This window comes from Magnetospirillum sp. SS-4, assembly GCF_902729425.1.
In the GTDB taxonomy this organism is placed as follows: domain Bacteria; phylum Pseudomonadota; class Alphaproteobacteria; order Rhodospirillales; family Magnetospirillaceae; genus Phaeospirillum.
Map to the genome: position 1 here is coordinate 112,618 of NZ_CACVCH010000125.1, position 56,118 is coordinate 168,735.

General features: G+C 65.3%; 51 protein-coding genes, 2 tRNA genes and 2 pseudogenes (2 of these 55 cut by a window edge). 24 read left to right on the plus strand and 31 right to left on the minus strand.

Translation table 11 applies throughout. The features are described 5' to 3' along the window. A protein-coding gene (locus tag MTBSS4_RS18400; RefSeq protein WP_173984827.1) for a VacJ family lipoprotein crosses the window boundary here: on the plus strand, positions 1–148 show its final stretch. Its footprint begins 734 nt before the window's first position; 148 of the gene's 882 nt are visible here — the last part of the coding sequence; its start codon lies off the left edge, out of view; it ends in the stop codon at positions 146–148. On the opposite strand, the gene MTBSS4_RS18405 is transcribed toward MTBSS4_RS18400, so the two are convergent. The 4 genes from MTBSS4_RS18405 to gltX form a co-directional block, all read right to left on the minus strand. Beyond that, positions 149–394, minus strand: coding sequence for a hypothetical protein (locus tag MTBSS4_RS18405; protein ID WP_173984828.1), 246 nt, complete (start codon positions 392–394; stop codon positions 149–151). It lies immediately after the preceding gene. 138 nt (positions 395–532) lie between these two features. Then, positions 533–667 carry a hypothetical protein gene (locus MTBSS4_RS22670; protein WP_256367423.1) on the minus strand — a complete coding sequence of 45 codons (135 nt, stop codon included), beginning with the start codon at positions 665–667 and terminating at the stop codon, positions 533–535. A 37-nt stretch (positions 668–704) separates the two neighbouring features. Next, the gene (gene gltA / locus MTBSS4_RS18410; protein ID WP_173984829.1) at positions 705–2,021 is read right to left on the minus strand and encodes a citrate synthase; all 1,317 of its coding nucleotides are present in this window, start codon (positions 2,019–2,021) and stop codon (positions 705–707) included. Between the two features lie 50 nt (positions 2,022–2,071). Then, positions 2,072–3,505 carry a glutamate--tRNA ligase gene (gltX, locus tag MTBSS4_RS18415; protein ID WP_173984830.1) on the minus strand — a complete coding sequence of 478 codons (1,434 nt, stop codon included), beginning with the start codon at positions 3,503–3,505 and terminating at the stop codon, positions 2,072–2,074. Between the two features lie 90 nt (positions 3,506–3,595). Here gltX and MTBSS4_RS18420 point away from each other — a divergent pair, with 90 nt between their 5' ends. The 3 genes from MTBSS4_RS18420 to MTBSS4_RS18430 all read left to right on the plus strand — a co-directional run bounded on the left by MTBSS4_RS18420 (position 3,596) and on the right by MTBSS4_RS18430 (position 11,200). Next, positions 3,596–5,800, plus strand: a complete 2,205-nt coding sequence (locus tag MTBSS4_RS18420) for a ComEC/Rec2 family competence protein (protein WP_254432652.1) — start codon at positions 3,596–3,598, stop codon at positions 5,798–5,800. A gap of 87 nt (positions 5,801–5,887) precedes the next feature. Further along, positions 5,888–8,989 (plus strand): PAS domain S-box protein, encoded by a 3,102-nt coding sequence (locus tag MTBSS4_RS18425; RefSeq protein WP_173984831.1) that lies wholly within the window; start codon positions 5,888–5,890, stop codon positions 8,987–8,989. 102 nt (positions 8,990–9,091) lie between these two features. Next, positions 9,092–11,200 (plus strand): ATP-binding protein, encoded by a 2,109-nt coding sequence (locus MTBSS4_RS18430; RefSeq protein ID WP_173984832.1) that lies wholly within the window; start codon positions 9,092–9,094, stop codon positions 11,198–11,200. A gap of 10 nt (positions 11,201–11,210) precedes the next feature. On the opposite strand, the gene MTBSS4_RS18435 is transcribed toward MTBSS4_RS18430, so the two are convergent. The 3 genes from MTBSS4_RS18435 to MTBSS4_RS18445 form a co-directional block, all read right to left on the minus strand. Beyond that, positions 11,211–11,426, minus strand: a complete 216-nt coding sequence (locus MTBSS4_RS18435) for an alkylphosphonate utilization protein (protein ID WP_173984833.1) — start codon at positions 11,424–11,426, stop codon at positions 11,211–11,213. Between the two features lie 3 nt (positions 11,427–11,429). Continuing rightward, positions 11,430–12,743: an adenylosuccinate lyase gene (purB, locus tag MTBSS4_RS18440; protein ID WP_173984834.1), complete on the minus strand. Its 1,314-nt coding sequence runs from the start codon at positions 12,741–12,743 to the stop codon at positions 11,430–11,432. Positions 12,744–12,943: 200 nt separating this feature from the next. Next, positions 12,944–13,020: transfer RNA gene (locus MTBSS4_RS18445), tRNA-Pro, on the minus strand. A gap of 161 nt (positions 13,021–13,181) precedes the next feature. Here MTBSS4_RS18445 and MTBSS4_RS18450 point away from each other — a divergent pair. Continuing rightward, entirely contained in the window at positions 13,182–13,637 is a 456-nt protein-coding gene (locus tag MTBSS4_RS18450) for a hypothetical protein (RefSeq protein WP_173984835.1), read from the plus strand. A gap of 17 nt (positions 13,638–13,654) precedes the next feature. On the opposite strand, the gene MTBSS4_RS18455 is transcribed toward MTBSS4_RS18450, so the two are convergent. Beyond that, the gene (locus MTBSS4_RS18455) at positions 13,655–15,502 is read right to left on the minus strand and encodes a phosphoenolpyruvate carboxykinase (GTP) (RefSeq protein WP_173984836.1); all 1,848 of its coding nucleotides are present in this window, start codon (positions 15,500–15,502) and stop codon (positions 13,655–13,657) included. A 127-nt stretch (positions 15,503–15,629) separates the two neighbouring features. Next, positions 15,630–16,343 (minus strand): HugZ family protein, encoded by a 714-nt coding sequence (locus MTBSS4_RS18460; RefSeq protein WP_173984837.1) that lies wholly within the window; start codon positions 16,341–16,343, stop codon positions 15,630–15,632. A 63-nt stretch (positions 16,344–16,406) separates the two neighbouring features. Between MTBSS4_RS18460 and MTBSS4_RS18465 the strand changes: the two genes are divergently transcribed. Both MTBSS4_RS18465 and MTBSS4_RS18470 read left to right on the plus strand, forming a co-directional pair. Further along, positions 16,407–16,994, plus strand: coding sequence for a copper chaperone PCu(A)C (locus tag MTBSS4_RS18465; protein WP_173984838.1), 588 nt, complete (start codon positions 16,407–16,409; stop codon positions 16,992–16,994). 131 nt (positions 16,995–17,125) lie between these two features. Continuing rightward, entirely contained in the window at positions 17,126–18,880 is a 1,755-nt protein-coding gene (locus tag MTBSS4_RS18470; RefSeq protein ID WP_254432653.1) for an AMP-binding protein, read from the plus strand. A gap of 24 nt (positions 18,881–18,904) precedes the next feature. Here the strand turns inward: MTBSS4_RS18470 and MTBSS4_RS18475 are convergent, their stop codons facing one another. Then, positions 18,905–19,390, minus strand: a complete 486-nt coding sequence (locus MTBSS4_RS18475; RefSeq protein ID WP_173984839.1) for a MarR family winged helix-turn-helix transcriptional regulator — start codon at positions 19,388–19,390, stop codon at positions 18,905–18,907. A 76-nt stretch (positions 19,391–19,466) separates the two neighbouring features. Between MTBSS4_RS18475 and MTBSS4_RS18480 the strand changes: the two genes are divergently transcribed. The 8 genes from MTBSS4_RS18480 to MTBSS4_RS18515 all read left to right on the plus strand — a co-directional run bounded on the left by MTBSS4_RS18480 (position 19,467) and on the right by MTBSS4_RS18515 (position 26,934). Next, positions 19,467–20,477, plus strand: a complete 1,011-nt coding sequence (locus tag MTBSS4_RS18480; RefSeq protein WP_173984840.1) for an endonuclease/exonuclease/phosphatase family protein — start codon at positions 19,467–19,469, stop codon at positions 20,475–20,477. After that, positions 20,474–20,818 (plus strand): DUF1491 family protein, encoded by a 345-nt coding sequence (locus MTBSS4_RS18485; protein WP_173984841.1) that lies wholly within the window; start codon positions 20,474–20,476, stop codon positions 20,816–20,818. The genes MTBSS4_RS18480 and MTBSS4_RS18485 overlap by 4 nt, the downstream gene beginning before the upstream one ends. A gap of 69 nt (positions 20,819–20,887) precedes the next feature. Then, on the plus strand, positions 20,888–21,262 hold the full coding sequence (locus MTBSS4_RS18490) for a RidA family protein (RefSeq protein WP_173984842.1): 375 nt from the start codon (positions 20,888–20,890) through the stop codon (positions 21,260–21,262). Positions 21,263–21,509: 247 nt separating this feature from the next. After that, the gene (locus MTBSS4_RS18495) at positions 21,510–22,997 is read left to right on the plus strand and encodes an ATP-binding protein (protein WP_173984843.1); all 1,488 of its coding nucleotides are present in this window, start codon (positions 21,510–21,512) and stop codon (positions 22,995–22,997) included. Between the two features lie 85 nt (positions 22,998–23,082). Beyond that, positions 23,083–24,483 (plus strand): pitrilysin family protein, encoded by a 1,401-nt coding sequence (locus MTBSS4_RS18500; protein ID WP_254432654.1) that lies wholly within the window; start codon positions 23,083–23,085, stop codon positions 24,481–24,483. Then, positions 24,483–25,820 carry a pitrilysin family protein gene (locus tag MTBSS4_RS18505; protein WP_173984844.1) on the plus strand — a complete coding sequence of 446 codons (1,338 nt, stop codon included), beginning with the start codon at positions 24,483–24,485 and terminating at the stop codon, positions 25,818–25,820. Before MTBSS4_RS18500 ends, MTBSS4_RS18505 begins: the two co-directional genes overlap by 1 nt. 133 nt (positions 25,821–25,953) lie before the next feature. After that, the gene (locus MTBSS4_RS18510; protein WP_173984845.1) at positions 25,954–26,340 is read left to right on the plus strand and encodes a phasin family protein; all 387 of its coding nucleotides are present in this window, start codon (positions 25,954–25,956) and stop codon (positions 26,338–26,340) included. Positions 26,341–26,448: 108 nt separating this feature from the next. Beyond that, positions 26,449–26,934 (plus strand): YajQ family cyclic di-GMP-binding protein, encoded by a 486-nt coding sequence (locus MTBSS4_RS18515; protein ID WP_173984846.1) that lies wholly within the window; start codon positions 26,449–26,451, stop codon positions 26,932–26,934. Between the two features lie 10 nt (positions 26,935–26,944). Here MTBSS4_RS18515 and MTBSS4_RS18520 read toward each other — a convergent pair whose 3' ends face one another. After that, complete coding sequence (locus MTBSS4_RS18520) at positions 26,945–27,976, minus strand: metal-dependent hydrolase (RefSeq protein ID WP_173984847.1); 1,032 nt, start codon at positions 27,974–27,976, stop codon at positions 26,945–26,947. A 222-nt stretch (positions 27,977–28,198) separates the two neighbouring features. Here MTBSS4_RS18520 and MTBSS4_RS18525 point away from each other — a divergent pair, with 222 nt between their 5' ends. Continuing rightward, entirely contained in the window at positions 28,199–28,411 is a 213-nt protein-coding gene (locus MTBSS4_RS18525; protein WP_173984848.1) for a hypothetical protein, read from the plus strand. Positions 28,412–28,414: 3 nt separating this feature from the next. Here MTBSS4_RS18525 and lipB read toward each other — a convergent pair whose 3' ends face one another. Further along, complete coding sequence (lipB, locus tag MTBSS4_RS18530; RefSeq protein WP_173984849.1) at positions 28,415–29,065, minus strand: lipoyl(octanoyl) transferase LipB; 651 nt, start codon at positions 29,063–29,065, stop codon at positions 28,415–28,417. A gap of 79 nt (positions 29,066–29,144) precedes the next feature. Between lipB and MTBSS4_RS18535 the strand changes: the two genes are divergently transcribed. Next, positions 29,145–29,231: transfer RNA gene (locus tag MTBSS4_RS18535), tRNA-Leu, on the plus strand. A 232-nt stretch (positions 29,232–29,463) separates the two neighbouring features. Then, positions 29,464–31,734 (plus strand): NADP-dependent malic enzyme, encoded by a 2,271-nt coding sequence (locus MTBSS4_RS18540; protein ID WP_173984889.1) that lies wholly within the window; start codon positions 29,464–29,466, stop codon positions 31,732–31,734. Between the two features lie 6 nt (positions 31,735–31,740). Here MTBSS4_RS18540 and MTBSS4_RS18545 read toward each other — a convergent pair whose 3' ends face one another. The 8 genes and pseudogenes from MTBSS4_RS18545 to MTBSS4_RS18580 form a co-directional block, all read right to left on the minus strand. Further along, complete coding sequence (locus MTBSS4_RS18545) at positions 31,741–32,334, minus strand: DUF2064 domain-containing protein (RefSeq protein WP_173984850.1); 594 nt, start codon at positions 32,332–32,334, stop codon at positions 31,741–31,743. Positions 32,335–32,338: 4 nt separating this feature from the next. Then, positions 32,339–33,004 (minus strand): TIGR04283 family arsenosugar biosynthesis glycosyltransferase, encoded by a 666-nt coding sequence (locus MTBSS4_RS18550; protein ID WP_173984851.1) that lies wholly within the window; start codon positions 33,002–33,004, stop codon positions 32,339–32,341. Further along, positions 33,001–33,684 carry a TVP38/TMEM64 family protein gene (locus tag MTBSS4_RS18555; protein WP_173984852.1) on the minus strand — a complete coding sequence of 228 codons (684 nt, stop codon included), beginning with the start codon at positions 33,682–33,684 and terminating at the stop codon, positions 33,001–33,003. The genes MTBSS4_RS18550 and MTBSS4_RS18555 overlap by 4 nt, the downstream gene beginning before the upstream one ends. Then, entirely contained in the window at positions 33,681–35,096 is a 1,416-nt protein-coding gene (locus MTBSS4_RS18560; protein ID WP_173984853.1) for an NAD(P)/FAD-dependent oxidoreductase, read from the minus strand. The genes MTBSS4_RS18555 and MTBSS4_RS18560 overlap by 4 nt, the downstream gene beginning before the upstream one ends. A 561-nt stretch (positions 35,097–35,657) precedes the next feature. Then, positions 35,658–36,551: a LysR family transcriptional regulator gene (locus MTBSS4_RS18565; protein ID WP_173984854.1), complete on the minus strand. Its 894-nt coding sequence runs from the start codon at positions 36,549–36,551 to the stop codon at positions 35,658–35,660. Positions 36,552–36,628: 77 nt separating this feature from the next. Next, complete coding sequence (gene trxB / locus MTBSS4_RS18570; protein WP_173984855.1) at positions 36,629–37,579, minus strand: thioredoxin-disulfide reductase; 951 nt, start codon at positions 37,577–37,579, stop codon at positions 36,629–36,631. A gap of 96 nt (positions 37,580–37,675) precedes the next feature. Continuing rightward, entirely contained in the window at positions 37,676–38,296 is a 621-nt protein-coding gene (locus tag MTBSS4_RS18575) for a peroxiredoxin (protein ID WP_173984856.1), read from the minus strand. Between the two features lie 565 nt (positions 38,297–38,861). After that, positions 38,862–39,065: pseudogene (locus tag MTBSS4_RS18580) on the minus strand (hypothetical protein); the annotation flags it as partial. Positions 39,066–39,655: 590 nt separating this feature from the next. Between MTBSS4_RS18580 and MTBSS4_RS22840 the strand changes: the two are divergent. From MTBSS4_RS22840 to MTBSS4_RS18590, 3 genes and pseudogenes are all read left to right on the plus strand, one after another. Beyond that, positions 39,656–39,844: pseudogene (locus MTBSS4_RS22840) on the plus strand (helix-turn-helix domain-containing protein); the annotation flags it as partial. 66 nt (positions 39,845–39,910) lie between these two features. Beyond that, on the plus strand, positions 39,911–40,216 hold the full coding sequence (locus MTBSS4_RS22545) for a hypothetical protein (RefSeq protein ID WP_254432655.1): 306 nt from the start codon (positions 39,911–39,913) through the stop codon (positions 40,214–40,216). A 144-nt stretch (positions 40,217–40,360) separates the two neighbouring features. Continuing rightward, a complete protein-coding gene (locus MTBSS4_RS18590; protein ID WP_173984859.1) occupies positions 40,361–41,086 on the plus strand; it encodes a hypothetical protein in 726 nt (241 codons plus the stop codon). Here the strand turns inward: MTBSS4_RS18590 and MTBSS4_RS18595 are convergent, their stop codons facing one another. From MTBSS4_RS18595 to MTBSS4_RS18615, 5 genes are read right to left on the minus strand one after another with little or no spacing between them, the layout of a single operon-like run. After that, positions 41,087–44,053 carry a type I restriction endonuclease subunit R gene (locus MTBSS4_RS18595; protein WP_173984860.1) on the minus strand — a complete coding sequence of 989 codons (2,967 nt, stop codon included), beginning with the start codon at positions 44,051–44,053 and terminating at the stop codon, positions 41,087–41,089. 11 nt (positions 44,054–44,064) lie between these two features. After that, positions 44,065–45,165 carry a restriction endonuclease subunit S gene (locus tag MTBSS4_RS18600; RefSeq protein ID WP_173984861.1) on the minus strand — a complete coding sequence of 367 codons (1,101 nt, stop codon included), beginning with the start codon at positions 45,163–45,165 and terminating at the stop codon, positions 44,065–44,067. After that, complete coding sequence (locus MTBSS4_RS18605; protein ID WP_173984862.1) at positions 45,158–46,456, minus strand: class I SAM-dependent DNA methyltransferase; 1,299 nt, start codon at positions 46,454–46,456, stop codon at positions 45,158–45,160. Before MTBSS4_RS18605 ends, MTBSS4_RS18600 begins: the two co-directional genes overlap by 8 nt. 42 nt (positions 46,457–46,498) lie before the next feature. Continuing rightward, entirely contained in the window at positions 46,499–48,286 is a 1,788-nt protein-coding gene (locus MTBSS4_RS18610) for an N-6 DNA methylase (RefSeq protein WP_173984863.1), read from the minus strand. 13 nt (positions 48,287–48,299) lie between these two features. Further along, positions 48,300–48,548, minus strand: coding sequence for a DUF4258 domain-containing protein (locus MTBSS4_RS18615; protein ID WP_173984864.1), 249 nt, complete (start codon positions 48,546–48,548; stop codon positions 48,300–48,302). A 185-nt stretch (positions 48,549–48,733) separates the two neighbouring features. On the opposite strand from MTBSS4_RS18615, the gene MTBSS4_RS18620 reads away from it, so the two are divergent. Both MTBSS4_RS18620 and MTBSS4_RS18625 read left to right on the plus strand, forming a co-directional pair. Further along, positions 48,734–49,078, plus strand: coding sequence for a helix-turn-helix domain-containing protein (locus MTBSS4_RS18620; protein ID WP_173984865.1), 345 nt, complete (start codon positions 48,734–48,736; stop codon positions 49,076–49,078). Continuing rightward, on the plus strand, positions 49,068–50,318 hold the full coding sequence (locus tag MTBSS4_RS18625; RefSeq protein ID WP_173984866.1) for a type II toxin-antitoxin system HipA family toxin: 1,251 nt from the start codon (positions 49,068–49,070) through the stop codon (positions 50,316–50,318). Before MTBSS4_RS18620 ends, MTBSS4_RS18625 begins: the two co-directional genes overlap by 11 nt. Before the next feature lie 63 nt (positions 50,319–50,381). Here the strand turns inward: MTBSS4_RS18625 and MTBSS4_RS18630 are convergent, their stop codons facing one another. The 3 genes from MTBSS4_RS18630 to MTBSS4_RS18640 are packed head-to-tail and all read right to left on the minus strand — an operon-like array spanning position 50,382 to position 52,329. Next, positions 50,382–51,071 (minus strand): hypothetical protein, encoded by a 690-nt coding sequence (locus MTBSS4_RS18630; RefSeq protein WP_173984867.1) that lies wholly within the window; start codon positions 51,069–51,071, stop codon positions 50,382–50,384. A gap of 9 nt (positions 51,072–51,080) precedes the next feature. Beyond that, a complete protein-coding gene (locus MTBSS4_RS18635) occupies positions 51,081–51,449 on the minus strand; it encodes a hypothetical protein (protein WP_173984868.1) in 369 nt (122 codons plus the stop codon). A gap of 31 nt (positions 51,450–51,480) precedes the next feature. Continuing rightward, positions 51,481–52,329, minus strand: coding sequence for a hypothetical protein (locus tag MTBSS4_RS18640; protein WP_173984869.1), 849 nt, complete (start codon positions 52,327–52,329; stop codon positions 51,481–51,483). 90 nt (positions 52,330–52,419) lie between these two features. Between MTBSS4_RS18640 and MTBSS4_RS18645 the strand changes: the two genes are divergently transcribed. After that, complete coding sequence (locus MTBSS4_RS18645; RefSeq protein ID WP_173984870.1) at positions 52,420–52,665, plus strand: helix-turn-helix domain-containing protein; 246 nt, start codon at positions 52,420–52,422, stop codon at positions 52,663–52,665. A 138-nt stretch (positions 52,666–52,803) separates the two neighbouring features. Here the strand turns inward: MTBSS4_RS18645 and MTBSS4_RS18650 are convergent, their stop codons facing one another. The 3 genes in view from MTBSS4_RS18650 to MTBSS4_RS18660 are tightly spaced (at most 8 nt apart) and all read right to left on the minus strand, a layout consistent with a single transcriptional unit that may run on beyond the window. Beyond that, positions 52,804–53,817 carry a hypothetical protein gene (locus tag MTBSS4_RS18650; RefSeq protein ID WP_173984871.1) on the minus strand — a complete coding sequence of 338 codons (1,014 nt, stop codon included), beginning with the start codon at positions 53,815–53,817 and terminating at the stop codon, positions 52,804–52,806. An 8-nt stretch (positions 53,818–53,825) separates the two neighbouring features. Continuing rightward, positions 53,826–55,565 (minus strand): hypothetical protein, encoded by a 1,740-nt coding sequence (locus MTBSS4_RS18655; RefSeq protein WP_173984872.1) that lies wholly within the window; start codon positions 55,563–55,565, stop codon positions 53,826–53,828. After that, positions 55,566–56,118 carry the 3' portion of an SH3 domain-containing protein gene (locus MTBSS4_RS18660; protein WP_173984873.1) on the minus strand. It continues 308 nt past the right edge of the window, so only the last 553 of its 861 coding nucleotides appear in the window; its start codon lies off the right edge, out of view; its stop codon occupies positions 55,566–55,568.

Below are 56,118 nucleotides of genomic sequence, written 5' to 3' on the forward strand. Positions count from 1 at the left end.
GCAGGCCCACGCGGCCGTCCCGGCGGCCGAGGGGGCGAAGCCGGGACCGGCCGCCGCGACGCCGGAACCGTCGGCCGCCGCCGACGGCGCCGGGACCGACCCCAATGTCCGCCCCAGCGCCGTCGAGTTCGTTCAGCCGAAACCCTGACTACTTCTTGGGGGGCGGCGCGTTCTCGTTGCGCTTGAGCACGCCGGCCTCCACCAGTTTATTGACCAGGTCGCCCATGGTGTTGAGCGAGTGGAGAAAGCCATCCACCGGCATGGCGATGCGCTGGCGAACCTCCATCTTGCCCTGGCCCGATTCGGCGGGTTCCAGCGACACCAGCTCGATGCGGACGACGCCGCTGACGAAATCGACCCGTCCCACGCCATCGGCGAAAATTTCGGCAACCATGACTGTTTCCCATCCTGACTCGAACGCCGATACCGTTATCGGCCCGGACGGCGATGGTGCGGCATGGCGCGGCGGCGGTCAATCGGCCAACAACCCTATTTTCACGGGCGGCATCCACGCCCCGCGCCCGTCGCCGGATCAGGAGGTCTGCACGCCCAGAACCATGGCGGCCAGGGTCAGCAGGACGATAGCCGCGGCAACGATCAGTCGCCGGCGGCCATCGGGATGACGGTTGTCGTTGGCGGGAGCCGGAATCCGACGGGACGACGCCATGGGGCGCCGTCCCTGCGAATTCCCGGACGGCCCCGTGCTAGGCACGCTGGTGCAGCGGGACGTATTCCCGCTTGGGTGCCCCCACGTACAGCTGGCGCGGCCGGCCGATCTTCTGGTCGGGATCGGTCAGCATCTCGTTCCACTGGGCGATCCAGCCGACGGTGCGGGCCAGCGCGAACAGGCTGGTGAACATCGAGGTGGGGATGCCCATGGCGCGGAAGATGATGCCCGAATAGAAGTCGACATTCGGGAACAGCTTGCGCTCGACGAAATAGGGATCGGACAGGGCGATGCGCTCCAGTTCGATGGCCAGCTTCAGCAGCGGCTCGTCATGGACGCCCAGTTCGTTCAGCACGTCGTGGCAGGTCTTCTGCATGATCTTGGCGCGCGGGTCGTAGTTCTTGTAGACCCGGTGGCCGAAGCCCATCAGGCGGAACGGATCGTCCTTGTCCTTGGCCTTGGCGATGAATTCGGGAATGCGGTCCACCGAGCCGATCTCGTGCAGCATGCTGAGAACCGCCTCGTTGGCGCCGCCATGGGCGGGTCCCCACAGCGAGGCGATGCCGGCGGCGATGCAGGCGAACGGATTGGCGCCGGACGAGCCGGCCAGACGCACCGTCGAGGTCGAGGCGTTCTGCTCGTGATCGGCATGCAGGATCAAGATGCGGTCCATGGCGCGGGACAGGACCGGGCTGACCTTGTATTCCTCGCACGGGGTGGCGAACATCATGTGCAGGAAGTTCTCGGCATAGCCCATGTTGTTCTTCGGATAGATGAAGGGCTGGCCCATGGCGTACTTGTAGGTCCAGGCCACCACCGTCGGCATCTTGGCGATCAGCCGGTAGCTGGCGATCATGCGGTGATGCGGGTCGTTGATGTCGATGGAATCGTGGTAGAACGCCGCCATGGCGCCGACCACGCCGCACAGCACCGCCATCGGGTGCGAGTCGCGGCGGAAGCCCCGGAAGAAGAAGTTGATCTGTTCGTGCACCATGGAATGGCGGGTGACGTCATTGACGAATTTCGCCTTCTGGGCCGGATTCGGCAACTCGCCCTTCAGGATGGCGTAGGCCACTTCGAGATAATCGCCGTGCTCGGCCAGCTGGTCGATGGGATAGCCGCGATGCAGCAGCACGCCGGCGTCGCCGTCGATATAGGTGATCGCCGACTTGCACGAACCGGTCGACATGTAGCCGGGGTCGTAGGTGAAGATATCCTGCGCGCTGTAGAGCGAGCGGATGTCCATTACCTTGGGGCCGACCGAGCCGGCCAGCAGCGGCAGCTCGATGGTCTTGCCGGTGCTGTTGTTGGTCAGGGTGACGGTTTCTTTCGCGGCGCTGTTGTCTTTCGTCATGTGTGCGATTCCCGTTTTCCTACGATGTTGACCTGCGTTGCCGGCCGCCGTCAGGCGGCCGTCGATTCCGAGGGCGGGGCCTGCCCGGTGACGTCACCGATGCGGCCCAGGGATTCCTCCCGCCCCAGCACTTCCATCACCTCGAAGATCGGAGGCGATACCGATGATCCGGCCAGCGCCGCCCGCAGGGGCTGGGCGATCTTGCCGAGCTTCTGTCCACGCGCCTCGGCGAAGGCGCGGGCGGCGTCCTCCAGCGACTGGCGCGACCACTCGCCCAACGCCCCGGCAAGGGCGGCGTATTCGGCCAGGTCGGCGCGGGCGGCCGGATCGGCCATCGCCTTGGCCGCCTTGTCGTCCAGCGCCAGCGGCCGGGCCGTCACGTAGAACAGGGCGGAATCCGCCAGTTCCACCATGGTCTTGGCCCGGTCCTTCAGGCCGGCCATGCCGGCCCGGACGCGGTCGCCTTCAACCGGAGCCAGGGCGCGGCCCAGCCGGCTCTCCAGCATGGGAACCAGCAGGGCGGCGAGACGGGCGTCGTCGGCCTGGCGCAGGTAATGGCCATTCAGCTGGGTCAGCTTGACGAAGTCGAAGCGCGACGCCGACCGCCCCACCGAATCCAGGTTGAACCACGCGATGGCCTGCTCGGTGGAGATGATCTCGTCGTCGCCGTGGCTCCAGCCCAGGCGCAGCAGGTAGTTGCGCATCGCCTCGGGCAGGAAGCCCATGTCGCGGTAGGCGTCGACGCCCAGGGCGCCGTGGCGCTTGGACAGCTTGGCGCCGTCGGGGCCGTGGATCAGCGGGATATGAGCGAAGGTCGGGACATCCCAGCCGCAGGCCTTGTACAGCTGGTACTGGCGAAAGGCGTTGGTCAGGTGGTCGTCGCCACGGATGACGTGGGTGATGCCCATGTCGTGGTCGTCCACCACCACCGACAGCATGTAGGTGGGCGTGCCGTCGGCGCGCAGCAGCACCATGTCGTCCAACTGGTCGTTGGCGACGCGGACGTCGCCCTGGACCAGATCGGCGATAATGGTCTCGCCCTGGCCGGGCGCCTTCAGCCGCACCACGCCCGGCACGCCGGCCGGGGCCTCGGACGGGTCGCGGTCGCGCCAGATGCCGGGATAGCGCATGGGCAGGCCCTTGGCCCGCTGGTCCTCGCGGATGGCGGCCAGTTCGTCCTGGCTGCAATAGCACAGATAGGCCTTGCCCTCGGCCAGCAGTTTGCGGGCCACCTCGGCATGGCGGCCGGCGCGGGCGAACTGCATCACCGCCTCGCCGTCCCAGTCGAGGCCCAGCCAGCGGATGCCGTCGAAGATGGCCTCGACCGCCTCGGGAGTCGAGCGCGCCCGGTCGGTGTCCTCGATCCTGAGCAGGAACTTGCCGCCGTGATGGCGGGCGAACAGCCAGTTGAACAGGGCCGTGCGCCCCCCTCCGATATGAAGGAAGCCGGTGGGCGAGGGCGCGAATCGGGTAACGACGGTCATGATCGGGGCAAGGGCTTCCAGGGAAGGTCGGGACAGAGCTGCCCTGTGTAGCATATCTTTGGTGCCGTGACAGCCCGGTGTTGAGGGTGGATGGCGAATTACCCGCCCGATAGGATGGGATTTACCCTGGCCCTTGGGGGGTGGGCGGGCGGTCTGCGCCTTGCGCTTGGCCAGGCCCTGGTCGCCGAGCGTGGACGCTGGCCGCTGTGGCTGCCGGTTTTCCTGGGCCTGGGGATCGGGCTCTACTTCGCCCAGCCCGCCGAACCGCCGGCATGGGCCGGGCCGCTGGCGGCGCTGGCGGCGGCGACGGGGGTGGCGGCCACCCGGCGGTGGCCGCCGCTGTTCCTGGGCGCGATGGCGGCCCTGACCGTGGCCGCCGGCTTCGCCGTCATCCAGATTCGCGCGGCCCAGGTGGCGGCGCCGGTGGTGGAACGCCACACCGGCGCGCTGATGCTGGAAGGCCGCGTCGCCGAGGTGGAGACGCTGCCCGAGGGCGGCGCCCGCCTCACCCTGGAGCATCTGGCCATCGACCGCGACGACGTGGCGGTGCCGCTGAAGGCGCGGATCCGGCTGAAGCCGTCCCTGGCCGGAAACGACGTCACCGCCGGCGATCGCATCCGCCTGCGGGCCATGTTGATGCCGCCGCCGCAGCCGGCCATGCCGGGCAGCTTCGATTTCGCCCGTTTTTCCTGGTTCCGGCAATTGGGGGCGGTGGGAACCGCCCTGGGGCCGCCCGAGATCCTGGCCCGTGCCGAGCCGGGCGGCTGGACCACCGCCGTCAACGCCCTGCGCCACTCCATCGCCGCCCGTATCCTGGCGGTGCTGCCCGGCGACGCCGGCGCCGTCGCGGTGGCGCTGAGCGTCGGCGACCAGATGCCGATTTCGGCACCGATGATCCAGGCCTACCGGGATTCCGGACTGGTCCACATCCTGTCCATTTCCGGCCTGCACATCACCATGGCGGCCGGACTGGTGTTCGTCGGGCTGCGGGCCGTACTGGCGCTGGCGCCGCCCCTGGCGCTGCGCTACCCCATCAAGAAATGGGCGGCGGCGCTGGCCATCGCCTTCGCCTGGTTCTACACCCTGCTGGCCGGCGCGCCGGTGCCGGCCCAGCGCGCCTTCCTCATGACCGCCCTGGCGCTGGCGGCGGTGCTGCTGGACCGGGTGGCGCTGTCGATGCGGCTGGTGGCCTGGGCGGCGGTGGCGGTTCTGCTGTGGGCGCCGGAGGAAATGATCGGCCCCAGCTTCCAGATGTCGTTCGCCGCCGTCGCCGCCCTGATCGCCGCCTACGAGGGACTGACGCCGCGCGTCGCCGCCTGGCGCGCCGCCCATCCCGGCCCGGTTCCCGCCATCGGGCTGTACCTGTCCGGCGTGGCGCTCACCACCCTGATCGCCGGCTCGGCCACCGCCGTCTACGGTGTCTTCCATTTCAACCGCTTCGCCCTGTGGTCGGTGGCGGCCAACATGCTGGCGGTGCCGCTGACCGGGTTCTGGGTGATGCCGTGGGCGCTGGTCATGTTCCTGCTGCTGCCGCTGGGGCTGGAGAACCTTGCCCTGGTTCCCATGGGCTGGGGCGTGGACGCCATGAACCGCATCGCCCTGGGGGTGGCGGCGCTGCCCCATTCCGCCGTCACCGTCCCGGTGCTGCCGTTGTGGGGAATGCTGGTCTTCACCCTGGGCGGGCTCTGGCTGTGCCTGTGGCGGCGACGCTGGCGCTGGTGGGGCGTCCTGCCCATGGCGGCAGGCCTGGCCTCAATGGCGCTGGCCCATCCGCCCGACCTGCTGGTGGACGGGCGCGGCGACGGCATGGCGTTGCGCACCGCCGAGGGGCAGTTGCTGCTCAACGGCCGCGGCGGCCGCATCCTCAAGGAGACCTGGAGCCGCCGCGCCGGCCCCGAGGCGCCCGAGCGCTGGCCGAAGAAAAGCTCGTCGCGCGACGGCGGCCTGCGTTGCGACGAGCGCGGCTGCCTGTGGCGGACCAAAGGCCGGGTGGTGGCGCTGGTCCGGGGCGAGACCGCCCCGGAAACCGCCTGCGCCGGAGCCGACGTGGTGATCAGCAGCGTGCCGCTGCGCGGCGCCTGTCGCGGCGCCAGGGTGGTGGTGGATCGCTTCGACCTGTGGCGGCGAGGCGCCCATGCCCTGTGGCTGGCCCCCGACGGCGGCGTCAGGATCGAGACCGTGGCCGGCTGGCAGGGCGACCGCCCCTGGGCATGGCGCCCCCGCCCGCGCGGAAAGACCGGGCCGAAACCGTCCGGATCGCCCCCGCGCCGGACCGAGGAGGCCGATGACGACTGAAATGGAATAAGACTTAACCCCCACGACGAAAGCGACTACTCTTTTGTATGGGGGGAACGGGCTTGTCGTGAATGCGCGCGTGTGGTGATGGCCGATTCATTCGATCCGCAGCGGCCGGACATTGCCGGTATCGAGCGGTTTTTCCAACTGAGTTCCGACCTGCTGTGCGTCGCCGACCCCGAGGGCCGGTTCCTGAGACTGTCCGAGTCCTGGAGCCGGCTGCTGGGGTATGAAACCGGCGAACTGATGTCCAGGCCGTTCATGGACTTCATCCACTCCGACGACCACGCGGCGACGGCGGCGGTGCTGGGTGGGTTGAGGAACGGCCGGCCGGTCGTCGATTTCGTCAACCGCTACCGGACCAGGGGCGGCGATTACCGTCACCTGTGCTGGCGCTCGACCCCGGCCGACGAGGACGGATTGATCTTCGCCGTCGCCCGCGACGTCACCGACGACATGCTCCAGCGCCAACGGATGGAGCGGCAGGAGCGGCAACTGGCCGAGGCCATGCGGCTGGGGCGGCTGGGGTTCTGGGATCTGGAGATCGCCTCCGGCTCGCTGTTCTGGTCGAGCCAGATATTCGCCCTCTTCGGGCTTGACCCGGCCGGCCTCTCGCCCAGCTACGACGCCTTCCTGGACATGATCCACCCCGACGACCGCGAGGCGGTCAACCGGGCCTACCGGGTTTCCGTGGCCGAACGCACCCCCTATTCCATCCGCCACCGGCTGCGGTGGAAGGACGGAACGGTCCGCTGGGTCGAGGAACGCGGCGAAACGATCTATGCCGGGGACGGCACGCCGTTGCGTTCCATCGGAACCGTCCAGGACGTCACCGAGGAAACCCTGTCCAGGCAGCATCTGGCCGCCGAGCAGACCCGGCTGCGGGCGATCATGGACACCATTCCCGATCTGGTGTTCATCAAGGATTCCCAGTTCCGCTACATCGGCTGCAACCGGCCGTTCGAGGAATTCGCCGGACGGAGCGAGGCCGAGATGCTGAACCGCGACGACTTCGATCTGTTCGCGCCCGAGACCGCCCGGTTCTTCCGCGACCACGACATCGCCATGTTCAGGACCGGGGCGGCGCACCGCAACGAGGAATGGGTGACCTATCCCGACGGGCGGCGCTTCCTGCTCGACACCATGAAGGTGCCGTTCCACGACCAGTCCGGGCATGTGGTGGGGCTGGTCGGCATCAGCCGCGACATCACCGAGCAGGCCCGGCTGCGGGGCGAGGTCGATTTCCTGGGGACCCTGGTCAACCGCAGCGCCGACCCCATCTATTGCATCGCGCCCGACCGGGGATTCGCGCTGGTCTACGTCAACGACGCCGCCTGCGCCCTGGCGGGAACCGGCCGGAACGACCTCATCGGCGCCGCCATGTCCCGCTTCGATCCCATGATGACGGATGAATGGCTGTCCGCCCTTTGGCGCCGCATCCGGGGCACCACGACGCCCGAGGTCATCGCCGCCAGCTTCCACCGCGCCGACGGCACCGTCGTGCCGGTGGAGATTTCCACCAGCCACATCCGCCACGACGACGAGGACTACATCGCCGGCTGGATTCAGGACATCTCGGCGCGGCGGGCGGCGGAACGGGCGCTGCGGGAGCGCGAGGCGCTCTACCGCGCCTCCATCGAGGCCTCCGCCGACGGGTTCTGGCAGGTGGATCAGACCGGCCGCATCCTGAACGCCAACAGCACCTACGCCGCCATGTCGGGCTATTCGCTCGACGAGTTGCGCGGCATGGCCATTCCCGATCTGGAGGCCATGGAAAGCGAGGCCGACACGACGGCCCGGATGGAACGTATCCGCGCCGCCGGCTCGGTCACCTTTGAAAGCCGCCATCGCCGCAAGGACGGATCGATCTGGGACGTGGAGGTCACCTGCCTCTATTCCGACGTGGAGGGAGGGCGATACTTCGCCTTCCTGCGCGACCTCCGCCGCCGGCACCGCGCCGATTCCCTGCTGAAGGCCAGGCTGCACCTGTCCGAGGTGGGACGGTCGGGCGACATCGGCGTCCTGATGACCGAGGTCCTCGACACCGCCGAGCGCCTGACCGCCAGCACCATCGGCTTCCTTCATCTGGTCAGTCCGGACCAGGCCAGCCTCACCCTCCAGGCGTGGTCCAGCAACACCCTGGCCCACATGTGCAAGGCCGAGGGCCAGGGGCTGCATTATCCGGTCGATGAAGCCGGCACATGGGCCGATTGCCTGCGCCAGGGGCGGGCGGTGATCTGCAACGACTACCCAGCCCTGCCCGGCAAGCGGGGATTGCCCGAGGGGCACGCCCCCATCACCCGCATGCTGAGCGTGCCGGTCCCGGGCGAGCATGGCTTCGCCGCCATCATCGGCGTCGGCAACAAGGCGGCGGACTACGACCAGGACGATCTGGACATCGTCGCCGAGCTGGCATCCATCGCCATGGACATCTTCAACTGGGTCAAGGCCGAACAGGCCCAGAAGGCTCAGGAACGGCAGATGCAGCGCACCATCGCCGACCTGACCGACAGCAACGCCGAACTGGAACGCTTCGCCCAGATCGCCGCCCACGACCTGCAAGAGCCGACCCGGCGTCAGGTTCTGTTCGCCCAGTTGCTGCGGCGGAAGCTGGAAAACCGGATCGACGAGGAGACCGGCTCCTATCTCGGCTTCATCGTCGACGACGCATTGAGGATGCGCGCCATGGTCCAGGACCTGGCCGCCTACAGCGAGACCGGCCGTTCGGCCCGGCCGCGCGAACGGGTCGATCTCGACCGGGTGATGCAAGACGTCGCCAACGCCCTCGGCCAGGAAATCGCCGCCAGCGGCGCCCGCTTGTCGGGAACGTCCCTGGGCGAGGTCTCGGGATACCGTTCCCGCTTGCAGCTCCTGCTGGTCAATCTGGTCTCCAATTCGCTCCGCTTCCGCCATCCCGAACGGCCACCTTGCATCAAGGTGACCGCCCGGCCCGAGGGGGGCTGGCTGGAACTGGCGGTGGCCGACAACGGCATCGGTATTCCCGAACAGTACCGCGCCGACCTGTTCTCGGTATTCCGGCGGCTGGTTCCGCAGCAGCAGCAGGCGGGGACCGGCATGGGGCTGGCGCAATGCCGCCGCATCGTCGAGGACCTGGGAGGGCGGATATGGATCGAGGGCAACGGCGACGGCGGAACCACCGTCAAGCTGACCCTGCCCCGGGCCGATTGAAGCCGACGGTAGAGATCGGTTCAACCGCCGTGATTGCCAACCGCCCCATTATGGTTTTGACTGACCGGCCTGTTCGCCACAACCACGGGATTCCAACGCATCTTGGGACAGGCCGCGCCGACATCCCGACCTGACGCCACCCGGGCCGGCTATCGCCGGACCCGAAGGGTGGTGGTCTGGCTGGTGGCCGCCGCCATCGCCATCACCTGGGGGGCGACCGGGCTTTGGCTGTGGTCGGACCACGACGCCACCCTGAACGCCGGCAAGGACAGCCTGTGGCGGCGCAGCGTGGTGACGGCCGAACAGACCGAACGGCTGTTCTCGGTGGTGGACATGACCTTCGCCGGCATCGCCGGCTTCCTGGCCGCCAATTCCGAGGCGGACCCGCTGGCCGATTCCACGGTGGACAGGCTGGTGACGGAATGCGTCAAGCTGCTGGATTCCACCTTGAACATCCGCATGATCGATTCCGCCGGCATCATGTACATGCTGCCGGAATCCGACGGCAAGGCGGCGGCGGTGGTGGCGGACCGCGACTATTTCCGCGATGCCCAGGCGGGGCGGATGATCGTGTCGCAACCGGTGTTCAGCCGCATCACCGGCGAATGGGTGATCCCGGCGTCCCGGCGGCTGGACCGGCCGGCTGGCCGCATCGTCATCGTCCATGCCGCCATCCATACCAGCCGTCTCGACCGTCTCTACGAAGCCATCCGCACCGGGCCGGACAGTTCCGTCGCCCTTTACCGGAACGACGGAACGCTGCTGGCCCGCTCGCCGGCCGGAGACGGCCTGATCGGCCGCAAGTTCAGCAACCTGGTCTTTCAGCGCCTGGGGATCACCAATTCGCCCCGGGATGTCGACATCGTCGAGAAATCGCCCATCGACGGCCGGGCGCGGCTGGTGGTGGCGCGCCCCATCAAGCACTACGACCTGACCCTGGTCCTGACCTCGCCCGTGGACGAGGTCCTGGCGCCCTGGCATCAGCGCCTGACCCTGGCGGGGCTGGGGGCGGTGGCGGTGTCGCTGATGATCCTGGGCGGCGGCGCCATGCTGTGGAACCTGCTGGGCCGCCTGGAGGCGGTGGCCCAGACCAAGGAATCCCGCATCAGGGAACTGTCCGACTTCAACACCAGCGTCGTCGCCCATTCGCCACTGGCCATCGCGCTTTATGGCGAGGACGGCCGCTGCGTCCTCGCCAACCAGGCCACCGCCGACCTGACCGGCGGCACCGTCGGACAGCTTCTGACCCAGAATTTCCGAGATCTCGCCTCGTGGCGAAGTTCCGGCATGCTGGACGTCGCCCGCGACGTGCTGGCCCGAGGCGGCCATCGCCGCCTGGCCACCCGCATGCTGACCACCTTCGGCCGGCGGCTGGACATCGAGGCCGATTTCGTGGCTATCTCGGTGGATGGCCGCCCCCATCTTCTGCTGGTCACCCATGACGTCACCCACCGGGTGGCGACCGAACGCGAGGCGAGGCTGGCCCGGGACGAGGCGGAACGGGCCAACAAGGCCAAAAGCGCGTTCCTCGCCAATTTCAGTCATGAATTGCGCACGCCGCTCAACGCCGTGCTGGGGTTCTCGGATGCGTTGCTGTCGGGGGCCTTCGGCGAGACCTATCCGCCGCGCTGCGTCGAGTACCTGAGGCACATCAACGAATCCGGCCAGCACCTGCTGGCGCTGATCAACGACATCCTGGACATTTCCATCATCGAGGCCGGCCGGATGGAGCTTCATCCCGCCGACATGGACGCGGGCCGGCTGTGCGACGAGGCGCTGGGAATGGTGCGTCCCGGCGCCGACATCAAGGGCGTGGTCCTGACCTTCGAGGAACCGGTGCCGCCGATGGTTCTGCACGTCGACGGACGCAGGATGCGCCAGGTCCTGGTCAACCTGCTGGCCAACGCCGTCAAATTCACCCCGGCCGGCGGATCCGTCTCCCTGAGGGCGGCACGCAACGGCGACGGCGGCATGGACATCGCCGTCGCCGATACCGGCATCGGCATGGATGAGGCCGGCATCGCCAAGGCGCTGACCCCGTTCGGCCAGTTGGGCGACCCCTTCACCCGGCGCCGCCAGGACGGCGTCGGCCTCGGCCTGCCGCTCAGCCGGCAACTGGTGGAACTGCACGGCGGCAGCCTGCTGATCGACAGCGTCCCCGGCCAGGGCACCACCATCACCGTCCGCCTGCCGACGGCGATGGTGGCCTGAATCCTTTGGTCTAGGCCTTCTTCAGGTAGCAGGTCTTCAGCACCAGGGTGGACTTTCCGTCCCTGACCTCGATCTCCTCGGGGTCGTGGGTCAGGCGGATGTTCTTCATGACGCTGCCGCGCTTGAGGTTGAGCGACGAGTTCTTGACCTTGAGGTCGCGAATCAGCTGGACCGAATCGCCGTCCTTGAGAGCGGCGCCGTTGCTGTCCTTGGTTTCGTCGTCCATGCCTCAGGCCTTCCCGAACACGCGGGTGAAAATGGTGTCCACATGCTTGGTGTGGTAGCCCAGGTCGAACAGCTCCTCCAGCGTCCTGGCCGGAATATGGCCGGCCACCTCGGCATCGGCCTTCAGCAGGTCCAGGAAACTGGCGCCCTCCTGCCACACCTTCATGGCGTTGCGCTGCACCGCCTTGTAGCTGTCCTCGCGGCTCATGCCGGCCTGGGTCAGCGCCAGCAGCACCCGCTGCGAGAACACCAGCCCGCCCAGCTGATTGAGATTGCGCTCGACCGCGTCGGGATAGACCACCAGCTTCTCGATCACCCCGGCCAGCCGGTTCAGGGCGAAATCGAGGGTGACGGTGGCGTCGGGGCCGATCATGCGCTCCACCGAGGAATGCGAGATGTCGCGTTCGTGCCACAGGGCCACGTTCTCCATGGCGGGAACCACCATGCCGCGCACCAGCCGGGCGAGGCCGGTCAGGTTCTCGGTCAGCACCGGGTTGCGCTTGTGCGGCATGGCCGAGCTGCCCTTCTGTCCGGGCGAGAAATACTCCTCGGCTTCCCGCACCTCGGTGCGCTGAAGATGGCGGATCTCGATGGCCACATGCTCGATGGAACTGGCGATGACGCCCAGGGTGGCGAAGAACTGGGCATGGCGGTCGCGCGGAATCACCTGGGTCGAGACCGGCTCGGGCTTCAGGCCCAGCTTGGCCGCCACATGCTCCTCGACGCGGGGATCGATGTTGGCGAAGGTGCCGACCGCGCCCGAGATGGCGCAGGTGGCGACGTCTTCCCGCGCCGATTTCAGGCGGCGGCGGTTCCTCTGGAACTCGGCATGGAAGCCGGCGAACTTGAGGCCCATGGTCACCGGCTCGGCATGGATGCCGTGCGAGCGGCCCATGCAGACCAGGTCCTTGTATTCGAAGGCGCGCTTCTCCAGCGCCGTCAGCAGCCGGTCGAGATCGGTCAGCAGGATATCGGCCGCCTGGGTCAGCTGCACCGCCAGACAGGTGTCGAGCACGTCCGACGAGGTCATGCCCTGGTGGACGAAGCGGGAATCGGGGCCGATATGCTCGGCCAGCTCGGTCAGGAAGGCGATGACGTCGTGCTTGGTCTCGGCCTCGATCTCGTCGATGCGGGCCGAGCGCGAGGGGGTATAGGGCTTGTTGCCCTTTTCCCAGATGGTGCGGGCCGAATCCTTGGGGATGACGCCGATCTCGGCCAGGGCATCGCAGGCATGGGCCTCGATCTCGAACCAGATGCGGAAGCGGTTCTCCGGCTCCCAGATACGGGTCATCTCGGCCCGGGAATAGCGAGGAATCATTTTCCACCTCTAGAGCATTGATTTCGAAAGGAACAAAGCAATGGCCATTCCCCCTGGGGAATGGACGCCGGGACAGTCGCCATCGGACAACACTCCGGGACAGCGCCGAATGGCCACCCTAATGTCCGGCCAATTCAATGGATGGCGTGGATTTGCTTCGCGGACCCATCCACAAACCGCGGAGTTCCGCGGCTTGTGGATGGTCGGAGTGAGAGGATTCGAACCTCCGGCCCCTGCCTCCCGAAGACAGTGCTCTACCAGGCTGAGCTACACTCCGGTCGCCTGCGAGGCGCTTCTTATAGCGCCAACCTTCGGGTCGCGCAAAGGGATTCTGCCGGCTGGATTCCGCCAATCCCGCCGCTGCCGACCTGATCGCCGACGATTGCCCTGAAGCGCCGCTTCGGCCATGATGGCGGCGCAACAGGCGGGGATTCAGCAATGAAGCGATGGGCGGTGGCGACGGCCGGACTGATGCTGCTGGCGGGCTGCGCCGGCGTGGAGGAACACGAGATCGCCCAGCTTCGGGTGGGGCGGACCACCGCCGCCGAGGCTATCAAGGCGCTGGGCGAACCCGACCGCGACGAGGTGCTGTCCGACGGATCGCGCATGCTGACCTATGTGGGATCGAAGGCGCGGGGAAAGCTGGCCAATTTCCTGCCCGGCGGCGTCTACGCCTGGGGCGGCTGGACCGTCACCAACAACGAGGCGGGGCTGATGTTCGGCCCCGACGGCGCCCTGCGCTTCTATTCCTGGTCCTCGAAAGATCAGATTCCGATCCGGCTGGTGGGGCGCGATTCGGCGCCGCCCGTCCTGTCCGAACCGGAAGCCGCGCCCGGAAACCAGAACCCCCCTCCCGTTTCCGGGAAGGGGGCTTCGGATCGTCCGGCCGACTGATCTCCCAGGGAAGCGGGCTAGGCCCGTTCGCGGGCCAGCTTCCACACCGCCGGGGCGCGCCACAGGCGCGACTTCAGCAGTTCGCGCTCGAACAGCATCTCCTTCGGCACCCGGTCGAAGAACTTGTCGAACAGCTCTTCCTGGCTGCGGGCGTCGGCGACGCCGGCCTCGCGGTCGATGCGCATCAGTTCCTCGAACCTGTCGCGGGCGTAGTCGAGACCGCCCCACTCCATGTCCTCGTATTCCGGCACCAGTCCGATCGGGCTTTCCACGGCGCGGGCGCGGCCGGCGACGCGATCGACGATCCACTTCAGCACGCGCATGTTCTGGCCATAGCCCGGCCACATGAACTTGTTGTTCTCGTCGCGGCGGAACCAATTGACCCGGAAGATCGGCGGCGGATTGTTGACGGCGCGGCCCATGTTGAGCCAGTGATTGAAGTAATCCGCCATGTTGTAGCCGCAGAACGGTAGCATGGCGAAGGGATCGCGGCGGATGGCGGCCTGGCCGACGGCGGCGGCAGTGGCCTCGGACCCCATGGTGGCGCCCAGATAGACGCCGTGCGCCCAGTTGAACGACTGCACCACCAGCGGCGCGTTCTTGGACAGGCGGCCGCCGACGATGAAGGCCGAGATCGGCACGCCGGCCGGGTTCTCCCAATCGGGATCGACGCTGGGGCACTGGCTGACCGGCGCGGTGAAGCGGGCGTTGGGATGGGCGGCGGGGTCCTTGGAATCCGGCGTCCAGTCGTTGCCCTTCCAGTCGATCAGATGGGCGGGGGGGGCGTCGCTGAGGCCTTCCCACCACACGTCGCCGTCATCGGTCATGGCGACGTTGGTGAAGATGGAATTGCTGGCGCAGGCGGCGATGGCGCTGGGATTGGTGGAGGCGCCGGTGCCGGGGGCCACGCCGAAGAACCCGGCCTCGGGATTGATGGCGTGGAAGCGGCCGTCGGGGCCGGGCTTGATCCAGGCGATGTCGTCGCCCACCGTCCAGATCTTCCAGCCGTCGAAGCCGCCCGGCGGCACCAGCATGGCGAAATTGGTCTTGCCGCAGGCCGACGGGAAGGCGGCGGCGACATAGGTCTTCTCGCCCTTGGGGCTTTCGACGCCGACGATCAGCATGTGCTCGGCCAGCCAGCCCTCGTCGCGGGCCATCACCGAGGCGATGCGGAGCGCGAAGCACTTCTTGCCCAGCAGGGCGTTGCCGCCGTAGCCCGAGCCGTAGGACCATATCTGACGGTCCTCGGGGAAATGCGAGATGGTGATGTTGTCGGGATTGCAGGGCCAGACCACATCCTTTTCGCCCTCGGCCAGCGGCTTGCCCACCGAATGCAGGCACTGCACGAAGTCGCCGTCGGCCCCCAGGATGTCCAGCACCTTCTGGCCCATGCGGGTCATGATGCGCATGTTGGCGACAGCATAGGCGGAATCGGTGATCTGGACGCCGATATGGGCGATGTCGGACCCCAGCGGCCCCATGGAGAACGGCACCACGTACATGGTGCGGCCCTTCATGCAGCCGTCGTACAGCCTGGACATGCGGGCCCGCATCTCCTTGGGCTCGACCCAGTTGTTGGTGGGGCCGGCGTCGTTCTTGCTGTGGGAGCAGATGAAGGTGCGGTCTTCGACACGGGCGACGTCGCGGGGGTCGGAACGGCAGAGATAGCTGCCGGGGCGAAGCTTTTCATTCAGCCGGATCATGGTGCCGCTGGCCACCATCATCTCGCACAGACCATCGTATTCCGCCTGGGAACCGTCGCAGACGTGGATGCTGGCCGGACGGCACAGCTGCGCCATCTCGTCGATCCATGCCAGAAGTTTGGAATTCATGGTCGTCCCGCCGGGAATACCGTGCCTGGTCATCTTCAAAGTTCTCCCTTTCGAAGACCCCTTGTGACCACCGCAAGCCTGCGGGCGTCACGCCGCTGTAAAAAAGTGGTCGGGAAGATAGCGGCCAGAACCCGGCCGGGCAATGGTCTTGCTGCGATAATCAACCGGATTCGCCCGCAAGGGCGCTCAGCGCCTGGAAAGCGGCCTCGCCATCGCCGACCGGCCCGGCGAAATCCAGCCGGAGATTTCGCCCGTCGCCGCTCAGGTCGCAGCCCAGGCCGTCCACCGCCGCCAGCCGCCAGCCGGCGGCGCTGTCGCCGCCGGCCCGCAGGGCCAGCGCCGCCACCATGTCGGGATGGCGGGAGTTGATCCGTTCCAGCAAGGCGTCCTCGGCCGCCGCCAGCGCCTCGCATCCGGAGGTCAGCGGCGGGGTCAGCCAGACGGCGCGGGCAAAGCCGCCGACGAAATGGGCCTTGTCCACCCTCAGCCGCCAGACGGCGAAATCCCCGAACCCGGCGTAAAGGACGGCGGCGGGATGGCGGGCCAGAAAGCGCCGGCGGAGATGCGGCCGGCCATCCTCGGCCGCCTCGCCGACCAGGGTGACGCGGGGGCCGGTCTGGGGGTTGGCGTGGCCGTCGCTGCCGTCCAGCAGAAGCGCGACCTTGGAATCGGCCAGCAGATTGCGGGTATGGTCGGCCAGACGCGACAGCAGCAGAATGCCCGACATGTCGTGATCGAACGCCACCGTCACCAGCGAGACATAGGGACGACCGTCCTGGCTGGTGGCCAAGGCGGCCTTGCGGGCGCCCGCCACGATCCGCCACGCCGCCAGCCGGTTGCCGGATGGAAGGTCGTCATCCCGCCGATCGTTCATTGCTTTCGCCGTTCGCCTTGGGTTGAATGGCGGCCCGACACCGCCGCCTGGAGATCATCGCAGATGAAGACCGTCCTGGGAATCGCCCTTGCCCTGCTGCTGGGAACCGCTGCCCCCGCCATCGCCGGCGACATCGCCGCGACCGACGCCTGGGCCAGGGCCACCAGCGCCGACACCCGCATCGGCATCGCCTTCGTCACCCTGGCCAATGCCGGGACCGCCGCCGATTCGCTGGTGGCCGCCACCACTCCCGCCGCCGGACGGATCGAGTTCCACGCCCACGTCCACCAGGACGGCCTGATGAAGATGCGCCGGCAGGACAAGGTCGACCTGGCGGCCGGCCAGACGGTGAGGTTCGCCCCCGGCGGCCTGCACCTGATGCTGCACGACCTCAAGGGCCAACTCAGGCCCGGCCAGAGCTTTCCCCTGACCCTGACCTTCGCCGCGGCCGGCGACGTTTCCGTCACCGTGACGGTCGAGGGCGCCGGGGCCATGAACCGGTCGAAGCCCATGGATCACGACCACCCCATGGACCCGTCCATGCACGATGAGCGCATGAAGGACCCGGCGTACCGGACCATGCACGAACAGCACATGACGGACCCCGAGCACAAGGCCATGCACGACAGGATGCACGGTCCGGCGAAATGACGCCGCCCGCCATCGTCGCATCGGTGGTTTGCGTTTCCTTGTGTTGCAGGATGGCGGCCGCATCGCCAGAATGGGACGAACGCCGGGGAGGGACAGCCTCTACCGGCGATTGAACCATTCGGGGAGGGCGCATGGCTTCGGGTGAGTCAGGCAAGTCGGGTGCGGCGGCAAGGGACATGGCGGGCGATGCGGCATCCCCCTGGGGCGATGCCCTGGCGGAACTGGCCGCCCCATCGGGAGGCCTGAACATCGCCGTCGCCTGCGTCGACCGCCATGTGGCCGCCGGTGGCGGCCAGCGGGTGGCGTTGCGCTGGCTGGGGCGCCGCCAGGACCGCCGCGACATCACCTTCGCCGAACTTGCCGACCTGTCCGGCCGCGCCGCCCGGGTGCTGGGCGATCTCGGCCTCGCCCCCGGCGACACCGTGGCGGTGATGCTGGACCGCATCCCCGAACTTTACGCCGCCGCGCTGGGCACCTGGAAGGCCGGCGGCGTCTATTGCCCGCTGTTTTCCGCCTTCGGCCCCGGCCCTCTCAGGGCACGGCTGGAAATCGGCCGGGCCAGGGTCCTGATCGTGTCGGACGAGCTTTACGCCCGCAAGCTGGCAGCCAACCGCGACGGCTTGTCCGGTCTGCGCCATGTGCTGTTGGTGAGAACCGACGATGGCCCGCTTCCCGATGGCTGCCTGGACTTCCGCGCCCTGCTGGCGGCGGCCGAACCGGCGGCGGCGGCCGACACCCGGCCCGACGATCCCGCCTTTCTCCACTTCACCAGCGGCACCACCGGCAACCCCAAGGGCGCCCTGCATCCCCATCGCGCCGTGCTGTCCCATCTGGTGACCGGGCGCACCGTGTTCGGCCTGTCCGGAGCCGACGTGTTCTGGTGCACCGCCGATCCCGGCTGGGTCACCAGCACCGCCTACGGCGTCATCGCGCCGCTGGCGTGCGGCGCGACCTTGCTGGTGGACGAGGCCGACATCGACCCGCGCCGCTGGTACGCCATCCTGCACGAGGAAAAGGTCACCGCCTGGTACACCACCCCCACCGCCATCCGCACCATGATGCGCTATGGCGCCGCCCTGGCGCGGTCGTACCGCGACAATTCGCTGCGGGTGGCGGCCAGCGTCGGCGAACCGCTCAACGGCGAGGCGGTCAGCTGGGGCCAGAAGGCGCTGGGCGTGCCGTTCCTGGACACCTGGTGGCAGACCGAGACCGGCGCCATCGTCATCGCCAACGCCCCCGGCCAGGGCCGCCGCCCCGGCAGCATGGGCCGCGTCCTGACCGGCATCGAGGCCCGGGTGGTTCAATGCGCCGACGGCGCCCCCGTCCCGGCCGACGGCGCCGACACGGTGGGCGAGCTGGTGTTGCGGGCCGGCTGGCCGTCCATGTTCTCGGGCTATCTCGGCGACGACGACCGCCCCGGCGGCTGCTTCCGGGAGGGCTGGTACTTCACCGGCGACCTGGTCAAGCGCGATGGCGACGGCTTCTTCTGGTTCGTCGGCCGCGCCGACGACATGATCAAATGCGGCGGCCTGCGGATCGGCCCGTTCGAGGTCGAGGCCATGCTGATGGATCATCCCGCCATCGCCGAGGTCGGCGTGGTCGGCAAGCCCGACCTGCTGCTGCGCGAGGTGCCGGTGGCGTTCGCCTCGCTCAATCCCGGCTTCGAGGCCGGCGACGCGCTGCGGGCGGAACTGCTGTCCTTCGCCCGTCAGGAACTCGGCGCCTCGATGGCCCCGCGTGAAATCCACTTCATCGCCGAATTGCCAAAGACCACCAGCGGCAAGATTCTCCGCCGGGTCCTCAAGGCCAAGGCGGTGGGAGAGGCCGACAGCTTCGATTCCCTGCCCAACCTGCCGCCGTGCCCCGGCCGCTTCGACGACGAATGACCGATTCCGGGGCGGGGCGGCGGGTCAAACCCCGCGGATGCGGCCGTACTGGACGAAATCGGTCCAGGTGCGTTCCAGACGCTGCATGGTGTGGAGGGTGGTGCCCAGATTGTCCTGGGTCTGCTCGTCGTTGCCGAGCGCGGTGGCGAGATCGTCCTGAAGCTTGCGCACGGCGGCGCAGAGGGTCAGCCCCTTCTCGGCCAGCTTGAGGCGGACCGAGCGGCGGTCATGGGGCGAGCGTTCCTGCGTCAGGTAGCCGCATTCCGTCAGCGCCTTGATATTGTAGGATACGTTGGAGCCCTGGTAATAGCCGCGGTCCTTCAGGTCGCGAATCACCACCTCGTTCTCGCCGATATTGTAGAGAAGCAGCGCCTGGACCGCGTTGATGTCCTCGATGCCGAGACGACGCAGCTCGGTCCGCAAGACATCGAGAAAATGTCTGTGCAAACGTTCGATCAGGCGGATGATGTCGAAATATGGCTGGCTCACGGGGCGGGAGTATAGGGTCATTTCCCGACCGCCACAACAGCGGATTGCATCCGCAAGGGCGCTCGCCGCGGCGCCGGGGTTGGGCTAAGCTTGCCCCATGACCCAGACCCTGCGCATCGCCACCTTCAACCTGGAGAACCTGGACGACCGCCCCCAGGGCGGCCTGGATTTCGACGACCGGATCAGAATCATGCGGCCGCAATTCCTGCGGCTGCGCGCCGACATCGTCTGTCTCCAGGAGGTCAACGCCCATTCCGACGGCAAGCGCGGCCCCCGCCATCCCACCGGGCTGGACAGGCTGCTGGAGGGGACCGGATACCACGACTGGCACCGGGTGATCAGCCTGAACCGGGGCGGCGTCCGCTCGGCCGACCGCCACAACCTGGTCATCCTCTCGCGCCTGCCGGTGCTGTCCCACGACCAGGTCTGGCATGACCATGTCGACCCCTGTTCCTGGCGGCCGACCCTGTCGCATCCACGCCCGGACACCCCCCAGCCGGTGGAGTGGGACCGCCCGATCCTGCACGCGGTGATCCAGTTGCCCGATTGCCGCCGCCTGCATGTGATCAACGTCCATCTGCGGGCGCCGCGCGCCGTCTGGCTGGCGGGGCAGAAGGAACGGCCCGGCCGCTGGCTGTCGGTGGGCGGCTGGGCCGAAGGCTTCTTCCTGGCCAGCATCAAGCAGGCCGGACAGGCGCTGGAGGCCCGCCTGCTGGTGGAACGCATCCAGGACGCCGAGCCCGACGCCCTGATCGCGGTGTGCGGCGACTTCAACGCCACCGACCACGAAGCGGCGTTGCGCATCGTCCGCGGCGACGAGGAGGATACCGGCAACGGCCACCTCGCCATGCGGATGCTGGTTCCCACCGAACGCTCGCTGCCCGAAAGCGTCCGTTTCTCGGTGATCCATCACGGCCGCCCGGCGATGCTGGATCATGTCCTGGTGTCGCGGCCGCTGCTGGGGCTTTATCGCGGCGTCGAGATTCACAACGAATCCCTGGGCGACGAACTGGTCTCGCCGGCCTCCATCCACGGTTCGCCGGAAAGCTACCACGCTCCGCTGGTGGCGGAGTTCACCCTTGTGACGGAAAGGCCGCCCCGACCATGAGCGAACCCCGCCTGAAGGCCAGGCTGTGGATTCACGCCGCCATCCGCCAATGCGGCGTGCTGGGCGTTCCCGCCATGGTGGTGAGCAAGGGCGACGACGACGCCGGCGCGATTCTGGTCAAGCTCAACCGTGGCGAAGGCGGCTGCGAGGTCTTCACCCAGGTGCGCGACGGCGACGGCCGGCCGGCCTGGTTGCGCGCCACCGGCTCCGAGCCGGTGGACGAGGCCAGGGCCGACGCCTATATCCGCCGCCAGCGCGAGCATGATCGCGACCTGTGGGTGCTGGAGGTGGAGGATCGCCACGGCCGCCTGCCGTTCATCGAACGCATATTGGGCGGCTGACCAGTTGCCTTGGCGGAAAATTCCGCTATGACTCGCCCCCAGTCCCCTTCGCTGACAAGGATCGATCGCATGACCCGTCGCCTGATTTCCTCCGGCTCTCCGTTCGAGGAGATTGCCGGCTATTCCCGCGCCGTCCACCAGGACCCCTGGGTATTCGTCGCTGGCACCTCCGGCTTCAAGGACGGCCAGATCGCCGACGACGTCGTCGCCCAGGCCGAACAGTGCATCGAGACCATCGCGGCGGCGCTGGAACAGGCGGGAGCCGGGCTGAAGGACGTGGTCCGCGTCACCGTCTACATCACCGACGCCGCCTATTTCCAGACCGTCGCGCCGGTGCTGGGCAAGGCCTTCAAGGGCATTCGCCCGGCCAACACCACCATCGTCTGCGGCCTGGTCGATCCGCGCATGAAGGTCGAGATCGAGGTCACCGCCCTCAAGTCGTGACCCGGCTCAATCAATAGCAGAAGGCCGGCCGTTTCGGCGTTCGAAACGGGCCGGCCGCCCCCGGCCGGCGCATGGGTTGAGCGAAGCCAGGCCCCGCGAATCAGGCTCTTCCACGAATCGGACGCGGGACAGGGACGGCCTTAGTTGCTATCCTGATGGGCACAACCTCGACGCATGCTTCTCCTTGCGGGGCGCGCACCGTCCATCCGCCCCGGCCGGCGACGAGGGGGAGGGGGGGGGAATGGTAATGCCGAAGCCGCTTCGGATACTGCTGGTCGAGGACTCGCCGGACGACGCCGAACTGGTTGAGCTTGAACTGATCCGCGGCGGCCTGCTGCCCTCCATCCACAGGGTGGAGACCGCCGCCGCCATGCGGGCGGCCCTCGACCTCGACGGCTGGGACGTGGTGCTGAGCGACTACAACCTGCCGGCGTTCAGCGCCGAGGCGGCGCTGGACATCCTGCAAGCCAGCGGCCAGGACCTGCCTTTCGTCATCCTGTCCGGCATGGTCAATCCCAGGGACGCCATCACGCTGATGAAGCGCGGTGCCCACGATTTCCTGGACAAGTCCTCGCTGGCCCGGCTGGTTCCCGCCATCGAGCGCGAGGTCAGCGACGCCGCCGAGCGAACCAGGCGGCGCAAGGCCGAGGAACAGGTGCGGGTCTTGTCCATGGCGGTGGAGCAAAGCCCGGTATCGGTGCTGATCACCGATACCGACGGCGTCATCACCTATGCCAATCCGTGCTTTTGCGACAATACCGGCTTCGCCCGCCACGAGGCGCTGGGGCGAACCCCGGCCATCGTCAAGGGCGGCCACACCTCCGCCGAGGAATACGCCGAGCTGTGGCGGACCATCCGCGCCGGCAACGTCTGGCGAGGAATGTTCCACAACCGCCGCAAGGACGGCTCGTTCTACTGGGACGACGCCTCCATCTCGCCGGTCCGCGGCCCCAAGGGCGACATCACCCACTATGTCGGCATCACCCAGGACGTCACCCAGCGGCAATTGAAGGATCAGGAGGTGGCGCGGGCGGTGGAACACCTCACCGAGGTCAACGCCGAACTGGAGCGCTTCGCCTATGTGGCCTCCCACGACCTCCAGGAACCGCTGCGCACCCTGACCTCGTTCACCCAGTTGCTGGCCCGTCACCAGCAGGGGCGCCTGGACGTCGAGGCCGAGGAGTACATGGGCTTCATCATCGACGCCGCCAGGCACATGCACGAACTGATCAACGACCTGCTGATCTATTCCCGCATCGCCGGCGAGGGGCGGGCGTTCGTCCCCGTTTCCCTGTCCAGGGTCTGCTCCCAGGCCCTGCGCAACCTGAAATCCAGCGTCGAGGAGGCCGGCGCCGCCGTCACCGTCGGCGACCTGCCCGAGGTCTGCGGCGACGACGTTCAACTGGTCCAGCTGTTCCAGAACCTGCTGGGCAACGCCGTCAAGTTCCGTCATCCCGGCGTCGCCCCGCGCATCACGGTCCGGGCCGAACCCAGGGGAGAGGAATGGCTGGTCTCCATCTCCGACAACGGCATCGGCATCCAGCCCAGCAGCCAGGATATCTTCGAGATCTTCCGCCGCCTGCACACCCATGCGGAATACCCCGGCACCGGCATCGGCCTTGCCGTGTGCAAGTGCATCGTCCAGCGCCATCGGGGCCGCATCTGGGCCGAGCCCGGACCGGACGGTGGCAGCACCTTCCTGTTCACCCTGCCGCCGCCGCCGCCGGCCCCTTGAGGGCGGGAAACAGCCGCGGCCCTTGCGCGGCCCAGCGATTCGGCCCATATGGCGTTGACCCCAATGGGCTTTCCCCGGAGGCCAGATGTTATCCGTTTCCGCCATCCGCGGCGCAGTGGCGCTGTTCGCCGTCATGGTCGCGACCGCCTTGCCGGCCAAGGCAAGGCTGTTCGACCCCGAGACCTTCACCCTGGCCAACGGCATGCAGGTGGTGGTGATTCCCAATCACCGGGTTCCCATCGTCTCGCACATGGTGTGGTACAAGGTCGGCGCCGCCGACGAGATGCCGGGCAAAAGCGGTCTGGCCCATCTGCTGGAACACCTGATGTTCAAGGGGACGCCCTCGGTTCCGCCGGGCGAGTTCTCGAAGATCGTGGCGCGCAACGGCGGGCGCGACAACGCCTTCACCTCGTCCGACTACACCGCCTATTTCCAGAACATCGCCGTCGACAAGCTGGAGATGGTGATGCGCATGGAGGCCGACCGCATGCGCAACCTGATCCTGGACGAGGACAATTTCCGCACCGAGCGCTCGGTGGTCCAGGAAGAGCGCCGCTCGCGCACCGACAACAACCCCGCCGCCCTGCTGGCCGAACAGATGGAGGCGGCGCTCTACCTCAACAGTCCCTATGGCCGCCCCATCATCGGCTGGGCCGACGAGATCGCCGCCCTGACCCGTGACGACGCCCTGGCCTTCTATCGCCGCTGGTACGCCCCCGACAACGCCATCCTGATCGTCGCCGGCGCGGTGGACGCGGCGATGGTGCGGCCGCTGGCCGAAAAATATTACGGCCCGCTGGAACCATCCGGCATCGGAACGCGCCTGCGCACCCAGGAACCGCCGAACCGGGCGGCGCGGCGCGTCACCCTGACCGACGCCCGCGTCGGCCAGCCCGGCTGGTCGCGGCTGTATCAGGCGCCCGGCTACCGCGCCGGCGAGACCGCCATGGCCGTTCCGCTGGAAGTGCTGGCCGAGATTCTGGGCGGCGGCTCCACCTCGCGGCTTTACCGGGCGCTGGTGGTCGATCAGGGGCTGGCCGCCGCCGCCTACGCCGATTACGATCCGGTGGCGGTCGACAACGGCGTCTTCCGTCTGTCGGCGTCGCCACGGCCCGGCGTGGCCCTGGACAAGCTGGAGGACGCCGTCGAGCGGGAACTGTCCCGCATCACCCATGACGGCATTCCCGCCGACGAGGTCGAACGCGCCAAGACCCGGCTGGTCGCCCAGGCCGCCTATGCCCGCGATTCGCTGCATACCGGCGCGCGGGTGCTGGGACAGGCCCTGGCGGTGGGAATGTCGGTGGCGGAGGTGGAATCCTGGCCCGACCGCATCGCCGCCGTCACCCCCGACCAGATGGCGGAGGCCGCCCGGCGGGTCCTCGATCCCAAGGCCTCGGTCACCGGCCTGCTGCTGCCCGATCCGAAGGCGGCGGCGCCGGTTCGCGGCCAGCCGGCCCGGCCGGCCTTCTCGAAGGAGGTGCATTGATGAACGCCCCCAAGCGGCCGGACGGCCGGAACAGCCTTGCCCGAACCGTCCTGTTCGGCCTCGGCCTGCTGCTGATCTCGTGGCCGGCCGCCGCCGTCACGGTGGAGCGGGTCGTCAGCGCCAAGGGCATCGAGGCGTGGCTGGTCCAAGACAGCTCGAATCCCATCATCGCCCTGGAGATGTCGTTCGCCGGCGGCGCCTCGCTCGATCCCGAGACCAGGCCGGGGCTGGCGGCGATGACCGCCGGCCTGCTGGACGAAGGCGCGGGCCCGCTGGATTCCGCCGCCTTCCAGCAAAAACTGGAAGACCTTGCCATCAGCCTGCACTTCAGCGCCGGCCGCGACGGTCTGCGCGGTCACGTCAAGACCCTGACCACCAACCGCGACACCGCCTTCGACCTGCTGCGTCTCGCCCTGACCCAGCCCCACTTCGCCAAGGAGCCGGTGGAGCGGGTCCGTAACCAGATGCTGGCCGGATTGATGCGGGAATCCCAGGACCCCAACGCCATGGCGTCGCGGCGCTGGTTCGAGATCATGTTCCCCGGCCACCCCTATGGCCGCCCCGCCAACGGCACCATCGATTCGGTCAAGGCCATCCGGACGGCCGACTTGAAGGCCTTCGCCCAGGCCCAGTTGACCCGCGACCGCCTGACCGTCGGCGTGGTCGGCGACATCACCCCGGCCGAGCTGTCGCGCCTGCTGGACGCCACCTTCGGCGATTTGCCCGAACGCGGGAAGGCGGCCGCCATTCCCGAGGCCACGCCGCCATCGGCCGGCGGCGTCACCGTGATCGACAAGGACAATCCCCAGACCGTGGCGGTGTTCGGCGCAGCCGGCATCCGGCGCGACGATCCCGACTGGTATCCCGCCTACGTGATGAACTACATCCTGGGCGGCGGCGGCTTCTCGTCGCGGCTGACCGAGGAAGTGCGGGAAAAGCGCGGCCTCGCCTATTCGGTCTATTCCTATCTCGCCCCCATGAAGCAGGCCGGCGTCATCATCGGCGGCGTCGCCACCGAGAACGCCCGCTTCGCCGAATCCCTCGGCCTGATCCGGGTTGAATTCCGCCGCATGCGCGACGACGGGCCGGACGCCGAGGAACTGGCCAGCGCCAAGACCTATCTGAACGGTTCGTTTCCGCTGTCGCTGGACTCGACCGTCGCCATCGCCGGCCTGCTGGTACAGCTCCAGACCGACCGGCTGGGCATCGACTTCCTCGACCGCCGGGCCGCTCTGATCGAAGCGGTCACTATCGAGGATATCCGCCGGGTGGCGCGGCGCCTGCTCGACCCCGACGCCCTCGTCGTCGTGGCGGTGGGGCGGCCGGCCGGGCTGTGATACGGTTTTGTTGCAGTGCAACATAAGCCTTGCGTCCCGAGAGGAAGGGTGTATAAAGATATTAATGTTGCGGTGCAGCAATCGGTCCTCGACCGCACTGCCCGCCCCCCCGGAAAGCTCAGGAGCACACATCATGGCTACTTCCTCCACCGACCAGTTCACCGTCAGCGCCAAGGCCAACATCGAGAAGCTGACCATCGTCGCCAAGACCAATGCCGAGGCCCTGACCAAGAGCGGCAACGCCGCCATCTCCGGCCTGGAAAGCCTGACCAAGGCCTATCAGGACCTCGCCACCCGCAACGTCGAGAAGCTGGCCGCCGGCATCAAGACCCTGGCCTCGGTCAAGAGCCCGGTCGAGTTCTTCGAAGTGCAGCAGAAGCTGGTCAAGGAAGGCTTCGAGTCCGCCCTGGCCGACAGCCGCGCCATCGCCGAGCTGACCACCTCGGTGTTCACCGCCGCCTTCGAGCCGGTGCAAAAGCAGGTCGCCGCCTTCCAGGACATCGCCAAGAAGGCCGCCTGATTCCTTCAGGCCCGCCCGCGACGAGGCCGCGTCCCGGAAACGGGGTGCGGCCTTTCGCGTTTGAAGCTAAAGTGCCGCCCGAATTCAGGCTGAACGAGGGCTCTTCGCATGCCATCCTTCGATATCGTTTCCAAGACCAACATGGCCGAGGTGGACAACGCGCTGGCCGGCATCACCCGCGAAGTGGCGCAGCGCTTCGACTTCAAGGGCTCCAAGTGCTCGGTCGAGCGCAAGGACCAGATCATCACCGTGCTGGCCGACGACGACGCCAAGCTGAAGCAGATGCACGAATTGCTGAAGGTCCATTTCACCCGCCGCAGCGTCGACCCCAAGGCGCTTGACTACCAGACGGTGGAAAAGGCCTCGGGCAACAGCGTCCGCCAGCCGATCAGGATCAAGGACGGCATCGAATCCGTGCTGGCCAAACGGCTGGCGAAGGAGATCAAGGATTCCAAGATGAAGGTCCAGGTCGCCATCCAGGGCGACGAATTGCGGGTGACCGGCAAGAAGCGCGACGACCTCCAGGAGGCCATCGCCCTGCTGAAGACGCTCGACGTCGACCAGCCGCTTCAGTTCATCAATTTCCGCGACTAAGAACGCGGCCTCAGCAGGCCGCGCGCTCTATCCTTGCGTTGTCCGTCTGACAGTCAAACGCATTGCCCTCCAGCATGGCGATGAAGGCCCGACGGATCTCGGACGTCACATCGCGGCGGGTGACGAAGGCCGGCGCGCCGTCGGCGGTCCATTCGAGTCCCCAGATCGGGGCGATCCGCGTCGGCAGCAACGCATAGCGGCCGTCGCCGACAAAGCCCGGCCGGGCGGGATCGGCGATCAGGAATCCGTCGGAAAAATGCCGGAAGCGTTCCAGGTCCTCGCGTCGCCGGGGATGATGGCCGACCAGACGCGATACGGCCGCCTGATTCATCAGCGGGGCGAACTCGCCCGGGTAGTGGCGTGTCTTCCAGCCCAGATGGAAGGCATCGGTGTACAGGCGTCCGTCGCGCACGTAAAGCGTGCGCCAAAGCACCTGATTGGCCATGGTCGGCTTGATCACCACATCGGCGGCCGGATGGCCCCGCGCGGCGAGAACGTCGCGCAGGGCGGCTTCGGCGCGCTGGTGCTGCAACAGGCCGAGTCCCAGATAGGCCGCCGCCAGGGCCAGGCCGACGGGGGCCAGGCGACGCCGTGGCCGCCATAGCGCCAGAGCCAGCGGCACCAGAAGCAGCAAGGTGAAGAGGGGATCGAAGACGGCGATCAGGTTCCACGCTTCCTTGCGTTCGGAGAATGGCAGCCAGAGATGGGTGCCGTAGCTGGTGCAGGCATCGAGCAGGCCGGCGACGCCATACCCCGCCAGACCGTAGAGATAGATCCTGGGGAAGCTCAGGTGATTGCGCAGCAACAGCCACAGCAGCGACGCGGCAATCAGGGCGCCGACGGGCGCAAACGCCAGCGCGTGGGTGAAGTGGCGGTGATAGTCCAGCACCAGCAGGACATCGTCCGGGCTCTGGATCAAGGTGTCGGCGTCCGGCAGCATGCCGCCGGCCATGCCGACGGCCGCCGCGAGGCGGCGCTGGTGGGACGGCGCCAAGGTGGCGGCCAAGGCGGCGCCGAGCACGCCGTGGGTTATCAGGTCCATCGCGGCACCATTCAGTCGGCACTTCCCGTTCGAGAGGTCCATCCGCCCCGGATCGGCGGCAGATATAGCCCGATTCTGACCCAACCGGAAGATTGAATGACGGAACGGTGGCCGCCGCTCGAACCTCAATGATTTGGCAAGACTTTCCGGGCTATGCTGCACTGCACCGAGAACCCTGCGGCCAAGGGCCGCGCGGCGATCCCGACAACAAGGAAGCCTGCCATGAAACCCTCGTCCGGCCTTCGCTTCGAACACGCCCGCCTGATGTGCCGGGACGCGCTTGCCGCCGGTCAGAGCAAGCCGGCCCTGTGCCAGATCGCCCGCGTCGTCGACAATATCGTGTGGTACGAGGTCCTGGGCGCCGACGGCGCCATCGTCAGCCGGGAATGGTGCGACGCCGCCCGGTTTCCCGACATCTTCGCCAAGGCCGCCTGAACGTCAGGACGGGTTTTCCCCTCCCCCGAACACCTGGGCGAAACCGGCCATCAGGGCACAGTCGAGATCGGCCATGGCCGGGGTGAGTCCCAGGTCCCACAGCGAGGTCACGCCGTGCTCGCGGATGCCGCAGGGCACGATGCCCGCGAAATGCGACAGGTCGGGGTCGAGGTTGATCGCCACACCGTGATAGGTGACCCAGCGGCGCACCCGGACGCCGATGGCGGCGATCTTGTCTTCCCGGCCGTTCCCCCGGTCCACCCAGATGCCGACGCGGCCATCGCGGCGTTCACCCTTGACGTTGAAGCGGGCCAGGGTGGCGATCAGCCAGTCCTCCAGGCCATGGACATAGGCCCGCACGTCCGGGCTGCGCCGCTTCAGATCCAGCATGACATAGGCCACCCGCTGGCCGGGACCGTGATAGGTGTACTGGCCGCCGCGCCCGGCCGGAAACACCGGAAAGCGGTCGGGATCGACCAGGTCGGCGGGATCGGCGCTGGTGCCGGCGGTATAGAGCGGCGGATGCTCCAGCAGCCACGCCAGTTCCGGCGCCTGGCCGGCGCGGATGGCGGCGACGCGGGCCTCCATTTCGGCCACGGCGTCGGGATAGGCGACCGGCCGGTCCGATATTCGCCACTCGACGGGTGAGAACATGGTGACTCCGCTTGATTCGGGCGAACCGATTTGGTATTCCCCTGTCTCCTCGTTGGCAAGCCCTTCGAGCGACCGGTTCGCGGCCATGGCGGAATTGGTAGACGCGCAAGCTTGAGGTGCTTGTGGGGTAACTCCCGTGGAAGTTCGAGTCTTCTTGGCCGCACCATCCCGACGCACAAGGCCCGCCGGCTGATCCCGGCGGGCCTTGTGCGTTGTGGCGAGCCCCATCCGCGCAACTTTGATACCCGTAAGAATTCCGGTGGTATTACCGTCAACGCCGCGTAAATCCTGTGGTTTTCCGCAATCGCCCCGATGCCCCCCTTTGCCTTGGGCGGCGAAACGGGTATGGTGTGCCCCCTGTCGTGAAATTTCGTTACCCGAGGTTCCGGTCCATGAGCATGTCCGAAGAGCTGCGCGACGCGGCCCTGGAATACCATCGCCTTCCCACCCCCGGTAAGATCAGCGTCACGCCGACCAAGCCGCTGGCGACCCAGCGCGATCTGGCGCTGGCCTACAGCCCCGGCGTCGCCGCCGCCTGCGAACTGATCGTCAGCGATCCGGACAGCGTCGCCGACGTCACCGCGCGCGGCAACCTGGTGGCGGTGGTGACCAACGGAACCGCCGTGCTGGGCCTGGGCGCCATCGGGCCGCTGGCCGCCAAGCCGGTGATGGAGGGCAAGGGCGTCCTGTTCAAGAAGTTCGCCGGCATCGACGTGTTCGACATGGAACTGGCCGAGCTTGACCCCGACCGGCTGGTGGACATCATCGCCGCCATGGAGCCCACCTTCGGCGCCATCAACCTGGAAGACATCAAGGCCCCCGAATGCTTCGAGGTCGAGCGCAAGCTTCAGGAGCGGGTCAGGATTCCGGTGATGCACGACGACCAGCACGGCACCGCCATCGTGGTGGGCGCCGCCATGGTCAACGCGCTGCGCGTGGTGGGCAAGGACATCGGACAGGTCAAGCTGGTGGCCTCGGGCGCCGGCGCCGCCGCCCTGGCCTGCATCAACCTGCTGGTCAAGCTGGGCATCCGGCGCGAGAACGTCTGGATCAGCGACATCAAGGGCGTGGTCTACGAGGGCCGTACCGAGCTGATGGACGAGTACAAGTCCATCTACGCCCAGAAGACCGACAAGCGCGTCCTGGACGAGATCATCGAGGGCGCCGACATCTTCCTGGGCCTGTCGGCGCCGCGCGTGCTGACCGGCGAGATGGTCGACAAGATGGCGGCCAAGCCCATCGTCTTCGCCCTGGCCAATCCGACTCCGGAAATCCTGCCCGAGGAGGTCAAGGCCGTCAGGCCGGACGCCATCATCGCCACCGGCCGCTCGGACTATCCCAATCAGGTCAACAACGTCCTGGTGTTCCCCTACATCTTCCGGGGCGCGCTCGACGTCGGCGCCACCAAGATCAATGACGAGATGAAGCTGGCCTGCGTCTATGCCCTGGCCGGCCTCGCCATGGCCGAATCCGACGAACGGGTCCGCGCCGCCTACGGCACCGCGCCGCTGACCTTCGGCCCGGAATACCTGATCCCCAAGCCGTTCGATTCCCGCCTGATCCTCAAGATCGCGCCGGCGGTGGCCCGCGCCGCCATGGAATCCGGGGTGGCGCGACGCCCGATCATCGATTTCGAGGCCTATCTCGACCAGTTGAACCAGTTCGTGTTCCGCTCCGGCCTGGTGATGAAGCCGGTGTTCGACCGCGCCCGCCAGGACATGCGCCGCGTCGTCTACACCGAGGGCGAGGGCCGCCGGGTGCTGCACGCCGTCCAGACCGTGGTGGACGAGGGACTGGCGCGTCCCATCCTGATCGGCCGGCGCGAAGTGGTGGCCAAGCGCATCCGCGACCTGGACCTGCGCATCCGCATCGGCGAGCATTTCGACCTGTGCGACCCGGAAGACGATCCCCGCTTCAGCGAATACTGGAAGCTCTACCACTCGCTGATGGAGCGCCAGGGCGTCAGCCCGGAATACGCCCGCACGGTGGTGCGCACCAGGAACACCGTCATCGGCACCCTGATGCTGAAGCGCAGGGAGGCCGACGCCCTGATCTGCGGGACCATCGGCCGCTACGACAAGCACCTGTCCCACATCCTCAACGTCATCGGCACCCGCGACGGCGTCAAGGTGCCGGCGGCCATGAACCTGCTGATCATGCCCAAGGGCACCTTCTTCATCTGCGACACCTACGTCACGCCGGAACCGACGCCGGAGCAGGTCTGCGACATGGCCCTGCTGGCCTCGGAGGAGGTGCGGCGCTTCGGTATCGAGCCGAAGGTTGCGTTCCTGTCGCACGCCAATTTCGGCAACCGGACCTCGTCCTCGGCCCTGCGCCAGCGAGAGGCCCTGGCCCTGCTGCGCGACAAGGCCCCCTATCTGGAGGCTGAGGGCGAGATGCACGGCGACGCCGCCCTGTCGGCGGAAATCAGGGAACGCATCTTCCCCAATTCCCGGCTGAAGGGCGCCGCCAACCTGCTGATCATGCCGACCCTGGACGCCGCCAACATCTCGTTCAACCTGCTGAAGGTGGCGGGTGACGCCCTGTCGGTGGGGCCGATCCTGATGGGTGTCGCCCAGCCGGCCCACATCCTGACCCCCTCGGCGACGGTGAGGAACATCGTCAACATCACCGCCCTGGCGGCGGTGGAAGCCCAGATGAAGCGATAGGACAGGTCACGGGCATGCGGCCCTTTGATGGAAACGGCGCAGGGCGTCGCCGTCGTCGATGTCGTCCAGCGTGTCGATGAGCGCGGTCCGGTACCCCTTAAGATTGGCCAGGGTATCGGCCAGGGCGTGGCGGGAGGACCAGCGTACGCCGTCGAAAGGATCGATGACGCGCGGGTGGCGCTTCAGCCCCACCAGCCAATAGCCGCCGTCCAGGGCGGGGCCGAACACGGCGTCATGATTGCCCAGGGCCGCGAAGCCGGCGGCGATGTGACGGGGGCGGATATCGGGAATGTCGCCGCCGACGATCAGGACCGGCCCCGGCGGCAGCGCCCGAGCCACGCCCGCCATGCGCCGCCCCAAATCCCCCTTGGGCTGGGCGATCACGGGGATGCCGGCGGGCCAGGGACCGCCCTGGAACGGCGTCACCGCCAGCCAGGTGGTCCATCGCGGATCACGGCCAAGGCGGCGGATCAGCGACGACAACGCCCAGCGCTGGAATCGGAGCGCCTCCACCGGCCCGATATGGGCGGCTAGGCGGCGCTTCCCCGTTCCCAGCCGGGGCAGCCGCGCGAAGATGACCAGATGCCGGGACAGGGCCATACGCTCACCCATAAAGCCGCTGGATGGTCCGGGGCGACAGCCCGGCGAAATAGAGGCCGAGGCAGAGCAGGTTGCGGGCCGAGCGCCGCAGCCAGCCGTCCCGCCGCCAGCGTTCGGCCGAGGTGACGGCTTGCGTCTTCAGCACGGACAGGCCGCCGCGTCCGATCCGGCGCACCAGATCCACGTCCTCCATCAGGGGCAGCGGGCGATAGCCGCCGATCTCCCGGTAGTGGGATCGGGAAATCAGCAAGCCCTGGTCGCCATAGGGTAGTCCCAGCCAGCGCGTGCGCCATTCGACCAGGGCTTCCAGGGCCCTGGCCTGCCACGCCGTCGAATCGAGGGCGAAGCGGAACACCGCCGCCCGCCGCTCGTTGTGGCGATCCGCCATGAAGGCCTCGGCCTCGGATCGCCAGTCAGCGGCCAGCCGGGTGTCGGCATGCAGGAACAGCAGCCATGGGTGAGAGGCGGCGGCGGCTCCCGCCGCCAGTTGCGTCCCCCGGCCACGCTCGGCGACGACCACAGGCAGCCCGAGATCGCGGGCCAGATCGGGGGTTCCGTCGCCCGACCCGCCGTCGGCGACGATGACCTCGTCGGCTCCGCCCAGGCTGGCGACGGCACCCGGCAAATGACGGGCGGCATTCAGGGTGGGGATGACGACGCTAAGGCTCATGGCTTGCGCCATTTCCGCATCGCCACCGGCAGCAGCGCCAGCAATCCCAGCCCGGCGAAGGCCAGGATCATGGTCGGGCTCAGCACATCGGACAGCCTGATATCGCCTCCGCCTGAGAACAAATCGCCCAGACCGGCGCCGAAGGCGGCGAAGACGAAGGTGCCGGGAATGATGCCGATGACGGTGGCGGCGGCGAACACCGGCAGTCCCACGCCGGCCAGGGCCGGAACCAGATTCACCGCCCAGAACGGAAAGGCGGGCACCAGACGCAGGAACAGCAGATAGCTGAAGGCGTTGGCGCGGAAGCCATCCTCCATGCGGCGCAGGAACGGCCCGGCCCGGCGGCGCAGGCTGTCGCCGACCACCGTCCTGGCGGCAAGGAACACCAGGACCGCCCCGAGGGTGGCGGCGGTCACGGTCAGGATTCCCCCCATCAGCGCGCCGAACAGGAAGCCCCCCGCCAGGGTCAGGATGGTGGCGCCGGGCAGCGATATCGCGACGGCGACGACGTAAACGGCCACATAGGCCAGGGCCGACAGCGCGAAATTATCAGCGACGGCGGCCTGCAGAGCTTGGCGATTGTCGCGCAGCGCATCCAGGGTGAGGTAACGGTGCAGGTCGAGGGCGAACACCATCGCCGCCAGCACGGCCAGCAGGACCAGGGGGGCTGCGCGCTTCATCCGAAGCACCCCAGCAGGCGGACCAGCCAGCGGGTGCGGCGGCTGAACAGGGTGGGTGTGTAGAAGCTGCCGGCGGCCCGCTTGTTGATCTCGCCCAAGGTCGGGTAAGGCGCGATCATTCCCGCCACGGCCCCGATCTTCAGGCCCGACGAGATGGCCAGCCCCCAGGTCTGGATCAGTTCTCCGGCATGGGGGCCGACGATGGTGGCCCCCAGGATGCGGCCCTTGGCATCGGTGATCGCCTTGGCGAAGCCCTCGGTGCGGCGCTCGGCGCGAGCCCGGTCGTTGTCGGCGAAGGGCACCTTCAGGACCCGGATGGACCCGCCAAGGCGGGCGCGGGAATCGGCCTCGGTCAGCCCCACCTGGGCCAGTTCCGGCTCGGTATAGGTGACCCAGGGCAGCGCCCGCATGTCCACCTTGGTGGGCAGGCGGAACAGGGCATTGCGCAGGATGATGCCGGCATGATAGCCGGCCCAATGGGTGAATTGCGGCCCGCCCGCCACGTCGCCGGCGGCGAAGACCTTGGCATTGCTGGTGCGCAGGCGCTCGTCCACCTGGATGCCCTTGGGGGTGACGATAACCCCCGCAGCATCGAGCCCCAGATCCTCCACATTGGGACGGCGTCCGGCGGCGACCAGCAGGTGCGAGCCCTCGACGCGGCGGCCGCCGGACAGGACAACGGCGACGCCACCGGGTATGGCCTCGATCCGCTCGATGTCGACCTTCTCGGCCAGGGCGATCCCTTCGGCGGCGTAGGCATCCCGCACCACCGCCACCGCCTCGGGATCGTCCCTGGGCAGCATGGCACCCTTGTCGAGGATGGTGACGTCGGCCCCCAGGCGGCGGAAGGCCTGCGCCATCTCGCAGCCGATGGGACCGGCCCCGATCACCACCAGATGGGCGGGCAAGGCGGTCAGCTCGAACAGGGTCTCATTGGTGAGACAGGGCACCTGGTCCAGGCCCGGAATGGGCGGCGCCATGGCCCGGCTGCCGGTGGCGACGACGAAGCGGCGCGCCTTGATGCGGGTGCCGCCCGCCTCCAATGTGGCGGGATCGACGAAGCGCCCATGGGCCTTGATGACGGTGCAGCCCAGGCCACGGAAGCGCTCCTCGGAATCGTGGGGGGCGATGGCGGCGATGACGGAATGGACGTGGTCGTGGACCGCCTTGAAATCGACCGCCACATCCCCGGCGGTGACGCCGAAGGCGCCCGCGTGCCGGGCGGCATGGGCGGCGTGGGCGGCGGCCAGCAGGGATTTCGACGGCACGCAGCCGGTATTGAGGCAATCGCCGCCCATGCGCTCGCCCTCGATCAGGACGGTCCTGGCCCCCATCTGCGCCGCTCCGGCGGCGATGGACAGGCCTGCCGAACCGGCGCCGATGATGCACAGGTCATAGGTCGCGTCGGCCATCGGGGATTTCCTCGCTTTCGCCGCCCGGCCGGCGGCTCTGATATCGCAACCGGGCCATAATCCACCTTCATCCCGGACGAAGGAATAGCCTTGCGCCAAGCGACCCCAGCGATGCCGCTCGGCCTGTGGAATGACTTTCCCGATCCGCGGATAGAGAGAAAAGTGGGGTCAAGCCCCGGATAGAGCATTGCTGGGGCGCGTGCCCACGCCCCCATCCCACCGAATGTTTTTGCCACTCCTATGCCACTTGGCGCGTCATTTTCCTGCCGCCCACGCAGCCGGTAAACCGCCAAACCATTGAAAAAGAAAGCCCCCGGTTATGCACCGGGGGCTAAGTCAAACAGGGAGGCTTCACGTCTAGGAGACGTAGGGTCAGAAGACCCGAGACCCGGGCATCACACCCGGGAACGAGCGTGGCGGTGAACACCGCCGGAACTCGCGTCCTGCTGCGACGCAGCAAGTAGTGAATACTGATATAGGAGATCGCGCTGTCCACAACCACTCTAAAAAGCGGGGTGGTGGCATGCGCCGGCCGCATGTCTCGGCGGTGGCGGCGAAACGTCAGAGGGTCTCGGCGATCTTGGACAGCAGGAAGTCGCGAAAGACGGTGATGCGCTTGGAATTGCGCAACTCTTCCGGATAGACGAAATAGGTCTCGACCTTCGGCCCCTTCAGCTCCGGCAGGATCTGGACCAGGGAATCGGTCTCGCTGCTGAGGTAATCGGGCATGGCGGCGATGCCCAACCCGCTTTTGACGGCGCGGTAGATGCCATAGATGTTGTTGACCTCCAGCACCGGCTTGCGCGGCCGGTCGGGCGACGCCCCGGCCTCCAGCAGCCAGTTGACGTTGGAGACCGGCGCCGCCACCCGGGTATCGTCGCCATAGACGATGATGCGGTGGCGGTCGAGATCGTCGGCCGACTTGGGGGTTCCGTACTTCTCCAGATAGGCCGGCGCGGCATAGACGCTGTAATGCATGGACAGCAGGTGGCGCTGGATCAGGTCGGGCTGGCGCGGCGGCATCATGCGGATGGCCACGTCGGCCTCGCGCATGGCGAGGTCCAGTTCGCCGTCGAACAGCACCATGGTCACGGCGATATCGGGATAGAGATCGAGGAAATCCTTGATCCGGGGCGTCAGCCACAGCGAGCCGAACGCCACCGTGGTGGTGATCTTGAGCGGGCCTTGCGCCCGCTCGCGGCTCTCGGTCAGCAGCGCCTCGGTCATGGCGAGGCGCGAGAACACCTCACGCGCCGTCTTGTACAGCAATTCGCCCTGTTCGGTCAGGATCAGGCCGCGGGCGTGGCGATGGAACAGGGGCAGGTTAAGGCTTTCCTCCAGCGCGCTGATCTGGCGGCTGACGGCCGACTGGCTGAGGTTGAGCACCTCTCCCGCGTGGGTGAAGCTGCCCGCCTCGGAGACGGCGTGGAAGACCCTCAGCTTATCCCAATCCATAACGACGCCAAGACTCCTCCCCACAGGAGAGCGGTTGATCCCGCCCTTATTCCCTTCGTCGGATAGTTTGACGCAACTTATGCCGGGTGTCCATGCGCCGTAAGGAAACGTTCCGCCTCCAGCGCCGCCATGCAGCCGGTGCCGGCCGCCGTCACCGCCTGGCGATAGATCTTGTCCTGAACGTCGCCGGCGGCGAAGACGCCGGGAACGTTGGTGGTGGTCGAGCCCGGAGTGGTGATCAGATAGCCCTCGTGATCCATTTCCAGCACCCCCTTGAACAGGTCGGTGTTGGGGGTATGGCCGATGGCGACGAAGACGCCGTCGACCGCCAGGTCCGACGACTGGCCGGTCTTGACGTTCTTCAGCCGCACGCCGGTGACGCCGGGCGGGTTCTGGGTGCCGACGATCTCGTCGACGACGCTGTCCCACACCACCGAGACCTTGGGATTGGCGAACAGGCGGTCCTGGGCGATCTTTTCCGCACGGAAGCTGTCGCGGCGATGGATCAGGGTGACCTTGGACGCGATGCCGGCCAGATAGATCGCCTCCTCCACCGCCGAATTGCCGCCGCCGACCACCGCGACCTCCTTGCCGCGGAAGAAGAAGCCGTCGCAGGTGGCGCAGGCCGAGACGCCGAAGCCGGAAAAGGTCTTTTCCGATTCGATGCCCAGCCAGCGGGCGGTGGCGCCGGTGCAGATGATGACGGTGTCGCCGGAATAGGTGTCGCCGGAATCGCCCACCGCCTGGAACGGCCGCCTGGACAGGTCGGCCGACACGATCATGTCGTCCATGAAGCGGGTGCCCACATGCTCGGCCTGGGCCTGCATCTGCTCCATCAGCCAGGGCCCCTGGATGGGCTCGGCGAAGCCGGGAAAATTCTCGACGTCGGTGGTGATGGTCAGCTGGCCGCCCCGCTGCATGCCGGCCACCAGCATCGGTTCGAGATTGGCGCGGGCGGCATAGATGGCGGCGGTGCATCCGGCCGGGCCGGAGCCCAAAATCAAGACCTTGCTGTGATGGTGAGCCATCGGACGCCCCCTGTCTGGAATAGATTTGTTGCAAGACAGCATAAGGAGAGGGCGCGCCGCTGGCAAGCGGCGCGCCCCTGGAAAACGTGCGTCCGATTACAGCTCGGAAGCGTGCTTGGACAGATAATCGGCGACGCCGTTGGGATTGGGCTTCATGCCGGCCTTGCCCTTGTTCCAGCCGGCGGGGCAGACCTCGCCATGCTCTTCCGAGAACTGGAGGGCGTCGACCAGACGCAGCCCCTCGTCCACGTTGCGGCCCAGCGGCAGATTGTTGACATGGCTGGACTGCACCACCCCGTTCCTGTCGATCAGGAAGGTGCCGCGCAGGGCGACGCCGCCCGGCAGCAGCACACCGTAATCGCGGGCGATGCTCTTGGTCAGGTCGGCCACCATGGGAAACTGGACATTGCCCAGGCCGCCCTTTTCCACCGGGGTGTTCTTCCACGCCAGATGGGTGAAGTGGGAATCGACGCTGACGGCGATGACCTTGGTGTTGCGCTCGGCGAACGCCTTGACGCGGTGATCGTGGGCCAGGATCTCGGACGGGCACACGAAGGTGAAGTCCAGCGGATAGAAGAACACCAACCCGTACGAGCCCTGGAGATATGACTTCAGGTTGAATGCCGGGTTGATCTCGTTGTCGGGCATCACCGCCGGAGCAGTGAAATCGGGGGCGGCTTGGCCCACCAGCGATGGGCTCTGGCACGAGTCGGACATTCTATGGGCTCCCTCAAATGGACTGGGTGAATGGAGTGATCTTGCCAAAATAGTTGGTTTTGGCGAGATACGCAATATGGAATGATTTTAACCAGGCCCATATCGCCCACAGGCATATGGCTATTATACCGTCAGGGCTTGTGCCTGCGGATAGTCGCCATGGCACGAAGCACCTCGGACCGCGCCCGCATTGGACCAGCTTGACGTTGGGATGGAGACTCTCTTTGGGGTAGACCCGGGAAATTGGCGCAACCGGTAGGATTCGAACCTACGACCTCTGCCTTCGGAGGGCGATTATAGGGCGTTGAAATATATTGAATATTATTGAGTAACAACGGGTTGCGCTGCATAGCCTTGTCCTGGATTGCATGGTTCTGCGTCCTCAGTGCAGCGCATTTGCAGCGCACGACCCATGAGCCATTTGACAGAGAAATTCGCATTCCCCACGTAAAAATCCCGCTGACCGCGATCGTGTCCCTTGGATTGGTGTAACAGCGCAGTCGCCGTTTGATCTCCGGCAGGCTTGGCCGGATTGATCAGGCTGCCGCGACGGGCGGTATGCTGGTCAGGGGATCATCACCCAGCCCATAGGGGGATCGAAAACCGGCTCCATTGGGTGCTCGACGTCGTCTTCCACGATGACCTCGAAACCCTCATTCGTCAGAAGTGATTCCCCTGGGGTCATGTAGCGGGCTCGCTGGACAGCCCATTCGTCGTTCTGCTCCAGCAGGCTGGCACCGATCAAGCGGGTGATGGCGGCTTCGTGGGGAAGGTGCCTACATTCGGTATTTTTTCACATACAGTCGATAATTGGTTGCGCATAGTCCAAAACTAAGGGCACTGATTATAGAATAAATAGGACTATCTTCATATTATTGGATAGACATTGCGCGCAAGAGCAAGATTTCTTGTAGATGTATGTCGCCTTAAGTACACGACACCTTATATTGAAGAGATAAAGAGTAAATTATTGAATGCTACACTGGTTATGATTATCTGCTTATGGATATGATTGTCCTGCCATGCTTGGATACGGCTGTGTATAGCGATGGAGACAGCCGATATGCCAAAAATATATCGACAGCCACGACCTTCGTCCGGATTCATGTCGCGCGCGCAGGTGTGCGACGAGTTTGGATTCAGCGAAAGTTTTATTGCACATCTTCCGGCGAGTATTTTGCCGCGATATGGACTTGGCTCGAAGACTTTTTACGACCGCGAAGACGTTATTTCTGCGATCAAGTCGCGCCCCTTTACCGCCCCTACAGGGCGGCGAGGGCGGCCCAGGAAGCCGACTCTTCCGGGAGGTGGCAAGTGATCTCCACACCAACGCTTACAGCAGACACCCTTTGGGTCCACATGCTGCGCCAATACGTCCTCGGTGGGGATGCCGCAAAAGTTGGCCCATATGCGACGGCAGTACTCCTCGCGCTCAAGAGTCATTGCGATCTCCGGACTGGGGCCGCTTTTCCATCGGTAGACCGCGTCGCCGAGCTGTCGGGAGTATCGCGGCGGCAAGTCATCCGTGCCTACGCTGCGCTGCGATCTGTCGGGTACCTCGAGTCTGACCCTGCGCGCCCTGGTGCTCGAGGCCGTCATCGTCTCGTGGAGCGAGTGCCGATCAAATTGGGTGACCAGCAGGTTGCCACCGCAGTTTGGCCATACATTCCTATCGAGCATAACGAAGCCAGAAAAACGCTTGCCAACCTTTTGGCTTCGGGGCATCCGCTGCCTAAGGACGGGATCGTCAGGGTCGTCATTGCAATTCAAGTGGTGGAAGCAGGCGCCGTCGGTGTGCAGGTGATCGCGGCGCCTTCCGCATCTCAAAGGGATGCTTTCCGAGCATGGGCAGCCCAAAACGCCAAGCACATCCCTGCGGGAGTCCGAAAAAAGTGGTGTCAGGGAGACACCACGGGATGATCTCAGCGAAAAGCAGTGCCTCTACGGCACCACTGGATGAAATCCGGTGTCTTGGTGGCACCAAGATGGGCTCAAAAGCAGTGCCTGGGTGGCCCCCTAATTAAAGAGATTCATAGAGATTCTTCAAAGCGTCAGGAGGGCCGCATGGCGGGAAGCAACAATGGCAAATTTGCGTCAGGAATAATCTACATCCAGACCAGCCGCAGCTTGCTTGGGCGGCTGCTTCGGGATAGGCCAATGTCGGTCCACAATCTGAATGATCGTGGGTGCAGGGTCTTAAAAATTGGCAAGAGTGTCGATAAAGACACCAGAACGAACCAGTTAAGGAATACGAATTATGGTGGCGCATCCGATTGGGTTATGTTCTCAGTTGATGGTGAAGAGTGCTTATACCCGTTCTCTGCGGCTCTATGGAATGAGCAGAAATTTCATAGATTTATTCGCGATCAAAATAAATTTACTCATCTAACCCGAGATAAATTTCCATGGTTGTATGATCGAGACGGTCATTCTTCAATGGAGGTGTATTTCGGCCCCCCAAAGCTGATGGCCAGTTACATCAGAACCCACTGCCTCTCCACCCCGGTGGAAATGAAGGCCCTTCGCGCTGCCCGGGATGAGCTTGGCCAGGCCAAGATGGCACTGATCTCCGAGACGGCCAAGCTGACCGCCGCCGAGCGGCGCCTGCAGCATAGCGACAGCAATCTGCACACAGCCAGGGCCATGGTTTCCGATTTGGAAGGCGCACTCCACGAGCGTAACGACGATCTCGCCGAGATGACGGCCGCCAGGAACCGGTGGCGCAAGGCTGCACTGGCCTTGGGCGCCATCTGCGCCCTGCTGGGCTGGTGGCTGTCAGCTGGCCGCTGATCAGTAGTATTGCCGGATGTAGTCGTAGGCCTGCTCGAATAGCTCGGTGTCCTGGTGAAGCTGGTATTTGAGCAGGCTTTTGCGCAGGGCCTTCCTGACCTCGCGCTCGCCGGCGGCGGTCTGCTGCCAGCCGGGGAAGCGCACCAGGCGGACGATCTCGTCGATATCGGCAACGATACGCTCGACCACCACCGGGGTCTTTTCCGTCCGGACCTGCTGGAACAGCTCGGTCAGTGCCGCCTTGCCGCGATCCTCGTCTTCCTCGGGTGGGGTATCCTTTTCGGTGGCCACCAATTCACGGGCCAGGTCGAGCAAGTTCTTCAGGAACTCGACGCTGTTGAGCAATCCTTTCTCGTGGCGGTCCTTCAGGGCTTCGAGCCGCTCGGACAGCCGCTTATAGCGCGGATTGCCCATATGCTTGCGCAACCGAGCCGTCACCTTGGCCTCGAATTCCTTCACCCGCTTCTTCGGGTCGGGCGAGCCCATGACGGCTTCCAGCAGCTCGGCATCCAGGACCAGTGTATCGAGGTCATCGCGGATGGCATCCACATGGATGTTCTGGTGGATCAGCTCGATGGTCTTGGCGCCAAGCGCATGCCAGATCAGCTTTCCGGTGCCGCTGGTCGGCTGAACCGAGATGTAGACTTGGGTCAGCCAGCGGTAATCGGCCTCGAACGCCGCCAGCATGGGATCGGGCGAGATGGCTTCCCACAGCTTGCCCAGCACCGAGTATTCCGCGGCAAAGGCATCACGGACATCGTTGTTGGGCAGGCAGTCCTGCGCGGCCATCAGGCCCTCATAGCCAGTTTGGGTCCGGTCCACGCCGGGGAAGAAGGCAAGGCACTTCTGCATGGCCTCGGGCAGCTGGTCGCGGAGCCCGCGGATATTGTCCACGACCTTGGCAAAGCCGGTTTCGTCGAATTCCAGGGCCTTGGCCACGTCGTCGAATACCCCGAGATAATCGACGATCAACCCGTGGGTCTTTTGGTTGCCATAGGTTCGGTTTGTGCGGCAGATGGCTTGGAGCAAGGTGTGATCGCGCAGCGGCTTATCCAGGTACATGGCCTGGAGGATGGGCGCATCAAAGCCGGTCAGCAGCTTGGCGGTGACGATCAGGATCTGGAGGGGATCATTGGGGTCGCGGAAGCGGTCGAGGAGCTTTTCCTCCTCATCGCGGGACCGGTCATAGGGTTTGAACCGCTCCTCCTTACCGGTGACCGAAATCACCACCTCGCTGGCCTCGGGCGGCAGAAGCCGATCAAGCGCCTCCTTGTAAAGCAGGCAACATTCCCGATCGAAGGTGACGACCATGCCCTTGAAGCCGTTGGGGGCGACGGTGTCCAGGAAATGCCGGGTGATATCGGCGCAGATCCGCTCAACCCGCTCGGGCGCCTTGACCAGCACCGCCATCTTCGAAGCGGTTTTGCCGAGATTGTCGCGGTCCAGATCGGACAGGTCGCCGGTCAGGGTCTGGAACGCCTGGTCGATGGCGGCCTTGTCGATGCGCAGATCCAGCAGGCGCGGCTCGAAATGCAGCTCCAGGGTGGCGCCGTCCCGGACCGATTCCTCGAAGCCATAGCGGCTCATATAGCCGCGCTCATCCTCGGGCGCGCCGAAGGCATAATAGGTATTGCGGTCGCGGCGGTTGATGGGCGTGCCGGTCAGGCCGAACAGGAACGCATTGGGTAGCGCCGTGCGCATCTTGATGCCCAGATTGCCTTCCTGGGTGCGGTGGGCCTCGTCCACCAGGGCAATGATATTATCCCGCTCGTTCAAAACCCCCTCGGCATCCTCGAACTTGAAGATGGTGGTGATGATGATCTTGCGGGTGCCCTGGACCAGCAGCCGGGTCAGGTCCTCGCAGCTCTCGGCCTTGACCAGATTGGGGACGTCGGAGGCGTGGAATGTGGAGCTGATCTGGGCATCCAGGTCGATGCGGTCCACCACGATGATGACCGTGGGATTGCCCAGCTGGGGCTGATACCGCAGCTTTTGCGCGGCAAAGACCATCAGCAGCGATTTGCCCGAGCCTTGGAAATGCCAGATCAGCCCCTTGCGCGGCGCGCCGGCCAGGACCCGCTGCACGATCAGGTTGACCGCCTCGTATTGCTGATAGCGGCAGACCACCTTGATGCGGCGCTTTTTGGAATCCGTGGCGAACAGGGTGAAGTTGGCGAGGATATCGAGCAGCACGGCCGGGCGCAGCAGCCCGTTCACCGCCGCCTTCACGCCGGCCAGGGTGCCCGGTGCCGTCTCGTCGTCACCGCGCCACGGCCCCCACAGCTCGACCGGCATGCGGATCGAGCCGTATTTCAGCTCCTTGCCCTCGGTGGCGACGCTGAAGACGTTGGCGACAAACAGCTCAGGGACGTTGGGTTCGTAATCCCTGTGGACCTGCAGGGCGCCGTCCAGCCAGCTGACCGCGTGGCGCACCGGGGTCTTGGCCTCGATCAGCACCAGCGGCAAGCCGTTGACCAGCAGCACCAGATCGGCACGCCGTTCGGCGGGCCCGGCGCGGAAGGTAAACTGGCTGGTGACGACGAAGTGGTTGTTCTCGATATCCTCGAAATCCATCAGCCGCACGGTGGTGTGCTGATGATTGGGCCCGAACGGCATGGAACGGTCGCCGCGCAACCAGGCGGTCAGCTCCTCATTGGCCTTGATCAGCCCGTCTGAGCGCACCGACAGCACGATGGCGCGCAGCTTGTACAGCACCTCGTCGGCACGGTCGGGGATCGCAGCAATCTCGGGATTGAGGCGGATCAGCGCGTCGCGGACCCAGGCCTCGACCATGACCTCCTGCGGCTGGCGGGGAACATGGGCCGGCGCCAGATAATGCCAACCTAGCCCGGCGATCCTGCCGCCAGAGCGGGCCAGACCGGGCTCGGCGGCGGTGTGGGGAAGAACCTTGCCGCAGAGTAGGTCGCGGATGAGGTTCTCGACGGAATTGGCTTCGGTGAAGGTCATAGCGTCCCCCTTCAGAGCGCCCCATTAAGCACGCATTGGTGGAGCGCCTCAATGGCCCCAAGCCTTTCCTGCAACTTCCTTCGCGTACCTTCTATTTCATGCAGCGCCTCAAGCAGTTTGCGCTGCTGGTCAAGGGGAGGAAGCGGGATTGGAGTAGCATGTACGATCTTTTGCGTGATCAGTGGCAGATACTCACCAAGCTTGCCCCTATTCAAGCATCGTCCACGCAACACCAAGGCAAGATATCGCACGTCAATGCAATCATCCAGGGATACAGGATAAAGCGCGTTATCAGTGATCCAAGCTGGGCCATCGGTCATTCGCGTCACGCCACACAACTGCCCGACTCTTCCGATGACCACCGTTTCTTGAACGACACCGGCAAGAGGTTTGGACGTGTACCCAGCGAGACCGTTGCCGCCATATACGGGGATTTGCGCGTCCGGGGACGGGGCTTGCGGCAATGATGTTACCGCTATGCTTTTGCCGCTGGTGAATTTGCAAACATCTCCTACCTTTATCTGCGCCTCAATTGGGGTGGCCTCTACAGTATTCCTGCAAAATGCCTCAGCAAGGAAATTCGCCGCTATAATTGCATCTATATATTTTTCGCGTATAGAGGCGATTCTATCCAAATGCCCAGCTACCAGAAGTTGCTCCTCCCATGGCGGCAGCAAAAACTCATGCTCGGCAAGGCTTGACCAGTTGGTCCGTGGTGAAAGCGATCCAGCCGAGGTGCCCACCGCATGGTCGAAGAAGGCATCCGTCTGGCAGAGGAATGGCAGCAGGTCCGGGAGCAACCGACTCGGGTCGGCGCTTTCGAACACGTAGATATCGCCGGAGCAGACGGCATCGAAATCGGCGACCGCCACCTTGCGCTGATAGGCGCGGCGCTTGCCGAACAGCACCTGCCCAGGGCGCACCCGCGTGGTGAAGGTAGTGCCGTCGGCAACATCGCCCCAGGACCGCACCCGCAGGTCGCCGGGGTCAAGATGTTCCAGCCCGATATAGCGTTCGATCCCTGCGGCGATCGGGTCCGCGCAGCGCTCCTTGCTCAGGCGCACCACCTCGCCGAATTTCACCCGCTGCCATCCTGGCTTCAGCTCAGCCATTGGCCGCCTCCACCGTGTCGTCGCCGACCAGCCCATCCAACATGTCCACCACGGCATCCATCTCGATCCAGAAGCTGCGGCCGGTGCTTTCCCATTCCGCCCAGGCTTCTGTCAGACTCTTCGCCCCCTGCCCCGCTGCCGAGGCACCAGCGGTCGGACGCTTGACATAAAGTGGGATGGACAGGCTCCAGCCCTGGGCCGCGATCTCGTCGATGGTGACCAAGGCGGCGAAGCCGGGTTCAGGGGCAAAGGCGGCATAGGTGGCTTCGATCCGGGTCTGGTGCTCCGGTTTCAGGAAGCTGACGGCGCGTTCGCGGGCAACTTCGTTGACCGCATCAATCAACAGCACCTTGCCGTGCCGCTCGGAGGGCTTATTGGTGCGGCAGAAGACGACGCAGGCCTCCATGGGGGAGTTGTAGAACAGGTTTGGCCCCAGCCCCAGAACGCATTCCACCAGATCGGCCTCCACCAGCTTGCGCCGCAATTCGGCCTCTTCCTTGCGGAACAGCACGCCGTGGGGAAACAGAATGGCGCAGCGGCCGGTCTTGGAATCCAGGCTCTTGAGGATGTGCTGGAAAAAGGCGTAATCGGCGCGGCCCTGGGGCGGGGTGCCCAGGAAGTTGCGGCCCCAGGCATCGCTGCTCCAGGCCTCGCGGTTCCATTGTTTGATGGAATAGGGCGGGTTGGCCAGGACTACGTCGAAGGTCTTCAGGCGATCTCGATCGGTATCCACCATGAGGCGCACCACGCTGCGCGGGGTGTAGAACTCGCCGGCTTTCTTGTTGGTTGAATCGGCGAATTGCTTGATGAGGTATTCATAGGCGTCGCCGATCACATCGGACGCCACCCGCTCGTTGCCCAGGGGCAGAGCCGAGAAGTGCTCGATCAGGTCCTTCAGCAACTCGTCGGGCAGGCGGTCCTTGTTGGTCCACTGGGCGTCGCCAAAGACACCATACAGGTGCTTCTGGTTGGCGGCCTTGATCCCCCGCATGGCATTGGCCAGCGCATTGCCCACATTCCGCGGGGCCTCGCGCACGTCTTGCCAATGGCAGCCGTCCGGGACCTGAAAGCGATGCTCGTCGGCAAAATCCGCGCCGTACTCACCCAGCATGGCGGCGTGCTCTTCATCCCAGACATCACAGACGCGCTTGAAGAACAGCAGCGGCAGGATGTAGCTCTTCCAGTCGGTGCGATCAACCGGACTGCCACGCAGGATATTGGCCGCCTCCCACAGATGGGATTCGAGCTCGGGCAGGGTGACGGGGGGTAGGCTGGCGGATGGGTCAGTCATTATGGTGCCGTTCATCCTCACAGATCATCTTTGCCCATTGCGTCATAACAGACCCGCCACCGACCAAAGATCGCTCGCCAGTTGAGATTGCTCAGCCCTCAGCGTATCAATCTCTTGCTGCAATTTTGCTTCCTGCGCAAGAGCCTCCGTGGCCTTTTGCGCCATCGTATGATCTGGCACAAGAATCGGGAGACGCATTAGCTCGCTTAGCCGGATCAGTTGAATTGACGCGCCGGACACGATTCCGCTCAGCAATTCCTGTCCGATGGATGATCGAAGTTGCACTGCCAGTGCTGGCGCGGTGACGACAGAGTCCTTGGCGACACGCAGGATCGTCGCCGATTGACCCACAACCCAGCCCCCAGGGCCGGGAGGGGGGGCATCTGGCGGGACAATCCCAACCTTTCCCACACTTCCCTTGATGATCAGAACAATGTCGAGGGGGCGCAGAAACTGCTGCGCGTTCTTAGAAGCAGTAGTGGCCTCAACCTTGACGGTTCGCCCTGGCCTCGTGATGTAGCCAAAGCTGGGCAGATCGGCGGCCCCAACTTCGAACACGTCGACTGCATCGTCCTCGACCGAGGTCGTCTGCATTGGCCGATAGGTGGATGCGACATCGCCGAGCAGGACCGTGTGTTCTCGGGTAAGCAGGGTCTGAAGATGCTTCTTGATATCGGGGAGCACATACCGCCCGACTTGTAATTGGGCGTCATTCGCAAGCACGTCCGATATGGGGACGATGGCGGAATCTGCGGACATTGCCGAGGTCAGCACCGCTTCGACAAGAGCCCCAACATTGCAAATGCGCGACCTGGCCTTGGAAATCGGCTCGCGAAAGCGCGGTGTGTCGGCGTTAATGAACTTGATCTGCTCATGACCGCCGGCGGGGTCGAGCACCAGGATAGCCAGAGGAATGCTCGTCATGTTCAGCAACCCTCCCGGCAAGGCAATAACCGCCTGCACGATGCCCCGGCGCACCAGGTCTTGCCGCAGGGCGAATTCGGACCCCGGACTGAATAAGAGGCTGTTGGGCGCAGCAAGCACCACTCGCCGCCGCGCTTGGCAAAGTAGATGCCTCGTTGCGAGAACCGCGACCGACTGGGTCCGTTCGGGAAAGCGGTCGAACCAATCGCGATCGACAACGTCCAGCTCATAGCGTTGGCCCAGCGGCGGAAACGCGATGGCGCAGTCGAACTGTATTGGCTTGCCCCCCTCAATTGCCGATGGAGAGCTGATGGGGTCGCCTTTTGAAACATGAAATGGCTTATCCGCCAGAAGGCTGATCAAGGCAGCAATGGTAGGGGGCTGAGGTGTTTCGAGATACGCCTGTGCGTCCCGCCGTGCCACCCGGGTTGCCAATTGCCCCCCATGGTCCCAAGGCGTATAGGCGCTTTCGCCCGCGCAGGGATCAGCCAAGCCAATCATCAAATCGGCCAGTTCTGCCGGTAATGCGAACCCACCCGTCGTCCATGGCTCGGCTATGACGATGGCATCAGATGCGTCTAAGTCCACCAGCACACCGGCTTCGGTCATGCGCAGGGCCAATTCGAGGGTCGGCCGAAGCGAGGCTGCGCTTAATTCACCAAGCTGCTGCGCGCCGGAAAAGGCCGGCCCCATCAGTTCGCCCTCTTGGCCAAGCCGCATCAGGACGTCGATTGCGCGCCCCGACTCTTCAAGCATCCGTGCACTGAGGCAAAGGGGCTCCGGAAGGCGTTTTGTGGACGACAGCTTTGCCCAGGCCAAAATTTGGAGGGAAAGCCTGAATGCATCCGGCATCGTCAGCGATGTCCGCAAGCTGTCGCATATCTGAAAGATCGCTTTGTCGAGCATGATGATTCGAACCTCAGCGAGGGCAGTTGTAAGCGGTGATCAGCGCGTCGCCGTCAGCAACGACGGTAACGCCGCCTTTATCGATGATCTTTTTCAAGACCCGCATTTCATCTTCAATGGCACTCAGCCTCCGGGCGGCCTCTTTCCGGCCCAGAATGAATTTGTCCTGGGTCACGGTCCCGTAATCCAGGACGATCCGGACCATGTCGGCGCTGACGCCGCGCTGGGACATCCGATGTTGAAAATGTTTGGTTGCCTGCATGATGGCTCGCCCCTCGTTACCCAGAACAATAAGCGAGATAGAAAAAACCGTCAACAGGTAATTGATACTTTTTTGTGGCGTCGATACCCTCCCCGTTAAAGCTATTGAAATTATCGCATTCTGTTGGCCAATACGAAATCATCAGGTTACAATAATCGAATTTTACGGAACGCGAAGATACCATTATGCCAACCCCACACCACCCATCCATCGCCGTTCGCCGGACGCTTCGTAAGCTTGGCCAGGATATCCGGGATGCACGGCGACGGCGGGGATTGCCGGCCGAGATCGTGGCCGAGCGGGCTTTCACCAGCCGCCCGACCTTGCGTCGGATCGAGGCGGGCGACCACGGCGTGGGCATCGGTATCTATGCCGCCGTGCTTCAGGCCTTGGGTCTGCTCGACGGGCTGGGAGAGTTGGCCGATCCGGGCAAGGATTCCGTCGGGCTTGCTCTCGCTTCGGAACAATTGCCGGAACGGGTTCGATTGCGCCGCCCCCGCAAGGTGGAGGAGTCCGACGATGGCCGATGACATCGAGGTGCATATCGATTTTGCCCTGGGCATGAAGCGGGTGGGGACGCTGCGTCGCCAGCCCCGGCGCGGCGGCGAGGCCACCAGCTTCGAATACCATCCTGATTGGCTGGGTGACTCGACGCGATTCTCGCTGGAACCGGCCCTGACCCTGAACCGCGGGGCCTTTGCCCCGGCTGAGGGCTTCCAGATCTTCGGCTCCATCGGCGATTCGGCGCCGGACACCTGGGGACGGCGCTTGATGCAGCGTGCCGAGCGACGGCGTGCCGACCGCGAAGGGCGGGCGGTGCGGACGCTGATGGAGGCGGACTATCTGCTTGGCGTCGCCGATGTTTCCCGCTTGGGTGCCTTGAGATTCCGTCTTGCCGGCGAGAATCAGTTCCAGGCGCAGACATCGACGGGCGTGCCGAGTCTGATCGAGTTGGGACGCCTGCTTCAGGTTACAGAGCGCATTCTGCGAGACGAGGAGAGTGACGAGGATCTGCAATTAATTTTCGCGCCGGGGTCATCGCTGGGTGGGGCACGGCCAAAAGCCTCGGTTATCGACCAGCATGGCCGGCTGGCCATCGCCAAATTTCCCAAGGAAACCGACGATTATAGCGTTGAGCTCTGGGAGGCCGTGGCTCTGCGACTTGCTGCCGGTGCCGGCATTCGCACCCCGGAGCATGAACTGATCCGGGTGGCGGACAAGCCCGTCCTGTTGTCCCGGCGCTTCGATCGCGTGGGTGGAGCCCGTGTTCCTTTCCTTTCGGCCCTGTCCATGATGGGTCTGAAAGATGGTGATCACGGCAGCTACCCCGAACTGGTCGATGTTCTGACACAATACGGGGCTGGGGCTGCGCGGGATGCTCACGAACTCTATCGGCGCATGATTTTCAACATTCTGATCTCCAACGTCGATGATCATCTGCGCAATCACGGTTTCCTATGGGCAGGGCAGGCTGGTTGGACGTTGTCTCCCGCCTACGATCTGAACCCGACTCCGACCGATATGCGCCGACGCATACTGACCACCAATATCACCCTGGACGAAGGAACCTGCGACCTTGAGCTGGCGCTATCGGTTGCGGGCTACTTCGGCCTGGGGATGGCTGCCGCGAAGGCCATCGTGAAAGAGGTGGCGGCGTCAACCGCGACCTGGCGGGACGTTGCCGCCGCACTGGGGGCACGATCGACTGAGATCAGGCGGATGGAAAGCGCCTTCGATCACGATGATCTTGCCGGAGCCTTGGCATTGTAAGTCGATCTCGGCTGCCGGGTGTGCCGATGCATTCGCTCTCGAAGTGGGTCCCCCTGCGGTTTATCAGCGGGCGAGGATGGCACGCAGCAGATCGGCGTCATTGCCGCCCCTGCGGGCATGGCGGGCGACGGCGCCGCCCAGGATCCGGGCCTTGACGTTCTCGATCTGGGCGGTCAAGTGCCCGAGCAACTCGCGCTCCGAGGATTGCCGATCCCATCGGGCGATCTGGAAGCAAATGGCCTGGAACAGAGCATCGTCCAGCGCCCGGTGCCGCCGCAGGCCGGCGCCGTGAAATACTGCCGATCCGATCACTTCCAGGTCTTCAGCCGAGATCGAGGATTGTTCGGCAGTCCGGACCAGGATGGTGTCGCTGTCCTGGATGACATGGGGACCGGCTGCCTCGCCATCCATGCAAGGGAGCAAGGGGATCACCGCTGGGATATAGGCGGCCACGAAAAGCCGCTGCAGCCAACGTGCGTCGATTCCGGGACTGTCGGTGGCGATTTCGGCCCCTGACAGCATGTCATTCAGGGCAGAGGCCACCTCGGTGGCCGGCTCGCCGAGGCGCCGGATGGCGTCGGGCGCCAGGCCGTGGATCAATTCGGCCTCGGCGGACCAGTCCGTCCAATCCGGCTCCGGAGAGATCAGGGCGACATAGCCGGCGCTCAGATCCGCGGCGACCCAGCCAATCTCGATGGGATAAGAATGGGGAGACAGCAGGCTGCTCGCTTCGATGTCCAGCAAGGCCAGCATGATTCCGCCTCAGGTTTTCGCTTGTGACGGCATCATTCGCGATGGGCCGTCCTCGCCGTCGTCGTCCAGGGCTTCCATGTAGCGCCGCGTCGCCTCGAGATGCGCGAGCAGCGCCGTGTCGCTGCAATTGGCGATCCAGTCCTGAATGACCGCCTTGCGGCTTTCCGGCCAGTCGGGCATGAACAGCACCGGAAAGCCGATCTCACCCGCGACCAGCAATGCGGCGGGGCTGGCCGCCATCACCTCGTGCTCGCCCTTCAGCCAGCCGCTCCACCAGGCCCTGGCCGCGTCCGAACCATCGGCATGGGGACATTCGGCGGTGAAGCGCAGCGGCAGCATCGCCAGGCCGGCGTGGTAGCCCTCGGTGAACGGGTCCATGTCCTCTCTCCGCGAAATTGAGTCGCCGGTGTCATGCCGTCGTGGCGGTGCCGAGCAGGGTCTCGCGCTTCAGCGCCGCCGGCCAGCGCATGGCGGGCTCGATCATCTCCGGCGTGACGGTGAAGGTCGGGTGGTCGGGGGCGGGGATCCAGCCGCTGTCGAGGAACAGGATCGCGCCGTCCGTACCCTCGGTGACGGTCCTGAGGGCGCCGATGCGATCCACCCATCCCGGTGAATGAGTGCGCGTCACGGCGCGCTCGGGGAGCAGCGGCTCTCCGGCCATGGTCCAGTACTCGAGATCCGTCAGCCGTCCGTTCATGCCGTGGGCACGGATCATTTCGATCAGGAAGGCGGTCAGCGGCCGCCGCGCCGCGAGGCTGACGATGGGCACGAATTCGTAATCCTCCGGGCCGGGGCCGAACCACATGGGCGCGGTGATCGCGTCGGGGAAGACGCATTTGGCAGAGCCATCACCGATCCGGCCGACACAGAAGATGGCGCCGGTCACCAGCGCACCGGCCCTTTCGTGCAGGCTCTGGATCATCTGGCCGGAAGCCCGGTCGAGCAGCGCCATCCAGGGACGCAGGATGCGGTCGCGAAAGTCGGGATCGGTGGGCCAGGCATGGTAGATGCCGGGGACGTAGCAACGATAGCTCCAGCCGGCGAAATTCACCTGCTCGTCTCGGGTGGGAAGCGGTGACGGCAGGGGAGGGCGAAGGTCCAGCACCGGCGGGACCGAGACGCCGGCCCGGGCCAGGAAAGCGGCCTCCATGCGGGCGACCTCGCCGTTGAAGCGTTCCGTGGCCTCGGGCGGGCGGATTCGCGTCGCCATGCCGGGGGCATCGAAGGGCGGGAAGGGGGAGTCGAACGTTTCGGGCATCGTAGGCCTCCGGCACGGACGAGAGCAATTAGTCCAATTCGACCTAATATGCCGATACGACCTATTTGTTGTCAAGGAGCAGGAGGGCGCGTGGGAACTCGTGACAAATACGACCCGGCCTACAGGGCCATCGTCGACGGATTGATCGCCGAGCGGAAACGCCAGCGGCTGACCCAATGGGATGTCGCCCGGATGATGGGCGTCGAGCAATCGCAGATCTCGAAATTCGAGCGCGGCGAACGCCGGCTCGATATCCTCGACTATGTTCGCTATTGCCGCGCCATCGGGTTGGAGCCCGGGCTTTTGCTGAGAGTGAACCTTGCAGGCGGGGATTGACCCTCCTACGAACAGAACATGCTGAATTCAGCAACTGTCGCCAGGTTTCTGCGGTGACAATGCCATATTGCCTGGAATCACAATTCGTTGATGGGGCATTGGGGGCTCGAGGCGGGTAATGTGGGAACCCAAAAAGATCTACCTCTCCAGGCGGGCTCCCGTCAGCGTGAAGAAGCGATCCAGACTCATCAAGAATGGGGCGGGTTGAATGCCAAGGAAACCTCCACGATCAAACAGAGGAATCGGGCGGTCAATCCGGGTTGTCAGCTTTAGCTCTCCGCCGCTTTCTACGTACGCGCCGATCTTGGAGGCAACGTCACTGGACAAGCGCGGGTCGACTCGCTGGCGGTCGAGTTGCTCGCGGATGCTTTTCGTTAATTCCGCTCCCATGGTCGTTGCCAATCTATCCGCATCCTCGGTCACCAGAGCATCTTCGGCGGCCTCCGTAAGCAGGCGCTTACGCAGGCCTCGATCCTTAATGCCGACCGACAGGTCCGCCAGTTCAAGACGTGCTAGGTTATCGACCATGACTGGCGCATCGCGAAGTAACAGCATCGGATTTTGTGCCATGACGGCATCGCGGGTTTGGCGACCAAAGTCGGCAAGGCGTTGATCAACGCGATCGAGCGCCAACGTGAAGGATGCCCCTCCCAGATCGTCCAAATCCGCAGAAATTGCCACCTCGCCCCGCTGTTTATCTGGAGCAAGGCGGAAATAGAGTTCTGATTCCCCGGTCACGACGGAATAGCCCATGCCGATGAATCGTTCAAGATTGCCGTCGGAAGAGCCTTTGCGCTGAGCCTGGGCAATTTCGAGCATGGGTATGGAAATACCGGCAAGCTTGATGCGCGCAGCCGACAACTGATCGCGGTAAGTGTCCAGGTCAGAAATCTTGGCGTTCTTCACGGTCACGCTGGGGCCTCGTCCGTCCGGACTGGTCAGAGTCACGTCCGAAAGCGTCACGGAACGCCCAAGGATCGAGGCGTTGACGGAGCCATATCGGATGACTCGATCAAGATCGAGGCCGATTAGGGTCCGCTTGATCTCTCGATCAGCTTTATCGTCGGCCCAATGTTGCAGGCCAAAATAGCCTGCGAGGACCAGGATGGCAGTTCCGGCGGCGGCGAACTTGATGAGTTTGGACTTTTCCATATTGAGACTCACTGAGTGCTGCCGGTTTGCGCGGAAAGTTCGGGATAGCGCCGACGGACGAGGCTGGGCACATCATCCGCGTCGGCGCAGCCATTCCGCTGGCAACCAGACACCGACTTCACGGCCAAACGCCCCACATAGGGTTTGCTGTCCGCCCTATTTGCGTTATCAGCCTGAAGATCGCCGGACACCACGTACCATTGTCCCTTGACAAGTTCCGGTAGCCCGCCGGCCAGATCGAGCTTCAATCGACCGGGCCAGGCCGTCTTGACCGAGGACGTTCCATTCCCACCCGCCTTCACCATGAAGATGGCGGGCTGCGGCCCCCCTTGCACGAGCGAGCGGCCAATGGTGGCGCTGACTGTGGACAGGGCGCGGCTACCGTCATGGAAATAGGCCACCCGTGCCGCATGGCTGGCGTTAGGAAGAGTGCGCAAGTCTGCTTCCGCCTGATAGCGCTGCTGCATCAAGGCCCGCTGGCGCCCCTTCTCCTCTTCCGCCCTGCGCTTGGCCTCAACTGCTACAGCGATGGCCTGCTCACGTGCCTTGGCGGCATTGACCAAATCGTCCGCTGTATAGGAGTAAAGCACTTTGGCGGAATCGCGATCACGATAGGCCGTGGCTTCGATCAACTCAAACGTCACGTGAGCAATGCCGTCAGGAGTCGCGGGAGTAAAGGTCGGCTTGACTATCAGCTCCAGATACACATCGCGACGGCCGTACCGCTTGCGATCGATATAATCAACCAATGCCTCGGCCTCGCTTGCATTTGCCGGCAGACCAAACACCGTCTTGCCCCCACCCCAACTGGTCGAGAACCGGGTAATGGCCGCTCTTGAGCTACCGGAACAGAAGGTATTCGGAGCATCCCAGTAAGAGCTTTCCGCCAGAGGCGCGAACTCGAATGAGCCGGCTTTCGGGTCGTACTGCCCAAATCGCGCATTGAGGGTGATGCGGATGTAGGGCTTCGCCACCTCTGACATCAGCGACGTCTTTGCTTTCGCCAGGTAGTCGGTTAGTCGAAATTCATTTTTGGCGACAGGCGCAAAATTTCGGCAGTCGGATGCGGAGGCATAGGACTTGAGAGTTTCCGTATTGTCCGCCGCCACCGGATATTCCTTCACATAACGGAATATCAGCGGCCAGTAGTCGATCGGATCCGCCAATTCACGAAGCGATCGAACCGGAACGGGAGGGGGCGCGACCGCAGCGACCGGAGACGGTGGTGCTACCGGTATCGGAACCGGCGGCACAGGTGCTTGTGTCGCGCTCGGAGTCGCGGTGGGAGCCGGAGTAGGGCTGGGCGGGGCAACGGCAACAATCTGGGGCGGAGGCTGCTGTGGAGCAACCTGCACATTAGGGGCCGTTTGTGTCTGTTGCGGTGTGGTCACCGTCGTGGTGGCCCAACCTGCCGCCTTGGATGAGGTATAGGTGGTTCCGACTTGGGAGCGGTCAGATGCCTTGTATGCGGCGGCGGCAAACGTTGTCGCAGCCGGGCATTCTTGAGCCAGAACCGGTGCCAACTTGGGAAGAAATTCGGTCACGCCACCCTGGATCAATGGGCTGTTGTCCTTGAGCATAAGGGACAGAGCCAGGGCCGGCCGACACCACGCGCCGGTAGCGTCGGGTTGGGCGAAAACTTCTACGCCCATCTTCTCAGAATAAGCCAATCGATGCGGATCGGCGGCGAGTGTCGATTCCGCTGTCAGGATCAGCGCCGCGGCGGCGATGGCCACTTTGTAACGCATCTACAGGATCTCCCAGGCGCCATCCGTACCCTTGCAGGCCTTCACGTTCTGCTGACCGGTCTGGCCATCCTTGGCCGTCACTTTGACATCCATCGTGCGGCAGGTCGATGCGGTGGTCACTTCCTGGGTTACGGTATTCGCGGCATCAAGATCAACGGCACGATCCTTTTCGACGGTATCGAGATTTACCGCAGGACGCACACTTGCAGTGGGAACTGATGCCACCACGGTTGTCGGAGATGCCTTCTGCACCAGTGAGGCAGCGACATAGCCGACGGTGCGCTTGCCTCGCCCGACGACGATCCAGTCGCTACCCTCGACCTTACCCACAGCGGTGAAGAGCTCGCCGACCTTCAGCCCATTGACGATTTCAGAATCTGTGGTGGGGGCGGTGCGGACATTGGCGGCCTTCTTTGCCTCCCAGGTTTCCCCGATCAGCTCAAGCTTTGGCAGGGGAGCCATCCGCTTTTCACGGACAAGAGCGACTGTACGCTGCTCGGTCTTGGTTTCCTGGGGAGTGATTACCGCCGAAGCGCCCGTCTGCGGATTACTC

Bases quoted from the DNA above. Each gene is read 5' to 3' on its own strand.
- MTBSS4_RS18405 (WP_173984828.1), bottom strand. From the start codon at position 394: ATGGTTGCCGAAATTTTCGCCGATGGCGTGGGACGGGTCGATTTCGTC.
- MTBSS4_RS22670 (WP_256367423.1), bottom strand. From the start codon at position 667: ATGGCGTCGTCCCGTCGGATTCCGGCTCCCGCCAACGACAACCGTCAT.
- gltA (WP_173984829.1), bottom strand. From the start codon at position 2,021: ATGACGAAAGACAACAGCGCCGCGAAAGAAACCGTCACCCTGACCAAC.
- gltX (WP_173984830.1), bottom strand. From the start codon at position 3,505: ATGACCGTCGTTACCCGATTCGCGCCCTCGCCCACCGGCTTCCTTCAT.
- MTBSS4_RS18420 (WP_254432652.1), top strand. From the start codon at position 3,596: ATGGCGAATTACCCGCCCGATAGGATGGGATTTACCCTGGCCCTTGGG.
- MTBSS4_RS18425 (WP_173984831.1), top strand. From the start codon at position 5,888: ATGGCCGATTCATTCGATCCGCAGCGGCCGGACATTGCCGGTATCGAG.
- MTBSS4_RS18435 (WP_173984833.1), bottom strand. From the start codon at position 11,426: ATGGACGACGAAACCAAGGACAGCAACGGCGCCGCTCTCAAGGACGGC.
- purB (WP_173984834.1), bottom strand. From the start codon at position 12,743: ATGATTCCTCGCTATTCCCGGGCCGAGATGACCCGTATCTGGGAGCCG.
- MTBSS4_RS18450 (WP_173984835.1), top strand. From the start codon at position 13,182: ATGAAGCGATGGGCGGTGGCGACGGCCGGACTGATGCTGCTGGCGGGC.
- MTBSS4_RS18455 (WP_173984836.1), bottom strand. From the start codon at position 15,502: ATGACCAGGCACGGTATTCCCGGCGGGACGACCATGAATTCCAAACTT.
- MTBSS4_RS18460 (WP_173984837.1), bottom strand. From the start codon at position 16,343: ATGAACGATCGGCGGGATGACGACCTTCCATCCGGCAACCGGCTGGCG.
- MTBSS4_RS18465 (WP_173984838.1), top strand. From the start codon at position 16,407: ATGAAGACCGTCCTGGGAATCGCCCTTGCCCTGCTGCTGGGAACCGCT.
- MTBSS4_RS18470 (WP_254432653.1), top strand. From the start codon at position 17,126: ATGGCTTCGGGTGAGTCAGGCAAGTCGGGTGCGGCGGCAAGGGACATG.
- MTBSS4_RS18475 (WP_173984839.1), bottom strand. From the start codon at position 19,390: ATGACCCTATACTCCCGCCCCGTGAGCCAGCCATATTTCGACATCATC.
- MTBSS4_RS18480 (WP_173984840.1), top strand. From the start codon at position 19,467: ATGACCCAGACCCTGCGCATCGCCACCTTCAACCTGGAGAACCTGGAC.
- MTBSS4_RS18485 (WP_173984841.1), top strand. From the start codon at position 20,474: ATGAGCGAACCCCGCCTGAAGGCCAGGCTGTGGATTCACGCCGCCATC.
- MTBSS4_RS18490 (WP_173984842.1), top strand. From the start codon at position 20,888: ATGACCCGTCGCCTGATTTCCTCCGGCTCTCCGTTCGAGGAGATTGCC.
- MTBSS4_RS18495 (WP_173984843.1), top strand. From the start codon at position 21,510: ATGCCGAAGCCGCTTCGGATACTGCTGGTCGAGGACTCGCCGGACGAC.
- MTBSS4_RS18500 (WP_254432654.1), top strand. From the start codon at position 23,083: ATGTTATCCGTTTCCGCCATCCGCGGCGCAGTGGCGCTGTTCGCCGTC.
- MTBSS4_RS18505 (WP_173984844.1), top strand. From the start codon at position 24,483: ATGAACGCCCCCAAGCGGCCGGACGGCCGGAACAGCCTTGCCCGAACC.
- MTBSS4_RS18510 (WP_173984845.1), top strand. From the start codon at position 25,954: ATGGCTACTTCCTCCACCGACCAGTTCACCGTCAGCGCCAAGGCCAAC.
- MTBSS4_RS18515 (WP_173984846.1), top strand. From the start codon at position 26,449: ATGCCATCCTTCGATATCGTTTCCAAGACCAACATGGCCGAGGTGGAC.
- MTBSS4_RS18520 (WP_173984847.1), bottom strand. From the start codon at position 27,976: ATGGACCTGATAACCCACGGCGTGCTCGGCGCCGCCTTGGCCGCCACC.
- MTBSS4_RS18525 (WP_173984848.1), top strand. From the start codon at position 28,199: ATGAAACCCTCGTCCGGCCTTCGCTTCGAACACGCCCGCCTGATGTGC.
- lipB (WP_173984849.1), bottom strand. From the start codon at position 29,065: ATGTTCTCACCCGTCGAGTGGCGAATATCGGACCGGCCGGTCGCCTAT.
- MTBSS4_RS18540 (WP_173984889.1), top strand. From the start codon at position 29,464: ATGTCCGAAGAGCTGCGCGACGCGGCCCTGGAATACCATCGCCTTCCC.
- MTBSS4_RS18545 (WP_173984850.1), bottom strand. From the start codon at position 32,334: ATGGCCCTGTCCCGGCATCTGGTCATCTTCGCGCGGCTGCCCCGGCTG.
- MTBSS4_RS18550 (WP_173984851.1), bottom strand. From the start codon at position 33,004: ATGAGCCTTAGCGTCGTCATCCCCACCCTGAATGCCGCCCGTCATTTG.
- MTBSS4_RS18555 (WP_173984852.1), bottom strand. From the start codon at position 33,684: ATGAAGCGCGCAGCCCCCCTGGTCCTGCTGGCCGTGCTGGCGGCGATG.
- MTBSS4_RS18560 (WP_173984853.1), bottom strand. From the start codon at position 35,096: ATGGCCGACGCGACCTATGACCTGTGCATCATCGGCGCCGGTTCGGCA.
- MTBSS4_RS18565 (WP_173984854.1), bottom strand. From the start codon at position 36,551: ATGGATTGGGATAAGCTGAGGGTCTTCCACGCCGTCTCCGAGGCGGGC.
- trxB (WP_173984855.1), bottom strand. From the start codon at position 37,579: ATGGCTCACCATCACAGCAAGGTCTTGATTTTGGGCTCCGGCCCGGCC.
- MTBSS4_RS18575 (WP_173984856.1), bottom strand. From the start codon at position 38,296: ATGTCCGACTCGTGCCAGAGCCCATCGCTGGTGGGCCAAGCCGCCCCC.
- MTBSS4_RS18590 (WP_173984859.1), top strand. From the start codon at position 40,361: ATGGCGGGAAGCAACAATGGCAAATTTGCGTCAGGAATAATCTACATC.
- MTBSS4_RS18595 (WP_173984860.1), bottom strand. From the start codon at position 44,053: ATGACCTTCACCGAAGCCAATTCCGTCGAGAACCTCATCCGCGACCTA.
- MTBSS4_RS18600 (WP_173984861.1), bottom strand. From the start codon at position 45,165: ATGGCTGAGCTGAAGCCAGGATGGCAGCGGGTGAAATTCGGCGAGGTG.
- MTBSS4_RS18605 (WP_173984862.1), bottom strand. From the start codon at position 46,456: ATGACTGACCCATCCGCCAGCCTACCCCCCGTCACCCTGCCCGAGCTC.
- MTBSS4_RS18610 (WP_173984863.1), bottom strand. From the start codon at position 48,286: ATGCTCGACAAAGCGATCTTTCAGATATGCGACAGCTTGCGGACATCG.
- MTBSS4_RS18615 (WP_173984864.1), bottom strand. From the start codon at position 48,548: ATGCAGGCAACCAAACATTTTCAACATCGGATGTCCCAGCGCGGCGTC.
- MTBSS4_RS18620 (WP_173984865.1), top strand. From the start codon at position 48,734: ATGCCAACCCCACACCACCCATCCATCGCCGTTCGCCGGACGCTTCGT.
- MTBSS4_RS18625 (WP_173984866.1), top strand. From the start codon at position 49,068: ATGGCCGATGACATCGAGGTGCATATCGATTTTGCCCTGGGCATGAAG.
- MTBSS4_RS18630 (WP_173984867.1), bottom strand. From the start codon at position 51,071: ATGCTGGCCTTGCTGGACATCGAAGCGAGCAGCCTGCTGTCTCCCCAT.
- MTBSS4_RS18635 (WP_173984868.1), bottom strand. From the start codon at position 51,449: ATGGACCCGTTCACCGAGGGCTACCACGCCGGCCTGGCGATGCTGCCG.
- MTBSS4_RS18640 (WP_173984869.1), bottom strand. From the start codon at position 52,329: ATGCCCGAAACGTTCGACTCCCCCTTCCCGCCCTTCGATGCCCCCGGC.
- MTBSS4_RS18650 (WP_173984871.1), bottom strand. From the start codon at position 53,817: ATGGAAAAGTCCAAACTCATCAAGTTCGCCGCCGCCGGAACTGCCATC.
- MTBSS4_RS18655 (WP_173984872.1), bottom strand. From the start codon at position 55,565: ATGCGTTACAAAGTGGCCATCGCCGCCGCGGCGCTGATCCTGACAGCG.